Source organism: Empedobacter brevis NBRC 14943 = ATCC 43319 (genome assembly GCF_000382425.1).
GTDB lineage: Bacteria > Bacteroidota > Bacteroidia > Flavobacteriales > Weeksellaceae > Empedobacter > Empedobacter brevis.
This window is the reverse complement of sequence record NZ_KB908291.1, coordinates 173014-230684: the sequence shown is the minus strand read 5'-3', so window position 1 is coordinate 230684 and position 57671 is coordinate 173014. Positions and strand designations below refer to the sequence as shown.

Annotated in this window: 56 protein-coding genes (1 of these 56 running past the window's edge); 28 read left to right on the top strand and 28 right to left on the bottom strand. The window is 32.4% G+C overall.

Annotated elements, in window-relative coordinates; translation table 11 throughout:
- Positions 1 to 68: 68 nt before the first annotated feature.
- Positions 69 to 290 carry a heavy-metal-associated domain-containing protein gene (locus H277_RS0101115; RefSeq protein WP_026357333.1) on the bottom strand — a complete coding sequence of 74 codons (222 nt, stop codon included), beginning with the start codon at positions 288 to 290 and terminating at the stop codon, positions 69 to 71.
- A gap of 146 nt (positions 291 to 436) precedes the next feature.
- On the opposite strand from H277_RS0101115, the gene H277_RS0101110 reads away from it, so the two are divergent.
- Positions 437 to 1762, top strand: coding sequence for a solute carrier family 23 protein (locus H277_RS0101110; RefSeq protein ID WP_019973717.1), 1326 nt, complete (start codon positions 437 to 439; stop codon positions 1760 to 1762).
- A 53-nt stretch (positions 1763 to 1815) separates the two neighbouring features.
- Here the strand turns inward: H277_RS0101110 and H277_RS0101105 are convergent, their stop codons facing one another.
- Complete coding sequence (locus H277_RS0101105) at positions 1816 to 2865, bottom strand: 2Fe-2S iron-sulfur cluster-binding protein (RefSeq protein ID WP_019973716.1); 1050 nt, start codon at positions 2863 to 2865, stop codon at positions 1816 to 1818.
- 100 nt (positions 2866 to 2965) lie between these two features.
- Between H277_RS0101105 and H277_RS0101100 the strand changes: the two genes are divergently transcribed.
- Positions 2966 to 3331, top strand: coding sequence for a methylglyoxal synthase (locus tag H277_RS0101100; protein ID WP_019973715.1), 366 nt, complete (start codon positions 2966 to 2968; stop codon positions 3329 to 3331).
- A 192-nt stretch (positions 3332 to 3523) separates the two neighbouring features.
- Here the strand turns inward: H277_RS0101100 and H277_RS0101095 are convergent, their stop codons facing one another.
- The 5 genes from H277_RS0101095 to H277_RS19550 form a co-directional block, all read right to left on the bottom strand.
- Positions 3524 to 4930, bottom strand: coding sequence for an efflux transporter outer membrane subunit (locus tag H277_RS0101095; RefSeq protein ID WP_019973714.1), 1407 nt, complete (start codon positions 4928 to 4930; stop codon positions 3524 to 3526).
- 2 nt (positions 4931 to 4932) lie between these two features.
- A complete protein-coding gene (locus H277_RS0101090) occupies positions 4933 to 8088 on the bottom strand; it encodes an efflux RND transporter permease subunit (RefSeq protein ID WP_019973713.1) in 3156 nt (1051 codons plus the stop codon).
- 13 nt (positions 8089 to 8101) lie between these two features.
- A complete protein-coding gene (locus tag H277_RS0101085; RefSeq protein ID WP_019973712.1) occupies positions 8102 to 9340 on the bottom strand; it encodes an efflux RND transporter periplasmic adaptor subunit in 1239 nt (412 codons plus the stop codon).
- Positions 9341 to 9347: 7 nt separating this feature from the next.
- Positions 9348 to 9842: a GbsR/MarR family transcriptional regulator gene (locus H277_RS0101080; RefSeq protein ID WP_019973711.1), complete on the bottom strand. Its 495-nt coding sequence runs from the start codon at positions 9840 to 9842 to the stop codon at positions 9348 to 9350.
- A gap of 217 nt (positions 9843 to 10059) precedes the next feature.
- A complete protein-coding gene (locus H277_RS19550) occupies positions 10060 to 10620 on the bottom strand; it encodes a hypothetical protein (protein ID WP_019973710.1) in 561 nt (186 codons plus the stop codon).
- Positions 10621 to 10728: 108 nt separating this feature from the next.
- On the opposite strand from H277_RS19550, the gene H277_RS0101070 reads away from it, so the two are divergent.
- Both H277_RS0101070 and H277_RS0101065 read left to right on the top strand, forming a co-directional pair.
- Entirely contained in the window at positions 10729 to 11334 is a 606-nt protein-coding gene (locus H277_RS0101070; protein WP_019973709.1) for a hypothetical protein, read from the top strand.
- Between the two features lie 69 nt (positions 11335 to 11403).
- Entirely contained in the window at positions 11404 to 11850 is a 447-nt protein-coding gene (locus tag H277_RS0101065) for a KTSC domain-containing protein (protein WP_019973708.1), read from the top strand.
- Positions 11851 to 11920: 70 nt separating this feature from the next.
- On the opposite strand, the gene H277_RS0101060 is transcribed toward H277_RS0101065, so the two are convergent.
- Both H277_RS0101060 and H277_RS0101055 read right to left on the bottom strand, forming a co-directional pair.
- On the bottom strand, positions 11921 to 12895 hold the full coding sequence (locus H277_RS0101060; RefSeq protein WP_019973707.1) for a deoxyhypusine synthase family protein: 975 nt from the start codon (positions 12893 to 12895) through the stop codon (positions 11921 to 11923).
- A 31-nt stretch (positions 12896 to 12926) separates the two neighbouring features.
- Complete coding sequence (locus tag H277_RS0101055; protein WP_019973706.1) at positions 12927 to 14309, bottom strand: type III PLP-dependent enzyme domain-containing protein; 1383 nt, start codon at positions 14307 to 14309, stop codon at positions 12927 to 12929.
- A gap of 387 nt (positions 14310 to 14696) precedes the next feature.
- Here H277_RS0101055 and H277_RS0101050 point away from each other — a divergent pair, with 387 nt between their 5' ends.
- From H277_RS0101050 to H277_RS0101010, 9 genes are all read left to right on the top strand, one after another.
- Entirely contained in the window at positions 14697 to 15242 is a 546-nt protein-coding gene (locus H277_RS0101050; protein WP_019973705.1) for a hypothetical protein, read from the top strand.
- A 153-nt stretch (positions 15243 to 15395) separates the two neighbouring features.
- The gene (locus H277_RS0101045) at positions 15396 to 16169 is read left to right on the top strand and encodes a ParA family protein (protein WP_019973704.1); all 774 of its coding nucleotides are present in this window, start codon (positions 15396 to 15398) and stop codon (positions 16167 to 16169) included.
- Between the two features lie 5 nt (positions 16170 to 16174).
- Complete coding sequence (locus tag H277_RS0101040; protein ID WP_019973703.1) at positions 16175 to 17062, top strand: ParB/RepB/Spo0J family partition protein; 888 nt, start codon at positions 16175 to 16177, stop codon at positions 17060 to 17062.
- Complete coding sequence (locus H277_RS0101035; RefSeq protein WP_019973702.1) at positions 17052 to 17630, top strand: DUF5683 domain-containing protein; 579 nt, start codon at positions 17052 to 17054, stop codon at positions 17628 to 17630. The genes H277_RS0101040 and H277_RS0101035 overlap by 11 nt, the downstream gene beginning before the upstream one ends.
- 9 nt (positions 17631 to 17639) lie before the next feature.
- On the top strand, positions 17640 to 18344 hold the full coding sequence (gene dapB, locus H277_RS0101030) for a 4-hydroxy-tetrahydrodipicolinate reductase (RefSeq protein ID WP_019973701.1): 705 nt from the start codon (positions 17640 to 17642) through the stop codon (positions 18342 to 18344).
- A 26-nt stretch (positions 18345 to 18370) separates the two neighbouring features.
- The gene (lepB, locus tag H277_RS0101025; RefSeq protein ID WP_019973700.1) at positions 18371 to 19933 is read left to right on the top strand and encodes a signal peptidase I; all 1563 of its coding nucleotides are present in this window, start codon (positions 18371 to 18373) and stop codon (positions 19931 to 19933) included.
- A 100-nt stretch (positions 19934 to 20033) separates the two neighbouring features.
- Entirely contained in the window at positions 20034 to 20639 is a 606-nt protein-coding gene (locus H277_RS0101020; protein ID WP_019973699.1) for a WbqC family protein, read from the top strand.
- A gap of 4 nt (positions 20640 to 20643) precedes the next feature.
- Positions 20644 to 22245, top strand: coding sequence for a S8 family serine peptidase (locus H277_RS0101015; RefSeq protein ID WP_019973698.1), 1602 nt, complete (start codon positions 20644 to 20646; stop codon positions 22243 to 22245).
- A gap of 119 nt (positions 22246 to 22364) precedes the next feature.
- On the top strand, positions 22365 to 23999 hold the full coding sequence (locus H277_RS0101010; RefSeq protein WP_019973697.1) for a S8 family peptidase: 1635 nt from the start codon (positions 22365 to 22367) through the stop codon (positions 23997 to 23999).
- A 99-nt stretch (positions 24000 to 24098) separates the two neighbouring features.
- Here the strand turns inward: H277_RS0101010 and H277_RS0101005 are convergent, their stop codons facing one another.
- From H277_RS0101005 to H277_RS0100995, 3 genes are all read right to left on the bottom strand, one after another.
- Positions 24099 to 24530, bottom strand: a complete 432-nt coding sequence (locus tag H277_RS0101005) for a hypothetical protein (protein ID WP_146810289.1) — start codon at positions 24528 to 24530, stop codon at positions 24099 to 24101.
- A gap of 94 nt (positions 24531 to 24624) precedes the next feature.
- Positions 24625 to 25281, bottom strand: coding sequence for an NAD(P)-dependent oxidoreductase (locus H277_RS0101000; protein ID WP_019973695.1), 657 nt, complete (start codon positions 25279 to 25281; stop codon positions 24625 to 24627).
- A 61-nt stretch (positions 25282 to 25342) separates the two neighbouring features.
- A complete protein-coding gene (locus H277_RS0100995; protein WP_019973694.1) occupies positions 25343 to 25750 on the bottom strand; it encodes an RrF2 family transcriptional regulator in 408 nt (135 codons plus the stop codon).
- Between the two features lie 107 nt (positions 25751 to 25857).
- On the opposite strand from H277_RS0100995, the gene H277_RS0100990 reads away from it, so the two are divergent.
- The 3 genes from H277_RS0100990 (at position 25858) to H277_RS0100980 (ending at position 27861) form a co-directional block, all read left to right on the top strand.
- Positions 25858 to 26433, top strand: a complete 576-nt coding sequence (locus H277_RS0100990) for a Crp/Fnr family transcriptional regulator (protein ID WP_019973693.1) — start codon at positions 25858 to 25860, stop codon at positions 26431 to 26433.
- Positions 26426 to 27025, top strand: coding sequence for a hypothetical protein (locus H277_RS0100985; protein ID WP_019973692.1), 600 nt, complete (start codon positions 26426 to 26428; stop codon positions 27023 to 27025). The genes H277_RS0100990 and H277_RS0100985 overlap by 8 nt, the downstream gene beginning before the upstream one ends.
- Positions 27026 to 27105: 80 nt before the next feature.
- Positions 27106 to 27861, top strand: a complete 756-nt coding sequence (locus H277_RS0100980; RefSeq protein ID WP_019973691.1) for a DUF4241 domain-containing protein — start codon at positions 27106 to 27108, stop codon at positions 27859 to 27861.
- Positions 27862 to 27912: 51 nt separating this feature from the next.
- Here H277_RS0100980 and pepE read toward each other — a convergent pair whose 3' ends face one another.
- From pepE to H277_RS0100960, 4 genes are all read right to left on the bottom strand, one after another.
- Complete coding sequence (pepE, locus tag H277_RS0100975; protein ID WP_026357332.1) at positions 27913 to 28635, bottom strand: dipeptidase PepE; 723 nt, start codon at positions 28633 to 28635, stop codon at positions 27913 to 27915.
- A gap of 74 nt (positions 28636 to 28709) precedes the next feature.
- On the bottom strand, positions 28710 to 30029 hold the full coding sequence (locus H277_RS0100970; RefSeq protein ID WP_019973689.1) for an ABC transporter permease: 1320 nt from the start codon (positions 30027 to 30029) through the stop codon (positions 28710 to 28712).
- 9 nt (positions 30030 to 30038) lie between these two features.
- Positions 30039 to 30971 (bottom strand): ABC transporter ATP-binding protein, encoded by a 933-nt coding sequence (locus tag H277_RS0100965; RefSeq protein ID WP_019973688.1) that lies wholly within the window; start codon positions 30969 to 30971, stop codon positions 30039 to 30041.
- Between the two features lie 57 nt (positions 30972 to 31028).
- Entirely contained in the window at positions 31029 to 31361 is a 333-nt protein-coding gene (locus H277_RS0100960; protein WP_019973687.1) for an MGMT family protein, read from the bottom strand.
- A gap of 41 nt (positions 31362 to 31402) precedes the next feature.
- On the opposite strand from H277_RS0100960, the gene H277_RS0100955 reads away from it, so the two are divergent.
- Together H277_RS0100955 and H277_RS0100950 are read left to right on the top strand one after the other, a co-directional pair.
- Positions 31403 to 31942 carry a hypothetical protein gene (locus H277_RS0100955; protein WP_019973686.1) on the top strand — a complete coding sequence of 180 codons (540 nt, stop codon included), beginning with the start codon at positions 31403 to 31405 and terminating at the stop codon, positions 31940 to 31942.
- Positions 31943 to 31960: 18 nt separating this feature from the next.
- Positions 31961 to 33223 carry a hypothetical protein gene (locus H277_RS0100950; RefSeq protein ID WP_019973685.1) on the top strand — a complete coding sequence of 421 codons (1263 nt, stop codon included), beginning with the start codon at positions 31961 to 31963 and terminating at the stop codon, positions 33221 to 33223.
- Between the two features lie 54 nt (positions 33224 to 33277).
- Here the strand turns inward: H277_RS0100950 and H277_RS0100945 are convergent, their stop codons facing one another.
- Positions 33278 to 33469: a cold-shock protein gene (locus H277_RS0100945; RefSeq protein WP_019973684.1), complete on the bottom strand. Its 192-nt coding sequence runs from the start codon at positions 33467 to 33469 to the stop codon at positions 33278 to 33280.
- Positions 33470 to 33604: 135 nt separating this feature from the next.
- On the opposite strand from H277_RS0100945, the gene hemW reads away from it, so the two are divergent.
- From hemW to rocD, 3 genes are all read left to right on the top strand, one after another.
- Complete coding sequence (hemW, locus tag H277_RS0100940) at positions 33605 to 34732, top strand: radical SAM family heme chaperone HemW (protein ID WP_019973683.1); 1128 nt, start codon at positions 33605 to 33607, stop codon at positions 34730 to 34732.
- Positions 34733 to 34749: 17 nt separating this feature from the next.
- Entirely contained in the window at positions 34750 to 35556 is an 807-nt protein-coding gene (gene murI / locus H277_RS0100935) for a glutamate racemase (RefSeq protein ID WP_019973682.1), read from the top strand.
- Positions 35557 to 35628: 72 nt separating this feature from the next.
- Positions 35629 to 36861 carry an ornithine--oxo-acid transaminase gene (gene rocD, locus H277_RS0100930; RefSeq protein WP_019973681.1) on the top strand — a complete coding sequence of 411 codons (1233 nt, stop codon included), beginning with the start codon at positions 35629 to 35631 and terminating at the stop codon, positions 36859 to 36861.
- 121 nt (positions 36862 to 36982) lie between these two features.
- On the opposite strand, the gene H277_RS0100925 is transcribed toward rocD, so the two are convergent.
- Both H277_RS0100925 and H277_RS0100920 read right to left on the bottom strand, forming a co-directional pair.
- Entirely contained in the window at positions 36983 to 37996 is a 1014-nt protein-coding gene (locus H277_RS0100925; RefSeq protein ID WP_019973680.1) for a 3-oxoacyl-ACP synthase III family protein, read from the bottom strand.
- Positions 37997 to 38080: 84 nt separating this feature from the next.
- Positions 38081 to 38956 (bottom strand): DMT family transporter, encoded by an 876-nt coding sequence (locus H277_RS0100920; RefSeq protein ID WP_019973679.1) that lies wholly within the window; start codon positions 38954 to 38956, stop codon positions 38081 to 38083.
- A 174-nt stretch (positions 38957 to 39130) separates the two neighbouring features.
- Here H277_RS0100920 and H277_RS0100915 point away from each other — a divergent pair, with 174 nt between their 5' ends.
- The 3 genes from H277_RS0100915 to H277_RS19545 all read left to right on the top strand — a co-directional run bounded on the left by H277_RS0100915 (position 39131) and on the right by H277_RS19545 (position 41767).
- Positions 39131 to 39937: a TerC family protein gene (locus H277_RS0100915; RefSeq protein WP_019973678.1), complete on the top strand. Its 807-nt coding sequence runs from the start codon at positions 39131 to 39133 to the stop codon at positions 39935 to 39937.
- Positions 39938 to 39987: 50 nt separating this feature from the next.
- Positions 39988 to 40800, top strand: coding sequence for an HAD family hydrolase (locus H277_RS0100910; RefSeq protein WP_019973677.1), 813 nt, complete (start codon positions 39988 to 39990; stop codon positions 40798 to 40800).
- Positions 40801 to 40879: 79 nt separating this feature from the next.
- Positions 40880 to 41767: a polysaccharide deacetylase family protein gene (locus H277_RS19545; RefSeq protein WP_019973676.1), complete on the top strand. Its 888-nt coding sequence runs from the start codon at positions 40880 to 40882 to the stop codon at positions 41765 to 41767.
- A 44-nt stretch (positions 41768 to 41811) separates the two neighbouring features.
- Here the strand turns inward: H277_RS19545 and H277_RS0100900 are convergent, their stop codons facing one another.
- The 4 genes from H277_RS0100900 to porU all read right to left on the bottom strand — a co-directional run bounded on the left by H277_RS0100900 (position 41812) and on the right by porU (position 48344).
- A complete protein-coding gene (locus tag H277_RS0100900) occupies positions 41812 to 42213 on the bottom strand; it encodes an OsmC family protein (RefSeq protein ID WP_019973675.1) in 402 nt (133 codons plus the stop codon).
- A 14-nt stretch (positions 42214 to 42227) separates the two neighbouring features.
- Positions 42228 to 43127, bottom strand: a complete 900-nt coding sequence (locus H277_RS0100895; RefSeq protein ID WP_019973674.1) for a pirin family protein — start codon at positions 43125 to 43127, stop codon at positions 42228 to 42230.
- 123 nt (positions 43128 to 43250) lie between these two features.
- Positions 43251 to 44438: a type IX secretion system outer membrane channel protein PorV gene (gene porV, locus H277_RS0100890; protein WP_019973673.1), complete on the bottom strand. Its 1188-nt coding sequence runs from the start codon at positions 44436 to 44438 to the stop codon at positions 43251 to 43253.
- 36 nt (positions 44439 to 44474) lie between these two features.
- Entirely contained in the window at positions 44475 to 48344 is a 3870-nt protein-coding gene (porU, locus tag H277_RS0100885; protein WP_019973672.1) for a type IX secretion system sortase PorU, read from the bottom strand.
- Positions 48345 to 48503: 159 nt separating this feature from the next.
- Between porU and gldJ the strand changes: the two genes are divergently transcribed.
- Complete coding sequence (gldJ, locus tag H277_RS0100880) at positions 48504 to 50138, top strand: gliding motility lipoprotein GldJ (RefSeq protein WP_019973671.1); 1635 nt, start codon at positions 48504 to 48506, stop codon at positions 50136 to 50138.
- Between the two features lie 74 nt (positions 50139 to 50212).
- On the opposite strand, the gene H277_RS0100875 is transcribed toward gldJ, so the two are convergent.
- Positions 50213 to 50740 (bottom strand): GNAT family N-acetyltransferase, encoded by a 528-nt coding sequence (locus H277_RS0100875; protein ID WP_019973670.1) that lies wholly within the window; start codon positions 50738 to 50740, stop codon positions 50213 to 50215.
- Positions 50741 to 50958: 218 nt separating this feature from the next.
- On the opposite strand from H277_RS0100875, the gene H277_RS0100870 reads away from it, so the two are divergent.
- The 3 genes from H277_RS0100870 to H277_RS0100860 all read left to right on the top strand — a co-directional run bounded on the left by H277_RS0100870 (position 50959) and on the right by H277_RS0100860 (position 53981).
- Positions 50959 to 52239, top strand: a complete 1281-nt coding sequence (locus H277_RS0100870; RefSeq protein WP_019973669.1) for a UDP-N-acetylmuramoyl-tripeptide--D-alanyl-D-alanine ligase — start codon at positions 50959 to 50961, stop codon at positions 52237 to 52239.
- 21 nt (positions 52240 to 52260) lie between these two features.
- On the top strand, positions 52261 to 52791 hold the full coding sequence (locus H277_RS0100865; RefSeq protein WP_019973668.1) for a hypothetical protein: 531 nt from the start codon (positions 52261 to 52263) through the stop codon (positions 52789 to 52791).
- Between the two features lie 86 nt (positions 52792 to 52877).
- Entirely contained in the window at positions 52878 to 53981 is a 1104-nt protein-coding gene (locus H277_RS0100860) for an endonuclease (protein ID WP_019973667.1), read from the top strand.
- 572 nt (positions 53982 to 54553) lie between these two features.
- On the opposite strand, the gene H277_RS0100855 is transcribed toward H277_RS0100860, so the two are convergent.
- From H277_RS0100855 to H277_RS0100840, 4 genes are all read right to left on the bottom strand, one after another.
- Positions 54554 to 55210, bottom strand: a complete 657-nt coding sequence (locus H277_RS0100855; protein WP_019973666.1) for a hypothetical protein — start codon at positions 55208 to 55210, stop codon at positions 54554 to 54556.
- 143 nt (positions 55211 to 55353) lie between these two features.
- Positions 55354 to 56139, bottom strand: coding sequence for a zinc ribbon domain-containing protein (locus H277_RS0100850; RefSeq protein WP_019973665.1), 786 nt, complete (start codon positions 56137 to 56139; stop codon positions 55354 to 55356).
- A gap of 2 nt (positions 56140 to 56141) precedes the next feature.
- Complete coding sequence (locus H277_RS0100845; RefSeq protein WP_019973664.1) at positions 56142 to 57239, bottom strand: Nif3-like dinuclear metal center hexameric protein; 1098 nt, start codon at positions 57237 to 57239, stop codon at positions 56142 to 56144.
- Positions 57236 to 57671: the 3' portion of a GNAT family N-acetyltransferase gene (locus H277_RS0100840; RefSeq protein WP_019973663.1), read on the bottom strand. 56 nt of this gene lie beyond the right edge of the window; only the last 436 of its 492 coding nucleotides appear in the window; its start codon lies off the right edge, out of view; it ends in the stop codon at positions 57236 to 57238. Before H277_RS0100840 ends, H277_RS0100845 begins: the two co-directional genes overlap by 4 nt.

Genomic DNA, 57671 nt, shown 5'->3' with positions numbered 1-57671 from the left:
CAAGATTGATTTGGGATCGATTGACTCAAATTATCACAAAAATAAGTCATACTACCTAAAAAAATATTTTACTCTTTTATCAATTCAGCTTCAAAGCCAACCTCTTCGACTGTATCAATAATTTCTTCGTCTGTTGCTTGAGTTATTATGACAGACAAAACTTTATCTTCATTTTCTGTATCAACTTCCCAAGATGCTACACCTTCTAATTCGTCTAAAAAAGGTTTTACTTTGCTGACACAGCCGCTACAATTTATATTTGTTTTGAATTTTAATTCTTTTGTTTCCATATTCTTTAATTTTGTCTTACAAATTTCAAAAGAAATCATTCAAAACTATTTACATGATTAGCTGAAATACTTATATCATTTCTCTACTTATTAAACGTTTTCACCTACTTTTGCATTCAAACAAATAAATTACAATTTCTTTTAAGATGAGTCAACATCATGACCAAAAAATTGTCTTAGCTATTGATCAAAAGCCAAAACTTGGACAAGGTATACTTTTGAGTATTCAACATCTGTTTGCTATGTTTGGTGCAACTGTTTTGGTTCCTGCTTTAACAGGAATGTCACCAGCAATCGCATTAATTTCGAGCGGAATCGGAACACTCGTTTTTATTTTAATTACGAAAGGAAAAGTGCCTTCATATCTTGGTTCCTCTTTTGCATTTATTAATCCTATTATTGCAATGAAAGCTTTAGAGGCTAATCCGGAAAGCGGAATTGCTATAGGAAGTTTCTTAGTCGGCAGTTTTTTAGTCGGTGTTACGTATTCATTGGTCGCTTTATTTATTGCAAAAGCAGGTACAAAATGGTTAATGGAACTATTACCACCTATTGTTGTAGGTCCTGTCATTATGGTTATTGGATTAGGTCTCGCATCTACAGCAATAAAAATGGTGACGAATAATCCGTCAGGAGAATATGACCTCACTTATGTAACAATTGGTTTTATCACCCTGATTATCACAATTGTAACAGCTATTTTTAGTAAAGGTTTTTTAAGTGTTATTCCTGTTTTAGTCGGTATTATAGGGGGGTATCTATTTTCTATCGCAATGGGAGTTGTTGACTTAGCTCCTGTTCTACAAGCAAAATGGTTTATGATTCCTGATTTTACTGTTCCTTTCATTCATTATACACCAACATTATCATGGTATGTTATTTTCTTAATGATTCCTGTCGCAATTGTTCCAATAGCTGAACATATAGGTCATCAATTGGTTTTAAGTAAAGTTGTCAACAAAGATTTGATTGATGATCCCGGATTGGACCGATCAATGTTAGGTGATGGTGTTGCCACAATGATTGCGGCTTGTTTAGGTGGTCCTCCAAACACAACATACGGTGAAAATATTGGTGTTCTGGCAATCACAAGAGCGTTTAGTATTTATGTTTTTATCGGAGCGGCTTGTTTTGCCATATTATTTGGATTTTGTGGAAAGATTTCGGCTTTATTAAGTACAATTCCAACACCTGTTATGGGTGGTGTTTCGATTTTATTATTTGGAATAATTGCATCAAGTGGTTTGAGAATGTTAATCGAAAATAACGTTGATTTTAAAATTAAACGCAATCTTATTATTTCTTCCGTTATTCTTATCATAGGAATCGGAGGTGCTGCCATTCATATTGGAGATTTATTTTCATTAGAAGGAATGGCTTTAGCTTCAATAATTGGAGTCGCTTTAAATCTTATTCTCCCGGGAAGGGAATCTATTTCGTTTAAAGAAATGTTTAATGAAGAGAATAAATAACATCTAAAAAAAGGCGAGCACTGCTCGCCTTTTTTAATGTAAATATAAGTTGATTAAATTTCGTCAAAATCAATTGATAATGTAGCAGATTTAGGGCGAGAAATACAGGCCAACGTCATTCCTTCTTCATAATCAGAATCTGTCAACACATAATTATCTCCAATGTGCACCTCTCCTTCTGTTACTTTACACATACAAGAAGAACAAACTCCTCCTTTGCACGAATAAGGCGCATCAATACCAGCATCCAACATGGTATCAATCAAATTTTTTCCTCTGTCCCAAGTCACTTCAGAAGTTTCTCCGTCTAATGTCACTGTAACTTGAACGGTTTGTGGTCCTTCATCATGTTTTGTGAAGATATCTTCCGTCTTAATAGAAGGATTGAACATTTCGAAATGAATATGTTTCTCTATAATTCCAGCTTCGTTTATTTTCTTCGCTAAAGTTAAAATCATCTCCTCAGGACCGCAAATCATTGCTTCGTCAACTTCATTGATATCAATAATTTGATTTAAAATCAAATCGAATTTCTTTTCATCAATTCGTCCATTATAAATGAAATTCTCCTGATCCTGTCTTGTATAGAAATGATGAATAAAAACATTATTGGGATATTTTTGTTTCAATTCAGTTAAACGCTCTTTGAACATAATCGAGTTTTCATCTCTATTTACATAAAAAATATGAAAATTAACCCACTCTTCTGTCTGCAATGTAAATTCTAACATACTCATAATCGGCGTAATTCCGCTACCAGCTGTAAAAGCTAATAAAGTACGTTTTTCGTTTGGTTTTGTAGGAATTGTAAAACGTCCGCTAGGAGTTGAAACTTCAAGCTGATCCCCAACTTTCAATTCATTGAAAAGATAATTTGAGACTTTACCGTTTGGTTGAGCTTTAACACCTATACTCCATTTTTTGTCATGAGGAGAAACACATAAAGAGTAATCTCTTCGTTCTCCATTTATATTCAGCGTGATATATTGTCCAGGTAAAAAATCGTACTGATCTTGTAAATCTTCTGGTACGTCAAATGTAATTTGAACAGCATCAGCTGTCAATTTTACAATTTCTTTTACCGTTAATAAATTAAATTTCATAGTCGTTCTACTATTTATAATTCTTAAAACAAATCGATATTTAAGATTGTTCTATTAAATTTGTACAAAAGTAAGATTTTAGATTAAATAGAAAAAATATATGGAAATAGCATTGATTGCTCATGACGGTAAAAAAGCCGAAATGGTTAACTTTTTAATGAAACATAAAGAAGCTTTAAACAAAAATAATATCACATTTATCGCAACAGGAACAACCGGGAAGTACGCTGAACAAACAGGATTAAAAGTTACCCGTTATCTGTCTGGTCCTCTTGGTGGTGACGCGCAAATTGCGGCTCGTGTAGTGGAAGGTAAAACTGATATGGTTTTCTTTTTTAGAGATCCTATGGGAAAACATCCTCACGAACCGGATGTAAATATGTTATTGAGACTGTGTGATGTACACAATATTCCTTTAGCAACAAATCCGGCTACAGCCGAAATGTTATTGGATCATTTGAAGTAAGTTTTCTTAAGTAAACCTATGTTTATTTTAGATATGCGGATTTTAATTTGATTCATATTGAAGAAAAATTTTAACTGAGTATAAATAAGACGGATGAGAATAACGAGATAGTCCATTATTTATAATGATAATGAATCTAATAAAAAAACCACTCAAATTGAGTGGTTTTTTTATTAGATCAGATAAATAAGCTTATTGCCATCCTCCTCCGACCGCGCGATATAGCTCGACCATAGAAGATAACGAAGACAACTTAGCATCAACTACATTCAGTTCAGCATTCAAGCCATTATCTCTTGCTGTAATTACTTCCAAATAATTTGCCATACCGTAGTTTAACAATTCTTCAGAATATGTAATTGCCTGATTATATAATTGATATTCTTTTTGTTTGTATTCTGCCTTTTTAGTTGCAGCATCGTATGTATACAAGGCGTCAGAAACCTCTTTACTCGCATTCAAGATTTTACTTTTATAATTAATCAACGCATTTTCCTGATTTGCCAAAGCAACTTCTTTTTGCGTACGCAATTTACGCTGTTGTAACAAAGGCTGAGTTAAACCACCGATAACATTAGCAAACAAAGACTGTGCACTGAATAATTTATCAATGTCAATTCCTTGTACACCTCCTGTAGCAGAAATCGTTAAAGACGGATAGAAACTTGCATTTGCAATATTTACATTTTCAAATGCATTCACCAATCCATATTCAGCTGCTTTGATATCAGGACGATTCTCTAACAATTGGGCCGGTACACCTACTGATAATTTTTGGTTTACAGCCTGAGAAGCAAGATTGGTACGATGAATCGACTGAGGATTTGTTCCCAACAAAACACTCATGACATTTTCGTTCAATTTGATGCCATTTTCAACATCAACCAATAATGATTTCACATTGAACAACTGAGCTTCAGTCTGATTAACAGCAACTTCCGTAACACTACCCGCTTCTTTTAAAGCCTTCGTAGTTTCTAAACTTTGTTCGCGATTAATTAGAGTTTTATCTAAAATTCTTTTTTGCTCATCTAACGCTAATAAATTGTAATAAGCATTCGCGATAGAAGCTACAATTTGAGTTTTAACCGCTTTATGAGCCTCTACAGTTTGTAAATAAGTTGCAGCAGAAGCACGTTGATTACTTCTGATCTTCCCCCAAATATCTGCTTCCCAACTTAAATTACCAGAAACTTCATATTGACTTTGACCTCTTTTTTGAATTAATGCACCAAATTGTGTATTAAGTGAATTTTCTGTAAATGTATATTTTGGACCGACAGATAATGTTGGTAAATACCCTGCTTTTCCTTGTTTTGCATACGCTTCAGCAACTGCAATATTTTGCAGTGCCGAACGTATGTCTAAATTATTTTGTAAACCTTGATTAATCAAAGCTTGTAATTGTGTATCTGTAAAGATTTGTTTCCAAGAAACAGTTGCTACATTCGCACTATCTTTAGCAATAACATCAGTTCTGAAGTTTGCTTCATTAACAACAGCTTCAGGACGTTTATAGTCTTTTGCTACGAAACAAGATTGAACAGCAAACAATCCAGCTGCGATTAAAGTAATATTAAAAATTCTGTACTTTTTCATTTTTAGATTGAATTATGATGTTCAATTTCTTCTTGTGGACGATCAAACTTAATTGGTTTGATTTTCTCTTGAATTGTTTGGAAAATAACAAACAATACCGGAATCACAAATACTCCTAATACCGTACCGATTAATAATCCAAATGCTGCACCTGTACCCACAGAACGGTTACCTGCAGAAGAAACTCCTGTTGCAAATACCAATGGCATTAAACCTAAAATAAAGGCAAAAGATGTCATTAAAATTGGACGTAAACGGGCTTTTGCCCCATCTATAGCCGATTGTACAATACTCATTCCATGTCCACGTCTTTGTAAAGCAAACTCTACAATCAAAATCGCGTTTTTAGCTAATAAACCAACCAACATGATTAAGGCGATTTGGAAATAAATATTATTTTCTAAGCCAGCAAGCCATTGAGATAAATATGCTCCCATAATACCACATGGTACAGATAATAATACAGCTAATGGTAATACATAAGATTCGTACTGTGCAGATAAGATGAAATACACGAATACAATACATAATGCAAAAATTAATACTGTTTGAGAACCAGAACTTACCTCTTCACGAGTTAAACCTGTAAAATCTGTTCCATAACTAGGAGATAATGTTTGCTCATTAACTTGGTTAATAGCGTTAATTGCATCACCTGTTGAATATCCCGGTTTTACTGCTCCACTAATATTTGTATTGGTAAATAAGTTGAAACGGTTTACAGAGTTAGGACCATATACTCTTTTTAAAGAAACAAATTGAGATACAGGCGTCATTGCTCCATCTGCAGTTTTAACAAACATTTTGTTTAAACTCATTTCATTGATACGATCTTCTGGTAATGCTTGAATATATACACGGTATTGTTTACCAAAACGTGTAAAATCTGCTGCATATAACCCTCCAATATATCCTTGTAATGTAGAGAATATTGAACTTACAGAAACTCCTGATTGTTTAGCTCTTTCAATATTAACATCAATTTCGTATTGAGCGTAATTTGTATTTAAAGAAGACTGAGCATATAAAATTTCTGGTCGTTGCATTAATGCTCCGATGTATTCGTTAGCGAATTTATTAAAGTCATTAATATTCCCTCCTGTTTTATCCATTAACTTCAACTCAAAACCAGACGACATTCCGAATCCAGGAATTGCAGGTGGTTGGAAGAAAATCATTTGGGCATCAGGAATTTGAGCAGCTGCACCGAATAATTTACCAATAATAGTTGTTACCTGTAAATCTTCTGTTGTACGTTCTTCGAAAGGTTTTAATTTTACGAACATCATACCATAGTTAGAACCAGCACCATTGATGATAGAGTTACCAGAAATAATAGTCGCTTTATCAACTCCAGGTATATCTTTTATTTTTTGCTGAAATTGTTTTTCAACTTCATAAACACGGTCCATAGAAGCACCTGCAGGTAATTCGATATTACCAATAATAAATCCGTTATCCTCTGTAGGAACAAATCCAGATGGCATCATTTTTCCGATTCCATAAATACCAAAAGCAGAAGCTATGATAATTAAGAATGAAACCCATTTATGTTTAAATAAGAATTTAAATGAATGACCATATTTATGTGTCATTGTATTAAACGCTGCATTGAATGCATCAAAGAAACGCTGTACAAAGTTACGTTTTTGCTCTCCCTCTTGATGTGGTTTTAAAAATAACGCACATAAAGCTGGTGATAAAGTCAAGGCGTTTAAGGCAGAAATTAAAATCGAAACGATTAATGTAATACCAAACTGCTTGTAGAAAACTCCCGTTGGCCCAGATATAAATGTTACAGGAACAAACACAGCACACATTACCAATGTAATAGAGATGATGGCTCCGGATATTTCGTCCATGGCATTTTTAGTAGCATCCAATGGTGTTTCATGATGAGATTCCATTCTGGCATGAACGGCTTCCACCACAACGATGGCATCATCCACCACAATACCAATGGCGAGAACTAAGGCAAACAACGTTAACAAGTTTAATGAGAAACCTGCTAAATTTAAGAAGAAGAATGTTCCAATAATAGAAACAGGTACTGCAATTAAAGGTACCAATGTAGAGCGAAAATCTTGTAAGAAGATATACACTACAATAAATACTAATATAAATGCTTCAATCATTGTATGCACTACTTTCTCAATAGATGCGTCCAAGAATGTATTTGTATCCATTAAGATTGTATACGTAATCCCCTCTGGAAATTGTTTTGAAGCTTTTTCAAGCTCTACTCTTAAATTGTTGATGATATCCTGTGCATTAGATCCCGGTGTTTGGTAAACAGCAAATACAGCCGAAGGATTACCATTCATCTCTGAAGTACTTGAATATGTTTGAGCACCGAATTCAACATCAGCAACATCTTTTAATCTTAAAACTTGACCATTACCTAATGATTTTATAACAATGTTGCGGTACTGATCTTCTGTTTTATATCGCCCTGAATAAGTAATTGTATACTCAAAAGATTTACCCGCATTCTGACCTAAAGCACCAGCAGCAGCCTCTAAAGACTCCTGTGCTAAAGCTGTAGAAACATCAGAAGGTACCAATCCGTAACTAGCCATACGAGATGGATTTAACCATATACGCATAGAATATGTCATCGCACCAAAAACTGTAGCATCACCTACTCCACTTACCCTTTTTAAAGCTGGTATAACATTGATATTCAAATAATTCTGAATATAAGTTTGATCATACTTTGGGTTCGTAGAACTTACTGATGTAAACATCAATGCAGATGTTTGTTGCTTTTGCGTAACAACTCCAGAACGTGTAACCTCTGAAGGTAATAACGGTGTAGCACGAGCTACACGGTTCTGTACGTTTACCTGAGCAATATCTCCGTCAACACCAGGTTTAAAAACAACCGTTGTTGTTGCAGAACCATTGTTAGATGCTGTTGATTGAATGTAATCCATTCCTTCAACACCATTTACTTGTTCCTCTATAGGAATAACGACAGACTCCATTACTGTTTTAGCATTTGCTCCAGGGTATGAAGCAGTTATCTGAACAGTTGCGGGAGCAATGTCCGGATACTGAGTAACTGGAATGATAATCAATCCCAATACACCCAATATCAATATAATAATAGAAATTACCGTTGATAGAACGGGTCTTTCAATAAAGTTTTTTAACATACAATTGCGTTTTTTAGAAAACTGGTTTTGTAGATTCTACGATTTGATCAAAATTTGAAGGTGTAGGTTTTATAGGTGTTTTATCTCTTAATTTTCCAACACCTTGTGCTACTACTTTATCTCCTTTCTTAACGCCTTCTTTTACAACAACAATGTTACCTGTATTATCCACAACAGTAATTGGTGTTGCAATCGCAGAATCATTTTTAACTTTGTAAACATAAGTCATTCCTTGTTGTTCAAATGTAGCGGCAGCAGGAACAACCAATGCATCAACATATGTTTTTGGAACACGAATACGTCCAGAGTTTCCATTAGCTAAAAGTTTAGCTGCATTGTTAAATGTTACACGGAAATCTATTGTTCCAGTAGTTGGGTTAATTTGCCCTGTAACTGTTTGGATTTTTCCTTTCTCTGGATAAATATCTCCATTCGCTAAAACCAATTCTACTGGTGGAATTTTATTTAATTTATCTTTTAAAGTAGCTCCTTCAGATTTTGAAATAAAGTTTAAATACTCTTTTTCATTCATTGAAAAATATGCATAAACCTTAGCTGTATTAGAAACTACGGTAATAGCTGTTTGGTCTGTTGGACCAACCAAGGTACCTTGACGAGAATTAATAGAACCAACAACACCACTAACAGGTGCTCTTACAACAGAATAGTCTACATTCGCTTGTGCTCCTTTGTAATTCGCTTGTGCTTGTGTTACACCAGATTTTGCTTGAGCTAAGGCAGCTACCGCTTGGTTATGTCCTGCTTGCGCCTGAGCCAAATTAGCTTTTGCCGTTTCTAATTGTACATTACTAATAATATTCTTTTGAACCAATGGAGTTAGTTTATTCACTTCAACCTGAGCAGCATTTACAGCAGCTTGGGCAGCACTTACATTTGCCTGAGCTGCTTTCACACTCGCTTGGGCAGCACCAACTCCTGATCTTAAAGCATCAGCATTTTGAGTTAATACATTTGTTTCCAATTTGAACAAAGGTTGTCCGGCTTGTACATATTGTCCTTCATCTACATAAACTTCTGTAATGTAACCTTGTATTTTAGCACGAACCTCATTATTCACAATACCTTCAATATTTGTAGGGTATTCATCATAACTAGTCACAACTTTTGTAGGCACATCAACTACCGGATAGGGTGTTGGACCTTGTGCTTGTTGAGCAGCATTGTCTTTCTTTCCACAAGAACTCAATGCCATTGCTAAAGCACCAACCATTATAACGTTAACGTTTTTCATATTACTTTTACTTATTTTCTAGTTGAATTTTATTAATTTTTTGGATAGTTTCATCTAATAATTCTTTGGTTTGATTGAGGTGATCTAAATAAATATCTATTACTCTATTCTTTTCATTTTTAGAAAGTGTATTATTAGCTGTCTTATGCTCTTTTATACGATTTGTAAAAACAATATCCTGTGAAATCATTTCGAATAAAAAATCCAATTTCTCTGTCAGGTAATTAAAATTTAATCTAAAGTATCTTTTACGAGAATTAATTTTATTGATGTATTCGATATGCTTCATTGACAATAGATAGTTAATCGAATTTGATAAAGAACTTTTACTGACATTAAAGACCTCCAAAAGCTCTTCGAATGTAAATCCTTCTTCATTAGATTCCAAAACCATATATGCTTGTAGTTTAGCTGTTAAAGGAGGAAACTTATATGTTTTCTCCAAAAATGCACTAAAACTGCAAAAAAGATCCATATTACAAGCATTGTTTTCTGTATTCATAATGTGTTTAATCTAAAAACTTTGCAAATATAGAATAGTTAGTTCTGTTTACACAGAACTAACTATTCTTTTTTCAAATATTTAACAATAAATTAAATTAATAGTTTGTTAACTCTTTGGATTTAGCATCAACAAAAAACAGACCAATTTACTTAAAATAAACGCTTTAAATCATTCTTAATGAAAATTTTTCACAACAAAAAATACTCTCTTTTATTCATCCAATACGAAAACTAATAGGTGTATCTTTTAAAAAACTGTTAATTTGGACAATGTCAGTTTCGTAATCATATTTTAAATCTTCGTGAAATTTCTCAAAAAGGGAGCTAATCAGTTTTAACCTTCCTAACTGATACTTGTATAGTTTTTCTGCATTATCCCCTATTGTATATTTATTAAACAGATAGGAATAACGAGTAAAAGATTCTTGTAAGATATATTTTCTCAACTCGAATTCTGACACTTTATCTTTTGTTATTTGGACGTGATAATTAACAATTCCGCTTAACGTCTTAAGCGTCAAAAGCAATTGTCGGTGGCTGCGACTTATATTAATCTGATTGATTAAGTGATGTGACTTTTTATATTGTAAATCAATCTTTTCATAGATTATATTTACTCGATTTACTAAATCCTTTTCATCTTCTAACAATTGAAAATGCAAATGCTCTACCAACGCTTCATCCTTATTTACAAGACGTAAAAGAAGCTTATCTTTTTCTTTAGACGGCAAATCTAAAATAGCAATTTTCAATTCGGGAACGTCCTTCAGATTCATATATTTTTTATTTGTTGTTGCTTCTCTAAAATTACAATTATTCTATAAATTAACAATCAACACACGATATTCAATAATATTAATATATTTGTTTGCAAACCGTATACCTTGAATAAAACCCTTAAATATTATTTCGGAACAACCATTCTGTTTATTCTCTTGGAAATCATCTTGAATCAATTCAACTTGCATTTCAGAGGAATCAATACCTACAGAATTCTTGCGTGGCTATGGATTTTCACCACCATACTCTTTATTATTGTCTATTGGAAAAAGAAATTAATCAAAATCTACACTATTATTTTAGTGGCTTTAATCGGTTTAAGTATCTTACCGATGGCACTTCCTTTTTTTGCAATAATTAGTTTTCTAATCGGAAGTAATTCCCTGCAACATCTTAAAATTGATGATGATTATAGAATTGAACTAAACAAACAAATTCTTTCAAAAGAGCGTGTGTACATTTATAGAACCACTCCAAAAATGGTGATTTTAGAAAAATCAGAAAATTTATGTCGACCTGATTACTTAGAAGTTTTAAGTAAAGTTTTAGATATAAGCGAAGAAAACGACAATTTATATACATTGAAAAATTCACCTATACAACAAGCAGAATTAGTCGCTGTAAATAGAGATAGTATTGGAATTGAATATCAAATTCTTAATAAAAAGAAGATTGTTTACCACCAGCTAAATGAACGTTATGGGCATTAAAAATCAATTCGTTCTTTTTTCATGATGAATAATCCTTACTTTTGCAAATCGAAAATAAGGATCGAAATTATGAAAAACGTTGTAGAGCACAGAAAATTACTTGGAGTTGACAAAACCGCGACTTTAAAAGAGTTAAAAACAATTTACAGAAATACGATGAAAGATGCGCATCCTGATAAATTTGTGAATAATGAAGCAGGAAAATTGGAAGCAGAGGAAAAAAGTAAATTGGTAATCGAAGCGTATCATTTTTTAGTGAGTATTAACCCCGAAACACACGAAAAAAATAAGGTTGAATATACTGAAACCACAACAAAATCTAACATCCATGATTTTTATATGGATGAACACGTTTTGAAAATTGAGCATTTGGATGGAAATCATTACGAGTATTTCGGAATACCAAAAAACACGTACATCAAAATGGTTAACTCCGACTCTCCTAGCCGTTTTGCAAGAAGACACATTTATGGCAAATTTACACATAGAAAAGCTGGTGAAGCAATGAAAGCTTAATACCTACATATAAAACAAAAAACCACTTCAAATGAAGTGGTTTTTTTTATGTTTTTTGAAATTATTCCAACTAGTTTCCTAAAATATAGTTGAAAACCAATGGCGCCACGATTGTCGCATCAGATTCAATAATAAATGAAGGTGTATCAACATCTAATTTACCCCACGTAATCTTTTCATTCGGAACAGCTCCGGAATAAGAACCGTAAGATGTTGTAGAATCAGAGATTTGACAGAAATATGCCCAGAAAGGAACATCAGTCCATTCTAAATCCTGGTACATCATTGGCACAACACAAATTGGGAAATCTCCAGAAATACCACCTGCAATTTGGAAGAAACCTACACCTTTGCCAGCTGAATTTGCACGGTACCATTCTGTTAAGTAAATCATATACTCAATTCCAGATTTTACTGTAGAAGCTTTTAAATTACCTTTGATAACGTTAGACGCAAAAATGTTTCCTGTTGTTGAATCTTCCCAACCCGGACAAACGATAGGTAAATTTTTCTCAGCTGCAGCTACAATCCAAGAATCTTTCGGATCAATTTCATAGTATTGCTCTAAAACTCCTGAATTCACAACTTGATACAAGAACTCGTGTGGTAAATAACGCTCACCTTTCTCTTCAGCTGCATGCCAAACATCTTCTAAATGTTGTTGTAAACGACGAAACGCTTCTTCTTCCGGAATACAAGTATCTGTTACTCTATTGTAATGATTGTCTAACAATTCGCGTTCTTGCTCCGGTGTTAAATCTCTCCAGTTTGGAATTCTTTTATAATGAGAATGCGCAACTAAGTTCATCACATCCTCTTCCAGATTTGCACCTGTACAAGAAATAACATGTACTTTATCCTGACGAATCATCTCTGCTAACGAAACTCCTAATTCAGCAGTAGACATTGCCCCACCTAAAGAAATTAACATTTTGCCTCCTTCTAATAGGTGCTTTTCATATCCTTTTGCAGCATCAACTAATGCTGCTGCATTAAAGTGTCTGTAATTATGCTCTATAAACTGACTGATTGGTCCTTTGCTCATTTTATTTATTTTTTATTTATTTAAAATTCAATTATTTATACCCTAATGTATTTAACACATCCTGATGGGTTTGTTCTTCAGAATATACCTTTGCCGTATAATTCTCGTCGATCAAAATATATTTAGGCTGAGGAATTAAACAATGGTTAATTCCGCCAAATCCACTGATATTATCCTGGTAGGCTCCTGTATTAAAGAAACCGATGTACAATGGTTTTGCCTGATCGTATTTCGGAAGATAAATCGCATTTACATGTTGTTCAGAGTTATAATAATCATCCGAATCACATGTTAAACCTCCTAACAATACACGTTCGTATTTATCATACCAACGGTTAACTGGTAACATGACAAATCGTTTCGAAATTGCCCAGGCATCAGGTAAAGTCGTCATAAAAGAAGAATCAATCATGTCCCAATACTCCTTATCATTTTGTTTCTTTTGATATAGAATTTTGTAGATTACTCCTCCACTTTCTCCTACTGTATACGAACCGAATTCTGTAAAAATATTTGGAACAGGAATACCTTCTTCATCACAAATCATTTTTATTTGCAACAAAATTTCCTTTGCCATATATTCGTAATCGTATTCAAAATTCAATGAATTTTTAATTGGGAATCCTCCTCCTATATTCAAACTATCTAACTCAGGACAAACTTTCTTAAGGTTCACATAAACTCTCAAACATTTTGTCAACTCGTTCCAATAATAAGAATTATCTTTAATTCCTGTGTTGATGAAGAAATGAAGCATTTTCAATTTAATGCGTTCATTTGGTTTTACCATAGTTTGATAAAACGGTACAATATCCTTGTAACCAATTCCCAAACGAGACGTATAAAATTCAAATTTAGGTTCTTCTTCAGAAGCGATACGAATTCCAATTTCAAAATCACCTTCAATTGCTTCTGAAAACAAATCGACTTCCTCGTAATTATCTATTACTGTGATTGTTTTACGGTGTCCGTTATTGACCAAACGAGCAATATTTTCTACATATTCTTCTCGTTTAAATCCATTACAAACAACATATTTATCATCTGTAATTAATCCTTCTTCTATCAGACTTTCTACAATATTAATATCAAATGCAGAAGATGTCTCGATGTGAATGTCATTTTTCAATGCTTCGCCTAAAATGTGACGAAAGTGAGAACTTTTTGTACAATAACAATAATTGTACGTTCCTTCATAGTTTAATTCTTCACGCGCTTTCTCAAACCAGCCTTTTGCTTTTTGGATATTTTGCGAAATTTTTGGTAAATAAGTAAATTTTAATGGCGTTCCGTGCTCTTCGACCAATGCTTTTAAGTCGATTCCGTTAAATTTTAAGTACTCTCCGTCTAATTCAAATTCATCTTGAGGAAAGTCAAATGACTGCGTGATTAAATCTATGTATTTAGTTTTCATTATGCTTTATAAATGTTACGTGTGTTTAATAATTCTAAAAATTTTTGGTGTCAAAAATTAGGGTATTACAAACGTATCGCATAATAGACATTGCGTAGCAACAAAGGGAAAGAATAATTCTTATACTCGTTTCTGTTCATTAAAAGTAATGCGTTGAGACTTTTTCTATTTTCAACGCTTTCGAATAAAAGGTTAAAACTCATCAACTTTTTTTATTAAAAAAATTATAAAAATGCTTCTCGCAAATATAAGTTTTTTAATTCTGTTAAAAAGATAAAATTATACTAATTTTTATCAAGAAATATTTTAAAATCTGTCATCTATTTAGTCATTGTCTTAGAAAATAATGACAATTAGTTTTACTATATTTCAGAAAAATATGATCCATTGAACGAAATACAAATTGAAAGTATAAACCATCAAAATGTAAAAATTGAAGATTTTAAAACAACATTTGTCGTTTTAAATGTAGAGAATAACAGCTATCGATTGAATTACATAGAGAAAAAAGAAGTTTTCCTAAAACAAAAGGATGATGGCATTTTAAAATATTATTCCGAGCATCCATTATTGATTAATCATAATGAAAGTACTCTCGAAGTTTATATAAATTCAAGTCCTGCTGATATAAGCACTTTTATATATGAAATTGAGCACGCAATCAATTTTATAATTAAAGGTTGGAGAAGTTGGAAAGAGTATATTGAAATAAATTCTGGTATTCATCTTGAAACATTTAAACAAAATATTAAAGACGGGAATGGAAAACTGTTAAATGCTCCTATTTCTATTGTCGAAAGTATTGAAAAAATCTGTATAAAACATCAAGTTAAAATTAAAGTTTTTGGCGAAAGAAGATACGCTAGGCATAAATTAATTATTATAAATAATCAGTTTATGATAGCCAAAGACTTTCAATTACACCCAAAATAAAAATTTTGTTGGCAAAGCTTTCAACTTATAGTTTTTATTGTATCTATTTTATTAAATCTTTTAATCATTCAACAATTGTTCAAAAATTTATTTTTTCTTTAAGGTTTAACAAGGTTAAATATTGTATTTTTGAAATCGTTTTGAACGTAAATTATGGGTAAAATTATTGCTATTGCCAACCAAAAAGGTGGTGTAGGAAAAACGACAACATCGTTAAACCTAGCCGCTTCATTAGGTGTTTTAGAAAAGAGAGTTTTATTAATTGACGCAGATCCGCAAGCAAATGCAACATCTGGTTTAGGTTTTGATTTGGATGAAATTGAAGCTGGAACGTATGAAGTTTTGGAGAATGAAGTACTTGCGAGCAAAGCTATTTTACAATCAGAATCGCCAAACCTAGACTTAATGCCCGCTCATTTGGATTTAGTTGCTGCCGAAATTGAAATTGTAGATTACGACAACCGCGAGTATATGTTAAAAAATGCATTGTCGGAAATCAAAGATCAATATGATTATATTATTATAGATTGTGCGCCTTCTCTAGGATTGATTACTTTAAATGCTCTTACAGCGGCAGATTCTGTGATTATTCCTATTCAGTGCGAATATTTTGCATTAGAAGGTTTAGGAAAATTATTAAATACTATAAAAGGAATTCAACAACATCACAACAAAGAACTGGATATTGAAGGTTTATTGTTAACGATGTACGATTCGCGTCTACGCCTTTCTAATCAGGTTTTAGATGAGGTGAATAATCATTTTCCGCAAATGGTTTTTAAAACGATTATCACACGAAATGTACGTTTGTCTGAAGCACCAAGTTTTGGTGAAACAATTATTCAGTACGATGCAGCAAGTAAAGGTGCAGAAAATTACTTAAATTTAGCGCGTGAATTTTTAATTAACAACAACGATACAGTTTAAATAAAATGGCAAAGCCAAATAAAAATAATCGCTTAGGACGTGGATTATCTGCTCTATTAAAAGACGAGCCAACTGTAAAAACGGCACAAGATGAAGGTGCGAAGAAATTGGTTGGAAATATCTTAGAAATAGATTTAGAAAAAATAACCGCAAATCCCTGGCAACCACGAACGAATTTCGATAAAAAAGCTTTAGAGGAATTGGTATCGTCAATACAAACATTAGGCGTTATTCAACCCATCACAATTCGGAAAAAACCAACTGGTGAATATGAATTGATTTCGGGTGAAAGACGTTTTCGTGCTTCTCAATTAGCGGGTAAAAAAACAATTCCGGCTTATGTTCGATTAGCAAACGATCAGGAAATGCTGGAAATGGCATTGGTCGAAAATATTCAGCGTCAAGACTTAGATGCAATTGAAATTGCACTTTCTTACCAACAATTAATTGATGAGATCAAGTTAACACAAGAAGAATTAAGTAAACGCGTTGGAAAAGACAGGACATCCATTACAAATTATCTCCGTTTATTGAAACTAGATCCTATCATCCAAACGGGAATTCGTGACGGAATGATTTCAATGGGACACGGGCGTGCGTTAATGGCGATTGATGATTCAGATTTACAATTTGATATTTACGAAAAAATTGTCAAAAACAATTTATCTGTTCGGGATACAGAACGATTAATCAAATCAATAAAAGAAGGTAAACCGGAGAAAAAATCTACTGAGCTCCCTTCTCAGTATAAAGAAGCATTAAGTTCTATTTCAAATTCATTAAAAACGAAAGTTGAGATAAAACGTGCAAATAATGGAAAAGGTAAAATTATTTTAAATTTTACTTCTGATGATGAATTTGAACGATTAAGAAAATTCTTAAATGAAGATTAAATTATTTTTACTGGGGTTGATCGTTTCTTCAACTTTTTCTTTTGGTCAGGTTCAAATAGATTCTTTAGTTGTTGTAGAGAACAAAGTCATTGCCAAAGACACCATAGGTATGAGTAAAGAAGTTTTGATGGAAAAAAGTCCAATCAGAGCATCTTTGTATTCAGCTATTCTACCAGGTGCAGGACAACTGTACAACAAAAAATGGTGGAAAGCACCGGTAGCTCTTGGTTTAGTCGGAACAGGTACCGGTTTTACAATTTATTATAATAATTTGTACAAAAAATACCGAAAAGCTTACATTGAAGTCAGAGAAGGTACACAAAACGAATTTTCTGAAATTCTATCTCCGGATCAATTGGCTGTGATTCAAGATGATTACAAACGTAAACGTGATTATAGTATTGCTTTGACCGCTTTAGCGTATTTATTAAACATTGTTGATGCAACTGTAGATGCACATTTATTTACAGTTCGTAATGATACTGAAATGTCATTCAAGCCCACTATTATTCAAGACGAAATGACATTAGAGCCGGTTTTAGGATTGGCATTTAACTTAAAATTTTAGAACATAAAAATGAAAATTGCATTAATAGGATACGGTAAAATGGGAAAAACCATTGAAGAAATTTTAGTTCAACGTGGACACGAAGTTGTGCTTAAAATATCTCGTACTCCTCTTCCGGAAGAATTAACAGAAGTTGAAGTTGCAATCGAATTTTCGAGACCGGAATACGCTTATGACAACCTTAAAGTATTACTTGAAAATAAAGTAGCAACAATCTGTGGTACAACTGGATGGCTAGATAAACAAAATGAAGTAAATCAACTCGCAATTGCGAATCATACTGCTTTCTTATACGCATCAAATTTTAGTCTGGGGGTTAATTTATTTTTTGAATTAAATTCTATCTTAGCTCGAATGATGAATAAATACCGCAATGAATATCAAATAAATTTGGAAGAAATTCATCATACGCAAAAACTTGACGCTCCATCAGGAACAGCCATTACAATTGCGGAAGGAATTATTGATAATTCTACGTATAATTCTTGGTCGATGGAAGAAAAAGCCAGTGATGTTATTCCTGTAGAAGCAAAAAGAATTGAAGATGTTCCCGGAACACATATTGTACAATACACTTCTGAAGTGGATACCATCGAAATTTCACATATCGCCCATTCTCGTAAAGGATTTGCTTTAGGTGCTGTTATCGCAGCTGAATGGATTTGGAATAAACATGGTGTTTTCACAATGAAAGATGTACTTGAACTGAACTAAATTAAAATACTAAATATCAAAAACTTATGCATGTACTAATTTACTGGTTAATTGGTTTTATAATTGCTAATTTAATCTTTGGAGCTGCAACTTGGAAATTATATAAAAATGCCGGAAAGCAAGCTATTCAAGCTTATGTTCCTTTTCTAAATATCTGGAAAGGTTTAGAAATTATTCACCGCCCGAAATGGTGGATTATATTATTCTATTTGCCAATTGTCGGACCTATTTTTTGGTTAGTATTCTTCGTCGATTTAGGGGATTCTTACGGAAAAATTGAAACGAAAGACAAAGTCATTATGGTTTTGACTTTAGGTTTATATATTTTTGCGGTTAACTATTCAGATCATCCAAAATATTTAGGTCCGGAGAAACGTAAACCGACCTTCGTATCTTCCTTAATCTTCGCATTAGTTCTAGCAACATTGGTTCATAACTGGTTTATTCAACCAATGATTGTTCCTACAGGGTCAATGGAAAATACCATTAAAATTGGTGATGCGTTGTTTGTAGAAAAAGTAAGTCATGGAGCACGTGTTCCAATGACTCCTATTGGAATTCCTTTTTCTGAATTCATTTACCGCGATGGTTTCATTGATAAAGCACGATTACCTTACATGCGTATTCCTGGTTGGAGAGAGTTAAAATCAAACGATATCGTTGTCTTCAACTATCCTACAGATTCTATTTACACGGCAATTGATCGGAAAGATGCTTACGTAAAACGTCTGGTTGGCTTACCGGGAGAAACCGTGCAAATTCGCAATGGTGTTTTATATGTAAACGATAAAAAATTCATTCCAAAGAAAGATGCGCAAGTTCAGCACTCTTACATGGTTGTTGTAAAAACACCTTTCAGTGATAAGTTGTTGTATGATAATTTTGGAATAATTAGTACAGATTATCAAGCTGCAAAACAAGCTGACGGAACGTTTATCTATCAATTTGCAGCCCTGACTGATGCTCATGTTACAGCAATGAAATCAAATACAAATGTCGTTTCGGTAGAACCAATTTTACAACCAATAGGTGAAAAAACAGAACATATTGTAAATGGTAAAATTGATAGTACAAATACCATTTTCCCTGTAAACAAAAACTGGAATACAGATCAATACGGACCGTTATACATTCCGAAAAAAGGTGATGTTGTCGATATTACAAAGGAAACATTGCCACAATTTATCAATATCATTCGTAAATACGAACACAACAATTTACGTGTCGATTCTGCAAATGGGAAGTTTGATGTATTTATCAATGACCAACAAACAAATAAATACGAAATTAAACAAAACTATTACTTCATGATGGGAGACAATAGAAACCAATCGTTAGATGCGCGTTTCTTTGGATATGTTGGAGAAGATCATATCATTGGTCGTCCAATTATGATTTGGGCAAACATGAACGGAATGTTTGAACCTGCTGCGCCTAAGAAATTTATTTGGAATCGTTTCTTTACTTCAATCAATAATGATAACCCGGACAAAACTTCGTACGGAATTTATGTTTTAATTGCGTTAATTGGTTGGATTGGATATGATGTTGTAAAAGCTCGTAAAGAGAAAAAGAAGAACAAATATTAGTCAAAAGAGCGGTTAAAATACGCTGAATAATAAAATTAAAAACAATATAAATGTGCATTATAAGTTACTTGTAATGCACATTTCCATATAAAATAATAGAATGAAAAATACGTTTGCAGCTTTTTATTTTGGACCGATTGATTACTATGCAGAAATGGTAAAAAGCCAAACTTTAGCCATCGAAGTTCAAGAAAATTTTCAAAAACAAACTTACCGTAACCGCATGTATATTTTAGGCGCAAACGGTAAATTGATGTTGAATATTCCAATCTTACACAACGGAACACGTTTGTTCAAAGATTTGCAACCTTCTTATGAATACGATTGGCAAAAGGAACACATCAAATCATTGAAATCGGCTTATCAAAGTTCTCCATATTTCGAATATTATGAAGATGAAGTTATTCCAATTTTAGCGCAAAAAGAAAAATTTTTATTAGATTTTAATCTAAAAACCATTGATTTCATCAATAAAAAATTAAACTTGGATTTAGAGATTTCTAAAACCGAAACTTATCAGAATATAACTCCTGAAAATGATTTCAGAAATCAATTTTCTGCTAAAAAAGCTCCTCAATACAACTTACCGGAATATGCGCAAGTTTTTGATGATAAATTTGAGTTTATAGAAGGTTTGAGTATCTTAGATTTACTTTTTAGCGAAGGGCCAAGCGCCGCAGTATATTTAAAAAACTTAATAAAATAACAACATGAGAAAATTATTTATTGCTTTAGGATTTGCCTTTACATTAGGGTTTGCTCAAGCACAAACAACAGAAGTACCAAAAGAAAAATGGTACCATGCAGGGATTGAACAAACTGGTGTTTACGGTGTAAATACAGATCAAGCATTACAATTTTTAAAAGACAAAAAAAGAAAAGCAAATACAATTGTTGTAGGTGTTTTGGACAGCGGTGTTGAGAATTTTCACGAAGATTTGAAAGCAAATATGTGGTCAAATCCAAAAGAAATTCCTGGAAACGGAATTGATGATGACAAAAATGGTTACATCGACGACGTGCATGGTTGGTCTTTTTTAGGAACTGCAAAAGGAATCAATTATAACGATGATACGACTGAGCTAACGCGTATTTACAAAGCTCTATCAGGTAAATATGCAACTTATGATCAGAAAAAGAATCAGGATGCGATTAAAAAAAATCCAACTGAATATGCAGAATTTCAAAAAATTGAAAAAGAATATTTAAGTGCTGTCGGAAAAGCAAAATACAACCAACAAGTTGCACAATCAAAATTGAACGCAGTTGAAGGTGGTATAAATAAAATGGTACTTGAATTTGGTGAAACTAAATTATCAAAAGATATTTTAAAAAATTATCAGCCAACAGATTCTCAAATCTTAGAAGCCTTGTGGATTTTTGGTGAGTTAAAAGAAGAACAATGGGTAGGAAAAACGATGAAAGAAGTTTCGAATACTTACTTGGGATCTGCCCGCCGTGCTGCTAAAGGTGACGCATTATCTTCTCACTTAAATTTGGATTTGGTTGACCGCAAAAATGTTGACAATCCAGCTGATAAAACAGAACGTTTTTATGGAAATGGAGACTCTAACGGACCGGAATCTTCTCACGGAACGCACGTTGCAGGAATTATCGGAGCTGTAAGAGGAAATAATATCGGTTCTGAAGGAACAATCGGAGGAAATAATGTAAAAATTATGTCTGTTCGTACAGTTCCAAATGGAGATGAGCGCGATAAAGATGTTGCCAATGCAATTTATTATGCAGTTGATAATGGAGCTAAAATCTTAAACATGTCTTTCGGGAAACCATATTCTCCGGACGCTAATCTAGTTTGGGATGCTTTCAAATATGCTTCTGATAAAGGTGTTTTAATCGTAAAAGCTGCTGGAAACAGTAACGAAGACATTGATGTACATGTTCATTATCCTACAAATTTCAAAAATAATCAGCCTGTTTCTAAATCAGTTTTAACTGTTGGTGCATCTACAAAAGATCCAAACGCTTTAAAAGCTCGTTTCTCTAATTATGGTAAAAAATCTGTTGATGTTTTTGGACCGGGTCAAGAAATTTATGCAACTTATCCGGGTGTTGATCAATATCGTTTCTTAAACGGAACTTCTATGGCCTCTCCTGCTGTTGCCGGTGTTGCTGCCTTAGTTTGGTCACATTATCCGAAACTAACTGCCGAAGATATCCGTATTATCTTAATGGAAACAGTGAATAAAAACGATCAGTTGAAAGATATTTCAGTTACAGGAGGTGTTGTAGATTCTTACAAAGCTGTTCAAAAAGCTGAAGAAATTTACAAACAACGTAAATTAAAATAATTTTAACACAACATTATAAAAAGGCTTCAAATTTTGGAGCCTTTTTTGTATTTTGGAAACAGAAAAAAATCAACGTGTAACAATCGTATTCATTACACGACAAATAGACAAAATTGATTATGAAAAAGTTCTTATTAAGTATATCTGTTGCAATGTTTCTTGGTGTAGCATCTTTTGCACAAGAAACGACAACTGCATTACCTTTACCTAAAGTTGATCAAAAATTTTGGCAGCATGAATCACTGGAAGAAACTGGAGTATACGGTGTTAACACACAAAAAGCAATTCAGTTTTTGGAATCTAAAAAACGTAAACCATCGCAATTGATAGTTGGTGTTTTAGATTCTGGTGTAGAAATTACTCACCCCGATTTAAAAGATAATATTTGGACAAATGCAAAAGAAATTGCAAATAATGGCAAAGATGATGATAAAAATGGTTATGTAGATGACATTCACGGCTGGAATTTTATCGGAGGAAAAGACGGGAAAAATGTTGATGGTGATACACTGGAATTAACACGTCTTTTTGTAAAATACCGTGATTTGTTTGAAAAAAGTGCAGATGCAGCTTCTAACAAAACTAAATACCCAAAAGAATTTGAAGATTATCAGAAAATAAAAACTGAATTCGAAAATAAATTAGCCGAAGCAAAACAGGGTGCCGCGCAATACGGACAAATGGACGAGGTGTTTAAAATTGCTTTCCCTGCGCTAAACAGTGAGTGGGGAGACAAAGAGTTGAACGAAAAAAATATGGTAGCCTTTCAACCAAAATCTAAAGAGGCTCAGCAAGGGATGATGATTTTTGGATTAGTACCAAAAGAAGCTTGGGAAGGTAAATCTATGAAGGATTTCACCAAAGAAATTGGAGACGAAATTTCTGGTGGTGCAAAATACTACAAAGAACAAGTGGAAATCAACTTAAATACCGAGTTAGACCCTCGCCCTATTGTTGGTGACAATTATGCAGATAAATCTGAACGCAATTATGGAAATAATGATGTTGATGGTCCAGATTCTTTACACGGAACACACGTTTCCGGAATTATCGCAGCAAAATCAGGAAATGGTATCGGTATGGATGGTATTGCAGGAAATGGTTATGTAAAAATTATGTCTGTTCGCACAGTTCCTAATGGAGATGAACGTGATAAAGATGTTGCAAATGCTATTCGATATGCAACTGATAATGGAGCTAAAATTCTGAACATGTCATTTGGTAAAGCCTACTCTCCTGACAAACAAATCGTTTGGGATGCATTTAAATATGCCGAGAAAAAAGGTGTTTTATTAATCAAAGCTGCCGGAAATGATAACGTAAACATTGATGATGAAATTCATTATCCAACATTATTTGATGAGAAAGGAAACGAAATTTCAAAAAATGTAATTACTGTTGGTGCTAATACAATGGATCATACCAACTTGAAAGCAAGCTTTTCAAACTTTGGTAAAAAATCTGTCGATGTCTTTGCCCCTGGTCAAGCGATTTACTCAACTGTTCCGAATAAAGATGGTGAATACAAAAATGAAGACGGGACCTCTATGGCTTCTCCGGTTGTAGCGGGTGTAGCAGCATTGGTTTGGGCACATTATCCAAAATTAACAGCTATAGATATTAAACAAATTTTAATGGATTCTGTTAACAAAAATCCTTCTTTAGCTGATATTTCAGTAACCGGTGGAGTTGTTGACGCCTACAAAGCTGTTCAGTTAGCAGAAAAAATATATATTGCTAAAAAATTAAAATAATTTTAAAGATAAATTTAGCTTAAAAAAGCGGTTCAAAAATGAACCGCTTTTTTTTGACTAAGTTGACAAAATAAGAAAAGGAACAATAATTTGTTCCTTTTATATGACATTCTTGAAATATATATTTTCTGGATTTTGAGGATCGATTAGAATATCGACATCTTTTCCTTTTTGCAGTATTTTGTTTGCATTTATATCTCCAAAATATTCAAACTCTGTATAGTAAATTTTTTCATTATTAGGATGTTTATAAAAGACTTCGATAATATAATCCGGTAAGTGATTTTCTCCTAATAAACTTCTTTTTATTTCTATTATATGAGCTTTAACTTTTACTCCTTTGTTGATTAATCTGGTATAATTCAGGTAATCAAACAAATAATTAAATCCTAAATACCCGGTTAACAAACTACAGAATAGAAAAACTACGCCTAAAAGCTGATTAAAAAATATTTCAAGATTTAAAAAGGAGCATAACAAGACGAAACCTAAACTCAAGGTTAAACATCCTATAGCTATCAACAACTTCATTTTTTCTTGCATTTGATTTGTATTTTTCACAAATCATACCAAAAACAATGAATTTGTCTTAAAAAAATAACATTATTTAAATTTTATTATAACTTTAGTAAGCTGCTGTAAACCTTGCTTTTATATGTTCAGCATTTTCCACTTCATCGGCAATCACAACGGCAACATCTTCTACCGACAAAATACTACGGCCATTCTCATCAAATACAGGAACATCCTGACCTAATCGATAGGTCCCTTTTCGTTCTCCTGAGGTTCCCTGATGCATTTCCGGCGCAGGAGAAAACATCGTCCAATCCAAATCGTTATCTTGTCTTAATAGATTGTAATAATCCCGTGCTGCCAAAGCCCCTTGTTTTATTTCCTCAGGAAAATCAGGGGTGTCTACAATTTGCAATTCTTTTTGATCATTCACGTATAAACTTCCTGCTCCTCCAATTACAATTAAACGCTTTACTCCTGCTAATTTTGTTGCTTCTTCAATTGCTTTTGCTCCTTTTATATAATCCTCATAAATCGTCGGATTTGCCCAACCTGCATTAAACGCACTTACCACTACATCAGCACCTTTCAAATCTATTGCTAAAGCTTGTACATCATTCACATCCAACGCTACTTTCGCTACATTCTTATGATCAGGAATTGTATCTGTATGACGTGCAAATGCTTTGATCGATTGATTTCTATTCACCAATTCTTCTACGATATGTGAGCCTACAAAACCTGTTGCTCCAATTACTGCTACTCTCATTTTAATTAATTTTTGATTTATATATTGTAATTAATTTTGTTACATTTAAAGGTAAAAAATTTTACTGAAATTCATCAGAAAATTCTTTTAAAGTTTTATGATTTAAAGTTTTAATTAAATCAGTTTCTGCATGATGAAATAAAATTTCAAGATTCGCATTCATTTGTTTACCAACCGGACATTCCGGATTCGTTTGATTCATACGACCAAAGACATTTTCTTGGTTCATAATTTTATATACATCTCCAAGTAGAATCTCATTCGGATTCTTTACCAAAAAACACCCCCCCTCTTTTCCTTTTTTTGAATCGATAAAACCTGCTTCTTTCAAAAATTTTATTTCACGGCGAACAACAACAGGATTTACATTAATACTTCCCGCAATAAAATCTGAAGTAATTAACTGACCCTGAAATTTTTCTGTTAAAACTAAAATATGAATGGCTGTTGCAAATCTTAAATTATTCATTTTTATGATTTAATGATGCAAATATAAATTAAATTTTTAATTGTAACAAATATTGATACATTTTTATTCGTTAATTTCTTTTAAATTTGTTGAACACTGCTATATGTATGGAAAATTATAAAAAACATTTATTAAACATTATTGATCTTAGCGAAGAACAATGGACTAAAATTGAACATGTTTTGGTTGAAAAACACGTCAAAAAAAATGAATTCATTTTAGTTCCCGGAGAATACACTGAAGACTACTTTTTTGTAGAATCGGGTGTTATTCGCTCGTATACAATTGATGAAAACGGAAAAGAACATGTTTTACAATTTGGTACTGAAAACTGGATTGTAAGCGATCGAAATAGTGCTTTCTGTAAGCAACAATCAAAATTTTATATCCAAGCAATAGAAGATTCAACTGTTATTTTATTGAATGAAAAATTAAACAATTTAATTTCAGGTTTAAATCCCAATTATTTAGTTGCTCAAAACAAATTAATTCAAAATCATGTTCGCAGTCTGCAAGACCGTATCAATCTGCTTCTTGGTGCTTCTGCTAAAACACGTTATTTGGAATTTATGCGTCTTTATCCAAATCAACTTTCTCGTATACCTCAATGGATGATTGCCTCTTATTTAGGAATTACTCCGGAAAGTCTAAGTAGAGTTCGTAAAGAAATTGCACATGGATAGTTATAGTTTTGACATTTTTGTACCCGAAAAGCCTAAAAAAGATAAAAAGAAAATTATAAAAGTCATCTTATCTTTTGTTGCTGTTACTGTTATAAGTTTTGTTTTCCTGGAATTAAACATCTTCAAAAATCAAACTTATTATTACATTTTTATTGGTGTTTTAGCAACTGTTGTCGCTTATTTAAATGGTTATTTTAAGAAACCTTCTTCTGAACTAAAAGGAAATTTTGCCGGAAAATTAACGTTTACAAATGATGGGATTTCAGTGAAAGATCAATTTTATCCCATCAAAAATTTATATTCAATTATTATTGAGAACAAAGATTATCAGGGGAAGGCTGTGAAAGAGTTTGGAGAATTTGAAAACCCGAACGGATCGCATGGTATCAGCAATTTGATCACATTAAAAACAAAAGATAATCAATTCATTGAAGCTCATTTTAAACAAAATTCATTGCATGAGTTTTCAAAGATTGAATCTATTTTAATTCATTATTACAAAAACAATTTACTTTCTCAGGAAGATTTGATTTCGATTTTGCATCTGGAATATGACATCGACAAGAACGAATTGAAAAAGAAATTGAAATAATTTAATCTATCACTAACATACAAAAGTTAACACGCTATCATTATTTAATGTAATTTTGTAGCACTTTAAAACAATAAGATATGCAACCAACAGCAGAATGGTTAAAAACATGGGAATCTAAACGTGAGTTTACATTAGCTCCTAACGATTTAGAAAAATATTTTACTGAGAAAGAAATTGGTGGTGTTGAGATTGACCAAATTGAAATGGGAGAAGTTTCTTTGCCTTCAGGAAAAATCTTTGTGAATGATCCTTTGGGAGAATATTTATCTATGGACAAAGACCCTTACTTTCTTGAAACACCAAAAGGTAATTTTCCTGTAACCGCAAGCATTGTAAAATTTGAAGATGACGGTGAAGTTGAAAACTTGATCGGATGTATCAAAGTTGCATTTACTGGCGAAACACCTATTCGTTATGAAGAGGCAATGAAAGGAATCGAGTTAATTGAGGAATTACAAGAAGGGGAATATTTTGGTTTTTCTATTGAAAGTGGTTTAGCAACTATTGTAGATGCTGAAGCAAAAGAATCTTTTGTCAAATTCATTGATGATTTTGAAAGCAAAGCTGATGTTAATTTATATGACGATTACTTCAATGCTTTATTTGTAGAAAATGCAAAAAATAATCCAAAATATCAATCAGAAGAGGGAGATTGGATCAATTGGACTATTCCAAACACAGAATTCAAATCACCAATTTTTCAAGCCGGATTTGGAGAAGGAATCTACCCTGCTTATTTCGGATACAATGAAAAAGGAGAAATTGTAGCATTTTACATTCAATTCATCGATGCCGAATTAGAAGATTCGGAAGATGATGATGAATGGTTGTAATCAATTTCAATCTAATAAAACTAAAAATCCTCACCAATGGTGAGGATTTTTTTATAAACTGTAAAGATCTTCTTTCAAAATTCCGGAACTAACTTCTAACGGGGCTTCATTTCTTCTGAAAACTCGGGCCGATAATTCTCCTTTCAATTCCACTACTCCATTTTCCACTCTTAACCAACTTCCTTCTCTTAGACCAATCACAGCTTGATGATTGAATTGATGAAACTCATTGATTCGGGTTTCTCTTGTCTCTCCTTTATGAGTTGAATCAGGATCAGGATCTAAATAATGTGGATTGATATTAAAAGGCAAAAATTGTAAAGCGTCAAAACTTGGTGGATAAACGATAGGCATATCATTCGTCGTTCCAATCGTTAAACCTGTTAAATTACTTCCTGCACTTGTTCCAATATATGGAACTCCATGGTGTACAGCCTTTCTCAATTCTTCTACTAAACCTTGTTCATACAAAGTTTTAAGTAATAAGAATGTATTTCCACCTCCAATAAAAATAGCTTTTGCATGTAGAATTGCTTCTTTTTTATTCTCAAAAGTATGTAATCCCTTCACTGAAATTCCAACATCTTGTAAGGCATCTTGTACATGCTGTGTATAGTCATTATATGAAATTCCTGAAGGTCGTGCATAAGGCACAAAGACAATCTCATCAGAATTTATAAATTCTTTGATTTCGTCTTTTATATATTCTAAAAAACTATAACCGTGAATTGTACTTGTACTAATCACTAATAGTCTATCATTCGAATTAATCATATTGTCATATTTTACATCAAAAGTAAGTTTAAAATCACAAAAAAACGAATGATCTCTCATTCGTTTTTTTGTCTTTAATTTTTATAACTAATCCATTTAATCATTTCTTTTACTGTTGGTTTTTTACCATAAATCAAAATTCCTATTCGATATATTTTTCCTGCAATATATACCATAAAAATTGTGCTGATTAAAAGTAGAAACAGAGACAATGCCAGCTGCCATACCGGAACATCGAACGGCACTCTCGTTATCATAGAGATGGGTGATGTTAATGGAATCATTGATAACCAAAAAGCAACTGGTCCATCAGGATTTTCAAACGTTGTCATACTTCCATAAAGACCAATCATCATTGGAACCAAAGGAAAATAAGTAAATTGCTGTGTATCTGTATCGTTATCTACTGCTGATCCAATTGCAGCAAAAACAGAACTGTAGAATAAATATCCTAAAATGAAATAGGCTACAAATACAAAAATAATAAGAGGGTAATTGAATGTCAATAAAACTTCACTGATCTCGGTTACTTTTTGCATCATATCCGGATTAGATTCAGCCATTTGAGCTTGATTCATCATTTGTTGAGACATATCCATTCTTGATGCTGCAATTACAGGAAACAAAATCAATAATCCCATTGTCATTGCAATCCAAATCGCAAATTGCGTTACTGCAACCATTGTTGTTCCTAAAATTTTCCCCATCATCAACTCGAATGGTTTTACAGAAGAGATAATAATCTCAACAACACGGTTATTTTTTTCTTCAACAACAGAGCGCATTACTTTCACACCATATATCATTACAAACATAAAAATGATGTACGTTAAGAACATTGACAACGCTATTTTAAGTTCCATTCCTTTATCTTCTTTTCCATCCGAAACATTAAATACATTCAGATTTACTCGAGATTTGGATGCTTCTAACGCTGTTTTATCAATCCCTGATTTCGTTTGTTTTTCTTTCTCTATTTTATCACTAATAATTCTCGAAAGTTTCTCACGGTCTGTAATTCCAAGATTTCCATTGGTAATTAATTCTGTATTTTTCTCAATATTTTCATACTTTCCGTCTGTATTTTTTGGAATATGAAGAATCGCATTCAGGTATTCGCTTCCTTTTAATGTATCCTTAATTGATTTTAATTCTTGAGGTGTATAAATACTAAACATCATTTGTTTACTAGACTTAAACGATGTCACGAACTCTGAACTCTCATCCACAATTGCAATATTTTTCACTTCAGAATTATTTGCCGAACTCAGGAAAAAAATCACCGCTCCCGCTCCGACAATCAACAAAGGAGAAAGAAAAGTCATGACAATAAATGCTTTATTTTTTACTTGAGAGAAAAACTCTCTTTGGGCAACTAAAAATATATTTTTCATTTAATTCGCTTAAAAATTAGGTATTGAACTTTGTTTAACAGCTTCTAAGAACACATCATTCATTGACGGAATAACCTCTCTAAACTGATGAACTTGACCAACTCGCATTAATTTCTGTAAAATATCATTGGTTGGAGTATCCTTATTGTATAATAGATTAAATTCGGTTCTTTGATTAAAATTTCTAACATCAGAAATTTCAAATTCATTTGTCAAAATCTGAAGATTATCGGCAGGAATTTCATCCAATTGAATAGAAAATTTACCTGTTTTGAATTGATTTCTTACTTCTTCTATTGTTCCGTCTAACACTTTATTGGCTTGATTTATCAATGCGACATGATCACACATTTCTTCAACTGATTCCATTCGGTGTGTAGAAAAAATAATTGTTGTTCCCTTTTCTCGCAATTCCAAAATTTCATTGGCAATTATTTGCGCATTTACAGGATCAAAACCACTAAAAGGCTCATCAAAAATCAACAAAGAAGGATTATGAATAACAGTAATGACAAACTGAACTTTTTGTCCCATACCTTTCGACAATTCGCTCAATTTCTTGTTCCACCAAGACATCATTCCAAGCTTTTCAAACCAATATTCGGTCCGTTTTTTTGCTTCAGCAGAAGAAAGCCCTTTCAGTTTAGCGAAATAAAGTGCTTGTTCGCCAACTTTCATATTTTTGTATAAACCTCTTTCTTCCGGCATATAACCAACCTGGCCAATTGATTTTTTTGTCAAAGGTTCTCCATTTAGTAAAATCGTACCACTGTCAGGAGCTGTAATTTGGTTCACAATACGGATAAATGTTGTTTTTCCTGCACCATTAGGTCCTAAAAGCCCGTAAATTGAACCTTGAGGAATGTTGATACTAAAATTATTCAGTGCAACTTTATCTTTATATTTTCGTGTTAAACCTTCGGCTTGTAATAAAAATTCCATTTCTATATCATTTGATTTGTAAAATTAGTAAGAAGAAAGTAGATTTCGTTACAGTTTTTAATGAGATTCGTTCGGATCCCAGACAATTTTCTTAAAGTTTACCACTTTGTCATCCTTTACTTCCACTCCTTCATTTTCTAATAATTGCTGCATCAAACTAGATGGATTAAAATGATGTTTCCCTGTCAACAAACCGTTTCTATTAACCACTCGATGTGCAGGAATATCTTCTTGACTATGTGCATGATTCATAGCATAACCTACAACGCGAGCAGAAAATTTTTCTCCTATATATTTTGCGATTAATCCATAAGTAGAAACTCTACCTTCCGGAATTTCCCGAACAATATCGTAGATCTTCTGATAGGTATCAGAAATGATTTTTGTCATAATCTAAACATTTATTGTAAATTTAAAGAAAGTTATAGAATATGAGCCAAAAAGTTCCAATTAAATCTCTTCTAAGCCGACCTCGTTTCAAGGTTTACACTCTCCTGTCAAAACAAGAGTTTATTGATTTGATTAAAAAGCATTTGATCGATAATTCGCATGAATATGGCGGATATGCAAATGAAGAAGTGGCTATGATTCGTGTTCGAAAAGACAAAGACAAATATTGGCATCCGCAGTTACAAATTCGTATTGAAGAAGATGAAGATCATCCGGATTATTTAGTTGTAAGAGGAATTATTGGGCCTAAGCCAAGTATCTGGACATTCTTTGCTTTTCTGTATGGATTGAGTGGAGCGGTTATTTTAACACTAGGCTGTTATGCAATTTCTGAATACATTGTACAAGGAGAAAGTTCATGGGTTTGGAGTATTCCATTTGCGCTATTATTAGCATTAGGTACCTATTCGGCAAGTTTGTTTGGACATCATTTAGCGAAATTTCAATTGGGAAGATTGTATCATTTTGTCAATAGTTTACTTAATGATGCTCAGTTTTATGAAACAAAAGAATTTGAGTAAACCGATTTTAAAAGTACTATGAAAAAAATTACAACCTTACTTTTCACCATTTATGTTTCCGTTTCTTTTGCGCAAAAAAAAATTGAGGATAACAACAATGTTGTTTTTTATGAAACGATTAACAAAAAAGAGCAAACTGATAAATTGACCAATAAAGGATATACATACAAAGCAGGACGCCCTGTTTTTATTGTCCTAAATATTCAAGCCTCAATTCCAAATGATGATTTTCTTGCAAAAAGAGAGCAGGAAGAGTTGAAGAATAATTTTAATATACATGTTGATTGTATAACCCAAACAACAGAAATTAAGTTTTTGAACCGATTTAAAACTGTTCTCAAATATTCGTATGAAGACTCTCCGCAGAAAGTGATTTACTGGAGTGGTAAATTTGAAGAAAAACCAATTATTTATGAGCATATCCTTCAATCTTCAGCGTATTTTTCGGATATATTAAATCTAGATGTTCGGTCATCTTACATTGAAGAGTTTAATCAAAAGCTAGCCTCTTTTACAACTGATTTTATCGATACCCCAACAGAAAATTCTCTTCCGGTTTCAAATCGTTTTGTTCAGAATGTCATTACACAAATTTTATATCACTTACAGGAAGAAAGTATTTTCTTTAACCTTAATTTCAAAAATGTAAAACGGGTGACTTACAAAACAAATTTTGATATTGATAATGACCGGTTAAAAGAAATCCTTTTTGATGAAAAAGGCCGACCAACCAAAGTCGTTTTTGATGATTTAAATGATAAAAACTACCGCTATGAATCTGTTTTTGAATATGAAAAAGATTTGATAAGAAATATCATCGGAAAATCGACCAATGATTACCACACCGAATCGCCTGTTTTTTACCAAGACGATACCTTATATGTATACGATTCTTATTCTATAAAAACCTACAAATTAAATAAGAATCTATTTCTTATTTCTGAGGATTACTTCTATGATCAAGAAAAATATTATTTTACAGTCAACCAAACTTTTCTAAACAATACGACTTATAGTTTTATTGAAAATGATCATATGAACGATCGTATTTACAATTTTAATTCTGAAAAACAATTTTTCCCAATTAAAGTAAAAATTAGAGATGATATCAACGGAGAAATCAAAAGAATAAATGATAAATTATACATCGAAACGGGTTATGAAGCAGATACTCATTATCATTTTGATGAAAATAATCGAATTATTAGAATCGTCTATAAACCAAAAGATGCATCGCATAAAGACCGGGTAATTGATTATTTATACGAATATTACAATTAAAAAAAGCGACCGAATTTGGTCGCTTACAAGAAATATGTTGAGATAATATATTAATTAGATTACTTTCACATTAACGGCATTAATGCCTTTTTTTCCTTGTTCTAAGTCAAATGATACTTTATCATTTTGAGCTACTTTGTCTGTCAAACCAGAAACGTGTACGAAGTACTCTTTTCCTGTTTCATCTTCTTTAATAAATCCGTATCCTTTTTCTTCATTAAAGAATTTTACAGTTCCTTTATTCATAGTATTTTATTTTCGATATAAAGATATAAGAATTATTTACAAATCCAATACGATCTTCTATTAATTTTTATTTTTTTAAAATTCAATTTTTTTAGATTAGTTATTCCGCCTAATTTTGCCTTATAATTAAAAATTTTGGTAGGAATTTATATTCATATCCCTTACTGCAAACAAAAATGTAGTTATTGTGATTTTCACTTTTCGACAAATCTTCACTCCAAATCAAAACTGGTAGAAGCTATTAATAAAGAGCTTGAGATGAGAAAAGATGAAATTTCTCAGCCTCTTGAAACCTTATATTTTGGAGGTGGAACACCTTCTATCCTATCTAAAAGTGAATTGGAAAGTATTTTTGAAACCATAGAGAAATATTATTCAACACAGCATTTAAGAGAGGTTACACTTGAAGCAAATCCCGATGATTTAGATCAAGAAAAACTACATTTCTTAAAATCTACTCCTATAAACCGGTTTTCCATTGGAATTCAATCTTTTTTTGAAGAAGATTTACGTTTAATGAACAGAGCTCATAATGCAAAAGAAGCTGAAAGCTCAATCAAAATGGTACAAGATTTCGGATTCGAAAATATTACCATTGATTTAATTTACGGTTCTACAACGACAACAAATGAAATGTGGATCAAAAACCTTCAAAAAGCCATTGATTTAAATATTCCACACATTTCTTCTTATGCTTTAACAGTCGAAGAAAAAACAGCTTTAGATCATCAGATCAAAAAAGGGATGACAAAACCAATTGATGAAGAACGTCAAAGTGAGCAGTTTCAACTTTTGGTGGATACATTAACAGCGAATCATTTTATCCAATATGAAATTTCAAATTTTGGGAAACAAAATTATTTTTCACTTCATAATTCCAATTATTGGAAAGGAATTCCTTATTTAGGAATTGGTCCATCTGCTCATTCTTACAATGGAAAATCTCGCGCTTGGAATATTGCAAATAATTCGAAATACATACAATCTATTCAACAAAATAGTTTACCGCAAGAAATTGAACTATTAAATGAAGTAGAGCAATTTAATGAGATGATAATGATAGGTTTAAGAACAATTTATGGAATAGATTTAAATCGAATAAATTCCGAATTTTCTCAACCATTAATTGATTCGTTTTACTTAGAAATCAATCATTTATTAAATGAAAACCTTATTGAAAAACGAAAAAATAAAATTATTTTGAAACCTGAAGCAAAATTTTTCGCAGACGGAATTGCTTCAAGATTATTTTACGTCGATTAATTTGTTAAATTTGTGATATGAATGATAACAGACCAATTGGTGTTTTTGACTCTGGTGTTGGCGGTTTGATGTTTGCTAAAGAAATAAAACGTCTGCTTCCAACTGAAAGTTTAATCTATTTTGGTGATACTCAAAATTTACCTTACGGAGAAAAATCGAAAGAAGAAATTACACAATTTTCGGTAAGCATTACACATTTTTTGAAAGAAAATAACTGCAAAGCAATTCTGGTTGCTTGCAATTCTGCAACTGCTAATTCGTTGAAAGAGATTAGAGAAGCTGCAGGGAAAGACATTCCTGTTATTGATGTCATTTCTCCTGTTGCAGAAAAAGTTTCGTTTGAATTACGTGAAAAAATTGGTATAATAGCAACCAAAGCAACGGTTAATTCGAGTGCTTATAAAAAAGCCATTCGCCGTAGAAATAAACATATTCATGTTGTCGAAATGGCGACACCGCTTTTGGTTCCTGTTATTGAAGAAGGTTTTACAAATTCAATCATTTCGAAAGCCGTTTTAGAAACGTATTTATTGAACAAAAAATTAGAAGGAATTGATTCAATTATTTTAGGATGTACACATTATACACATCTCGAAAAGGAAATCAATCAACTATTTGAGGGCAAAGTAGATATTGTCAATTCTCCTTTAATTGTTGTGAATCAAGTTATCTACCAATTGGCTAAAGAAGGTAAACTGGCCTCTAAAGATGCAAATCCGCAATACACTTTTTTTATATCTGTCAATACAGACAATATTATAAAAGTTGCAAAAAAATTCTTTGGAAAAGATATTCAATTAATTGAAAAAAGTTTAGATTATTAAAAATATATAACCGACCTCATTTGTCGGTTTTTTTATGAAAATAGAATACAAACAAGCAAAATAAATCATTACATGGAAAAATCAGCAGAATTAATCGCATTAGAAGAAAAGTACGGAGCACATAATTATCATCCACTTCCGGTTGTCTTGGAAAAAGGTGAAGGTATCTATGTTTGGGACGTTGATGGTAAAAAATATTATGATTTCTTATCAGCTTATTCAGCTGTTAATCAAGGACATTGCCATCCTCGTATCATTAACAAACTAAAAGAACAGGCAGAAAAGTTAACATTGACTTCTCGAGCGTTTTACAATGCCGAATTAGGAAAATTTGAAAAATTTATCACTGAATTATTTGGTTTTGATAAGATCTTACCGATGAATACAGGAGCCGAAGCAGTAGAAACGGCTTTAAAAATTGCACGTAAATGGGGATACGAAAAGAAAGGTATTCCTGCTGGAGAAGCAATAATTGTCGTTTGTAAAGATAATTTCCATGGGAGAACGACAACAATTATTTCTTTCTCTAACGATGAAGATGCCCGTAAGAATTTCAATCCTTATACAAGCGGATTCGTTGCGGTAGATTACAACGATGTTGAAGCTTTAAAACAAATTCTGGAAGAAAAGGCAGATAAGATTTGTGGATTCTTAGTAGAGCCAATTCAAGGAGAAGCTGGCGTTAATGTACCTTCTGATGGTTACTTAAAAGCTTGTGAAGAATTGTGTAAACAACATAATGTTTTGTTTATAGCCGACGAAATTCAAACCGGTATTGCACGTACAGGAAAAATGTTAGCTATTGATCACGAAAATATTGATGCAGATCTATTGATCTTAGGGAAAGCAGTTTCCGGAGGAGTTTATCCTGTGTCAGCTGTTTTAGCTAATGATGACGTTATGAATGTGATAAAGCCTGGTCAGCACGGTTCTACTTATGGAGGAAATCCATTAGCTGCTGCTGTTGCCATGGAAGCTTTACAAGTCGTATTGGATGAAAAGTTAGCTGATAATGCTGAAAGATTGGGGCAAATTTTCAGAGCTGAAATCACAAAAATGGCCGAAGAATTTCCTTTATTTAAATCTGTTCGAGGAAAAGGTTTATTAAATGCAATTTTAATTAACGATACACCAGACTCTAAAACTGCCTGGGATTTCTGTGTTGCCATGAAAGACAATGGTTTATTAGCAAAACCTACACACGGAAATATTATCCGATTTGCTCCTCCTCTTGTTATGAACGAAGAACAGTTACACGAATGTTTAGCCGTTATTCGTAAGACCGCAGAAGAATTTAAAAAATAACAATATATAATATCTAAAAGCAAAAGCCTGATGAAATTTCATCAGGCTTTTGCTTATGTATTTTATCTATTAAATAAAAATTCCTCTTTTAAAAAATGATTCAACTGGTTCTAATCTCACTTTACCAGTTCATTAAAACTGACCCCCATGTAAACCCTGCTCCAAAAGCAGTCATCAAAACTAAATCTCCTTTTTTAATTTTCCCTTCTTTTTTTGCTTCACTCAAAGCAATAGGAATAGATGCTGCAGTTGTATTTCCATAACGCATGATATTATTATACACTTTTTCATCTGGTAATCCCAATTGTTTTTGAACAAATTGAGAAATACGCAAGTTTGCTTGATGTGGAATAAATAAATCCAAATCTTCCGGTTTTTTATTTGCAGCAGTTAAAGCTTCAACTATAGATTCAGGAAAACGAGTCACCGCATGTTTGAAAACATAATTTCCATTCATGTAAGGGTAAATTTCTTTCTTTGTTAACGTATTCCCTTCTTTCAATAATTCATCTGACCAACCTTTTTTTGTTCCAGGGAAAGTAACCGCCAATTCTTCTGCATATTCTCCTTCCGAATGTAAGTTGGTTGATAGTATCCCCCTACCTTCTTCTTCAGATGCCGAAACAATGACCGCACCTGCTCCATCACCAAAAATAACAGAAACACCACGTCCTTCATCAGACATATCTAATCCAAAAGAATGCACTTCTGCTCCAATGACCAAAATGTTTTTGTAAATACCTGCTTTGATAAAAGCATCTGCAGTAGACATTGCATATACAAAACCAGAACATTGGTTACGAATATCCATTGCTCCAATAGTACGGCAGCCTAATTCTTTTTGAACCAATACACCATTTCCCGGAAAATAATAATCAGGAGATAATGTTGCAAATAATATAAAATCGATATCTTGAGCAGTGATTCCTGCATCTTCTAACGCATTTCTAGCCGCAATGACACCTAAATCTGTAGACGAAATTTTAGAATCTGGTTCGATATGTCTTCTTTCAACAATACCTGTTCGTTCCTGAATCCATTCGTCGTTGGTATCCATTACCTCAGCTAAATCAAAGTTTGTTACAACTCTTTCGGGAACATAATGCCCAACCCCTGTAATTATAGAGTGAATCATGTGATTATGGTTTACTTTTCAATCGAAGCAAAGATATTAAATGATAACGGTTTCTTAAAACAAATACGTCTTTTTGACATCAAATTATTTAGAAAATCGTGTTTTTAAGATTCCATTCATAATGATTGAAAGTAACATTACGCCTGTAGCAATATAAAAAACAGGAGTCATATGTTCTGAATCTCCAAAAATAAGACTTGCCAAAATGATGCCATATACAGGTTCTAAATTTACATTCAACATCAGTGTAAAAGCACTTACATGTTTGAGTAAATCAACCGATTCAATTTGAGCAAAAGCCGTAAAAATTACACCAAGTAAAGTTAACCACCCTAGGTTTGACCAACTTATATGAATAACTTCGGAAATTGCTTCGGGCTGAAAAACAACCATAATCAAAGAAAGTGTGATAAAACCACCTATCATTTCAAATAACGTTACTTTGGTCGGCTTAATTGTTTTAGGAAGCGTCGAATTCAGAACAGCAAATAAAGCGGATAAAAAACTACATAAAATTCCTATAATAATTCCCAATTTATAATCTTCCGGCGATGCATTAAAAATAACTGCAACACAAGCTGAAACAATAATTGCTAAAATAATTTCGAGGAGATTTATTCTTCTTTTAAAAAAAATAGGTTCCAAAACAGCACTAAAGAGCGCTCCCATAGATAACGTACTTAATGCAATGGAAATATTAGAAAGTTTGATGGATAAATAAAATGTAAACCAATGTATTCCTACAATTCCTCCAATTGCAAGTAATTTCATCAATTCATTCTTCGATACACCGAAATCCATTTTTCTAAATTTCATATAGAAGAAAACTACCACCGCAGCAATTAGTACACGGTACCAAACCATTGGCAATGCACTCATTGTTACTAATTTTCCAAAAACACCCGTAAATCCCCAAAGTAGTACGAGAAACTGCAACCGAAGTTGAACCTTTGAAATCATGAAACCTTTTTCGCAAAAATAGAGTTTAATTCTAGATTATGATAAAGTTTTTAAATGATTTATTCGTCAACAAATGAAGTTCAATAATAGTTAATATTAAATTAACATTAAATAATTATTTCGTGAAGTTTAATTATTATTCTTCGTTGTATTTTCGGGCATCAAAATTTATCAATGGATTTTAGTATTTTTTTACAGCCAGATGCATTAATTGCGTTGTTTACTTTGACAATGTTGGAAATCGTTTTAGGAATTGACAATATTGTTTTTATCTCTATTTTATCAGGGAAACTCCCTGTACATCAACAAAAGAAAGCACAACAACTCGGTTTGTTTTTAGCCATGTTTACACGTGTATTGCTTTTATTTTCTTTAAGTTGGGTGATGAGTTTAACCACTCCTTTATTTAATATAGGAGAATGGATCGGAATAACTTCTACAGAATGGCTTGAAAAATTAGCAATTTCCGGACGAGATTTAATTTTATTAATCGGAGGTTTATTTTTAATCTATAAGTCTACAGTAGAAATTCACCATAAAATTGAGGGAGTTGAAGAGAGTAACGGAAAAATTAAAGTACATTCTTTCGCAGGAACTATTGTTCAAATTTTAATTTTGGATATTGTCTTCTCATTAGATTCTGTTATTACAGCTGTTGGTATGGCAGAGCATATCGAAGTAATGATAGTAGCCGTTATCATAGCTGTTGCTGTTATGATGCTTTCAGCAAGTGCTGTTTCTAAATTTGTGAACGACCATCCTACTGTTAAGATGTTAGCATTGTCTTTCCTATTATTGATTGGTGTTTCATTATTAGCAGAAGGATTTGATCAACACATTTCGAAAGGGTATATTTATTTTGCAATGGGATTCTCTGTTTTAGTTGAGTTTTTAAACTTAAGAATGAAGAAAAAACATTCAAACCCCGGCGTCATTCGAAATATGGTTGGCGATGCAGCAGAACAAAACAAAAATTTATAACTAACTTTAAGGCCTCAATTATGAGGTCTTTTTTTATAATCAAAAAATCAATGCAAAATATAAAATTAATTGTGACGGATATGGACGGAACCTTATTACGTTCTGATCATTCATTAAGCCCTGAATTCAATAAAATATACCAAGAGTTAAAAGAAAATAACATCACATTTGTACCTGCAAGCGGTCGCCAATATTATAGTATTATCAATTATTTTGAAAATATAAAAGATGAATTGGCCATTATTGCAGAAAACGGAACATATGTGACCTATAAAGGACAAGAAGTTTTTGTAGATGAATTGAACTGGTCTGTAGTGAAAGAAATCATTGAAGAAACACGAAAAATAGAGGGTGCAAATATTGTTTTAGCGGGTAAAAATGCGGCTTATGTAGAGTCTAAAGATGAAACCTTTTTAGATTATTTTAAAAACTATTACAATAAAAGTGTCTGGGTTGATGATTTAACGAAGATTGAAGGTGAACAATTTATCAAAATTGCTGTTAACCATGTTGGCGGAACGGAATACAATGTTTTTCCTAAATTAGTTGATTTCGAAAAATATGGATTAAAAGTTGTTGTATCCGGAGAAGTTTGGTTGGATGTAATGAACGAAAAATCGAACAAAGGAGTAGCCTTACAAGCTTTAATGAACAAATTGGATATTTCATCAGAAGAAATCATTGTTTTTGGGGATTTTATGAATGATTTGGAGATGTTAAATTTGGCTAAATATAGTTTTGCTATGGAAAATGCGCATCCAAATGTAAAAAATATTGCCAATTTTATGGCTCCTTCAAATGATGAAGATGGTGTCATTCAGATTATTAAGCACTATTTACAGCAAAAAACTGTAAATATTTAATAACCTTATAAATAACATACTGATATTAACATACAAATAATATAAAATTTACTAATTTCGCACAAAACCTAAATACCCAATGTTCGCAATCAACAAACACCTAAAAACCGGTTTTGTATTTGGTTCTTTACTTCTCATTTTTTCTTGTAAAAATGAAAGTCATCCAATTCAAAACCAAGCTACAATAACAGAACCCAAAGAGATTTTACAAAATAATGTAGACTCTATTTACACGGTCAAAATAGACTCTTCTGCTTTGCATCAAGATACGATTGTAAAAGCTGAAAAGCAAAATCCCATCGACTCAACAAAGCAATATGTGTATTTGACTTTTGATGATGGCCCGTATAAAGGAAGTAAAAACATCAATAAAATTTTAACAGAAGAAAATGTAAAAGGAACTGTTTTCTTGGTTGGTTTTAATGCCTTTACTAAAGATCTGAAACAAAATGTAGAAGATTACAAAGCAAATCCGAATGTAGAAATTGCAAATCATACGTTTTCTCATGCCCGTAATAAATACAAAGCTTTTTACAGTACACCTGAAAATGTCTACGAAGATATTCGCAAAAATGAAGTTGTTTTAGATATACATTCTCGCTGGGTGCGTTTACCGGCTCGTAATACATGGCGTTTGAATAAACGTAAAAAAGATGACCCTGTAAAAAATGCTGTTCCTGCAGCTGATTTACTAGCCAAAAATCAATATTATATTTATGGTTGGGATTATGAATGGAACCGGAATAAAAATGGATTAACAGCTCCGGAAAACATCTATGAAGGAATTCTTCATCGCTTAGATCAAAATAAAACGTTTGAAAAAAACCATTTGGTTATTTTAATGCACGATGATATGTTTAATTCTGATTTGAATGCTGAAAAATTAAGACAATTAATTGTCTTACTTAAAAAGAATCCTAAAATTGTAATTGAAGGTATTTCAGGGTATCCGACCAGGATAAGCTAGATAAAATAAAAAATAAGACCACTCAAATTGAGTGGTTTTATTTTTTAGATAAATTCTATCGTCGTTTTGACTTCATGTCCTTTTTCTACTACTTTATGGACAGGGCAGGAATTTGCTACTTTCAATAATCTTGTTTGTTGTTTCTCATCAAAATCACCTTCAATAATTACGTGACGCAAAAAAACTATGGGTTGAGTTGTAATCATATCAAAATTAACATCTACCTCCACTTTTTTATACGGAAATTCTTTATGGTTCATGTACATTTGTAATGTAATCGATGTGCATGAAGCCAATGCTGCTCCTAACAATTCGCTTGGTTTTGCTGCCGTATCCAAGCCTCCTTTATCAATTGGTTCATCCACAATAAACTCATGTTTTCCTGCTTTTATATTCGAAATATAATTCTTGCCCGTCGATGTCGACGTTACATTTATATCACTCATTTTTTATTCTATTTTTAGTTTCCTTTTATTTTTGAATTAATTTGTGCTTGAGGCATTGGAACATAATCATCATCACCCGGAACATTTGGAAAACGGTGATTTACCCAATCTTCTTTTGCCTTTTCAATTGTTTCTCGGGAAGAACTCACGAAATTCCAAAAAATGAAATGTTCTTCGGGTAACTCTTCCCCTCCAAAAATGTAAACTGTAGAACCAGCTGTTATTTCAAATTCACACAAAGCAGCTTCTTTTGCGATTAACAATTGTTTTGTCCCGTAAGTTTCACCTCCATCTTTTATCGAGCCTTCTAAAACATATAGAGCCGATTCTCCATATAAATCTTTTCCCAAAGAAACTTTAAAATCATTTTTAGCTTTTATCTCAATAAAGTACAAAGGAGAGTAGACAGGAACTGCAGATGTATAATCTCTAAATTTTCCGGCGATTAATCTATAATCTGCATGTTCATCAGACCAATGTGGTAATTGATCTTCTTCCACATGAACAAAACTCGGTTCCATGTTTTCTAATTCCTTTGGTAACGCTACCCAAATTTGTAGCCCATGAAGTATTTTGTCCGTTGTCCGTAAATATTCCGGTGTTCGTTCCGAATGCACCACTCCTTTTCCAGCAGTCATCCAGTTTACTGCACCCGGTTTTATCTCTAGTTCAGTTCCTAGACTGTCCCGATGCATAATCGAACCTTCAAACAAATAAGTTAAAGTTGACAAACCAATATGTGGGTGCGGACCAACATCGAGGTTTTGATAATCTTTGAGTTTTGTTGGTCCCATATGATCGATAAATACAAATGGCCCAACATGTCTTTTTTGACGAAAGGGTAACAATCTTCCTACTAAAAAGTTACCGATATCTGCTGCTTTTTCTTCTAGAATTAATCCAACGTTAGACATAGTTATGCGTTTTTATTTATGTAAATTTAGTTTTATTAAACGTTTTAAAACTTGACTTAAGTTAATAAATAAAAAAAGGTTAACCAATGGTTAACCTTTTTTATAACGTTATATTAACGATTTTTAATAATCGTAATTATTTTGAGTTTCTCCTCCGAAGTTCCAAGCGATACCGAAACGTAATGTATTTTCTAATGCATTATTTGTATCGGACATAGGAATTAAATAAGAGGCGTTAAATGCAAAAGCATTGTATTTAAGTCCTAAACCTAGAGTAAGATGTTGACGATCTCCTTTCATTGGACTTTCATGGAAGTAACCGGCACGAATAAATAAAGCATCATTATATGAATATTCAGCACCTACTGAATACATAATTTCTTTCAACTCTTCTTTTCCTCCTCCCGGAGCATCACCAAAAGAACTAAAAATACCTTCCATTACTCCTTTATTCGGAATATATCCACTTCCCGGAATCGGATTTCCATCAGCGTCTTTTTCATAAGTTGGTGTAGGCACTAACAGTTTAGAAAATTCTGTTGTTATCCCGACTTTATTGTAATCATCGAATTTAAAATCATAACCAACTCCCAAACGCAATGTCGTTGGTAAATACGAAGCATTGTCTTCAGAATTAGAATAATCTAATTTTGGACCTATATTCGAAATTTGGAAACCTCCTCGTAATTTTCCGTCAAAATTATTGGTACTCATGGTTTCAGACTGGTAATAACCGGCTAAATCAACAGCAAATGTATTTGCCGGCTGAACTCCTGCATCATTAATTCCATTGAATAAATCTGAACGAATGAATCGACCTGTTACTGCCATCGAATAATTATCTGTTAATCGTAATCCATACGATAAATCAATCGAAAATTCGTTAGGTTTCGCACGTCCATTCGAAACGATTTCGTTATTCACACCTAAACTGTTAAGTTCAATATCTCCCATATTAAAATAGTAGATACTAGCTCCTAATGTACTGCGTTCTTCAGAACCTAAAAATGTATAATAAGTTGCGTTTAACAAAAACACATCACTTGTCAAAGAACTCATATAAGGTGTATATGAAAAGGCGACTCCTGAGTAATCTTGCGCAAAAGAATACTTAGCGGCATTCCAGAATTGAGAATAATTATCAGCAGAAGTTGCTACACCTTGATCTCCTAATCCACCTGCTCTTGCATCTGGTGATATTCTTAAAAAAGGAGCTCCTGTTAAAATAGGATTACTTCTTGTATAATCATTTTCTTGAGCATACGAAAAAGCCGATGCCAAAATCAATAAGCTTGCTATAATTTTTTTCATTCGTGTTATTATTGATTGTATTTTAGTTTTAATTAATTATTTCAAAATGACAAGTTTTTCAACTGCCGCTGCCGATCCTTTACAAACTGTATTATCGACTCCTTTTACATTTACCTTGTAAATATAAACACCTTTTCCTATTTTGTCTCCGAAATCATCTAATCCATCCCATTCTATCGCATATTTTCCTGTACGATATCCTTCTCGAAATGGTTCTGCAGAAACTGTTTGACGAATCGTTTTTACCAATTTTCCTGAAATTGTAAAAATCTGTACCATCACTTCTAATTCAGAATCACAATTGTGTTCAAAATGAAAATAAGTGTTTTTTGTAAACGGATTTGGCCAATTTAACAATTTATCGATATGCAATTGTCCTGTTCCGTTTTCCATTACTACAAAGTCTAACGTCGCAGTATTCGAATTATTGTTAATGTCCCAAAATTTTAAATTTACCGTATGCTGTCCAAGTTCAAGATTTTTCAATTGATACATCACTTGCCCTTTCTGATAATCTTCAAAGTTCTTGTTGATACATGGGTTTGCGTCTCCTCCGTCATAATAGTCATTTAACACATAAGCATCTTGAACTTTACCATCAATAGTTGCAACAATATCATGTCCAATACTTGCCCCTGTCGCATTAATCCCTGTGTTATCTGTTAAACAGCCGACTAAATAAGGTGAACGATCAGTAATTCCTCCATTCGCAAAATGAAGATTGTTCATATATAATTTTCCTTGCGGGCGCTCATCATCATTCAAACCATCGGGATTAATTCCTTCAATGATCACTGTTTTATAAGCTGAAGCATCTTTCCCATCTTTTTCATCCCAAGCATAAAACTTAATTTTACGATCTCCCAATTCATAATTAATATCTTTCGGGACATAAAACTGAATCGTAAATTCCCCATTCTCTACTTTTCCTGTTCCTTTATAAATGGTTTTATCCTCTGTTGTAAACGTTTTGCCTGCCCAACTTGACTCACTCAATAGTGTTTTTGTTTCTTCTTTTTCAAATAAACTTACAGCAATTTTACCATTAAAAGCATTGTCTACAGAAGAAGAACTTAATTGGTTAACTCTTCCTGTGATCGTAATAAAATCCAATGCTTGTATTTTTCCTCCTGCCAAGGCATCGACATCTTTTTTATTCTTAATGCTCAATATCTCAATATCTTGCTGAGGACGATGAATCGTTAACAGAGGATCACCCAGAATACTAACACTTTTATTATTGGAATGAGTTGCCGAATAATTAATTTTTGCATTATTTAATGCCTTTCCAATTGGTTGATTTTCTAATCCTTCCTTCTTAAAAAACTGCTCAATCAAATGCTTGTTCATAGCATCTCCGTAGCCGGTACCAATCGGACGATTAGTCGTAATCATAGATAATGCTCCCCCATTTGCATTTTTTAGCATCATTTCTCCTGCAGAATTGTACTGAGGCAAATCCCAAATCGTAAAATCACACGTTACAGTTGTGACAATAGGCAAACGAGAATAAGCCGCATTAAAATTTGATAAACCTGTTAATTCTTCTGCTGTAATAATCCTTTCTTGTGCCCAACTACGAGGCCCTCCATGACCATAATACATAACAAAATTGGAACCCAGTTCTATCGCATTTAGAATTGCCTGATTTACTGTTGGATAACGAATTCCAGCCGATGTACTTTCCGGTTGGTGAGCTCCTGAATATATTTTATTTAACGTATAAATCTGGTTTTCCGGCTTGATGAATTCGTTATCAATCGATTGATCTAAAGCCGGTGTATTTACATTATTATCATTATCGGTTACCGCCACAAGTTTTGTTCGCCAATCTCCATAAGAAGTTCCCTTTCCTTGTACTTTATCGTAATATGAAATAATTTTATCAACCAAAATTTTCGCTTCAGAAGAATTTGATGCCGCAATTCGACCTACTCCTAATGTGAACCAGTTTGCATTATAACTGTAAATACCATCTACATTATTCGATAACATCTTAACATTGTTATCCAGCATTGCAAAATAATCGTCTGTAGCAATTGAAGCATCTATATTCGTAGAAGGTTCATCTGTAAAAGTTGGAAGATAGTTTGTAAAATCCTGAATTCTATTTTTCGGATCATATGTCGTTGCTCCAAATAGAACAGCATATTCCAGATTTGGACTTTGTCCGTCTTTTAAGAATTTAAAAAAATCCCGAATTGCAATTGGATCTTGGCTTCCAGAGGAAAAATCATTGTAAACTTGTTCTGTTGTTACAACCGCAACATTTAATTTATCGTGTTCTTTTCTGAAATTCGCTAAACGTTGTGCTTGATCAATATATCTTGGATGCGTAACAACCACATAGTTTATATTCGCTAAACTTCGAATATCCTGATTGGGAACTCTCCCTACAAACTCTGTATCTGTAAACGCATGTTCATCTTTAAATGCAACAAATTGATTAAGATTAGACGTTTGGAACTTATATAAATTATTTTCAGGTACAAGAGCTGAAATTTCATGAATATCTGAAACATTCCAAACTGTAACATTTGAAGAATTATTTAATGAAAACGCATACATACGATTGTCATTAATATTTTCTAAAAATCTAAATGTAAACTGCTCATTGGCATACGCTAAGTTATCTTTGAAACGCAGTTGCAAAAAATCTAAAAAACTCAATCCAGACGGATTTGTCCCGGTTGAAGAAACCGTTACATCAATCGTATTGGAAGACAAAGCAATTGATTGGTCTGTAGCAATCCTGGAAAAAGCACTATTCCCTAAATTCCCTGTAAATTGTTGTCCATTAATATTTAAAGTAAAACCGTTATTATTGGCGTTTTTTCCTACTACGGCATAACGTAAATAAGCTTCTCCTCCATTAGCAATAGAATTGGCTTTGAACGTTTTTTTAAAACCTCCGTTCAAACCTATATTTTCACCTACCCAAATTTGTCCAAGATTATTTAAATTAATCGAATCTTTTTCATGAAACTGCAAATTATCAAAAGTTGAAAATGTCTTGACAGGACTTCCTGTTATAGGAGATTGCTCTCTTACTCGTTTTCCATCCCCTCCATTAAAACTTATAAAGTAATACGCCGATTCATCATATAAGTTGTAACGAAGCTTTATGTCTTTTATCGTTGTCGTATTATTTCTATACCATTGATGTGGTCCTTTTGCATAAAACAAGACATAATCATTGTTATCAAAACTACCATCATCACCGCCAACGAATTGAATTGGGATTTCATTCAAAGCTCCTTTTCTATCCTCTGTCAGATTTTCCATCAAACGTCCTTCTCCATTCCCATAAATTTTAAGGGATTTAGGATTGAAATTGGTCGGAATACCATTTCTCGAGAAGAAGTTCTTATCTAATTTAAAAACACCATCTTTGGACACTTTTATTTTGTACCAATCACCCGACTTTAAAACACTTGTTGTCGAATTATCAATTAATCTTCTTTCAGATTTTCTCTGAGATGAAACTGGTTTTGCAACGATAGAAAAAGATTCTATTCTGAGAAATTTATTATTTTGTTGAACAAAAGGTAAAACTTTTACAATCAGCTTTTGTTGACCATTTTTATCCGAAATATGGTATGAAGCAACATTTATTTTATCCGAAATAGAAGAAGTATTCAAGTCGATCAGTTCATTCTGAACTTCTTTGTATTGAATATTTACCAATTCAATTTCTTGATTGTTCGAATTTAGTTCCACAACAAATTCCGGAAGAAAATAACCTCCAACAGAATAGTTTTCTTTATTCGAAAAATAAGGAACATTCACTTTATTTCCATTCGTCAAAGAAATTGTTTGATTGTTCTCCCAATTTATTTTGTAATTTTGACCGAACATGTGAGGAAATTGAAGCAAAACTGCAACTAAAATAAAATATTTCTTCATGTCTGTTAAACGCTATTTTAGCAAATATATTTTCAATCGTAAAATAAAAAAATAATTCTTACGTTTGATACAAGAAATAAAGCATTTTTTCGTTGTAAGATTAATGTCAAATGCTTTTATTTGCATTAAAATTTAATATTTGAAAACCAGAAATATTCTATGAAAATGAATAAAGGACGTATTTTTTCTCTTGCACTTGCAGCCGTTACAATGAGTATATTTGTAGGTTGTGCGAGTAGTTCAGGTAAGAAAAAAGGAGGTGGAACAAAAAATTTCACAAGTCGTACAGGTTGGAAACCAAACGATAGTAAAGGTTGGTTTTTTTCAGGTAAAAAGAAAGAAAACATCAAAGCATGGCCTGGAATGGTTTTCATCGAAGGTGGCTCTTTTACGATGGGAATCACAAAGGATGATGTGCTACATGACTGGAATAATTCTCCTGTTCGTATGCAGGTGAAATCTTTCTTCATTGGAGAAACTGAGGTTACAAACTACGAATACAAAGAATACTTGACTTGGCTGAAAGTTGTTTTCCCTCCGGAAGACACTCAATACAAAGATATTTATAACGGAGCTTTACCAGACGAAACAGTCTTTAACAATCAGTTATCAAGAGATGATTTCTCAACAGAAAATTATTTATTTTCTCCAGAATTCAGCTACTACCCTGTTGTTGGTATTTCTTGGTTACAAGCTGTGAACTACTGTGATTGGTTAACAGATCGTGCTAACGAAAAAGCCTTAATAAACAAAGGAATCTTATCAAAAGATTACTATGCTAATGAGGACTACAATTACGGAAATAAAACATTTAATGCTGAGCAGTATAAGTTAGGTGACACAAATGTAAATGAAGCGATAGATTCGACTAAAATTATGAAGGCGAATCAAATTAAAACGCAGAATGCCCGTATCTTAAAAGCAAATCGTGCTACAGGTTCATTAGAAGTACAACCTTTCCGTTTACCTACAGAAGCTGAATGGGAATATGCAGCATTGGCTTTACCTGGAAACCGTGAATACAACGAATACAAAGGAAAAGAAGTCGCACAAAATAATTTAAGAACTTTAAAAGGAGCTCAAAGAGGACAATATCTGGACAACTTTAAACAAGGTCGTGGAGATTATTCAGGTATCGGAGGATTTGGGAACGACGGTTCGGCAATTACAAGTGATGTACGTAAATATCCATCTAATGATTTTGGATTATACGGTATGTTAGGAAATGTTGCAGAATGGGTTTCTGATGTTTATCGTCCAATTATTGATGAAGAAGCAAACGATTTCAACTACTATCGTGGGAATGTTTACAAAACAAATATTGATAACGGTACCGGTGGTTTCGAAAAATATGATGAAACAAATGTTGAATACGATACATTAGATAACGGACGTTTAGTTTACAGAGGTTTACCTGGATCATATAAAAAACAAACACAATACGATTTAACAAATTATCGTGATGGAGATCCAAACTCATCTTTAAATCCTAGAATTGAAGAAGGGAAATCTGCAGATCAAGCTACAGAAGATATGTACAATGCTCCGCAACGTAAATTTAGAGTAGATGAAAAAGGACGTGTTATTTTAGAAAAAGATACCACAAAACGTACTTCTGACATCTCTGATGAAACTCGTGTTGTAAAAGGAGGTTCGTGGAAAGATCCTATTTATTGGATTGATGCCGGCCAAAGACGTTACTTGCACCAAGCAAGTGCTACAAACTGGATTGGTTTCCGAGTTGCACAGGAATACACTGGAAGTTTCGAATCAAAACGTAAACGTAGAGGATAAAAATCTTTCTTAATAAATAAAAACTCGGTACCATAGTACCGAGTTTTTATTTATTAAGAAAATTCTTGTTGTTCTCAAGATTGGATCAATGACCAATACACAAATTCTTTGTATTCAAAAATCTTTTCAAAACCAAGTTTTTTCAATAAATTAATCGATTTGACATTATCTGAAAAAGATTTGGCTGTTATTTCTTTTACTATTCCTTGAGAAAATGCCCATTTTATAAGTCCTCTACACGCCTCTTCTGCAAATCCTTTTCTTCTTTCTTTACGGATAATTCCATAACCAATGTCTACACTTTGTTCTTCCGCATTATACCCTTTAAATCCTACATCACCTATTATTTCTTTCGTATCCTTTCTTATAATCATCCAGGACTCGAAACCTGTCACGTAATTATGAATTAATAATTTCTGAATAATTTTGGGTACTGTATCCATCATATCTTTATCCGGCCAGTCTTTGCTTTTCACAAAACCTTTCTCATACAACATATTAAAATCATTGTACAACATGTTTTCACAAATATCAATCGTAAAAGGAACAAGAATCAATCGTTCAGTTTCTAATTCGTTAATGGTAATTTCTTTTATTTTCATACTTTTATCAAAGTCCTAGAGATATTTTTTTAATATAATAAATAAAATAGAGAAACTTGTGCTACCAAGATTAATCTCATCTAATTTATTTGCAATTATCGTAAATTACTTCGTTAAATGTCAAAAATAGAATCATAAAATTTTATATTTGTACGAAATAAAAAGAGTCATTTCTTTCTATTTTTTTAACAGAATTTCATCTATTTTATTTAGATAACATGAATACAACAGAAATATTCGAACAATTTCTTAAATCGAAAAATGTTACGACAGATACACGTAATATCTCAAAAAATTGTATCTTTTTTGCTTTAAAAGGTGCTAATTTCAATGGAAATCAATTTGCACAGGAAGCAATTAATCAAGGCGCAATGCTAGCAATCGTAGATGAAAAAGAATATGAAAATATCAACCAAAATATTTACTTTGTTCACAATGCCTTAGAAACTTTACAAGATTTAGCCAAAACTTACCGTAATTATCTTAAAATTCCTTTTATTGGTTTAACAGGTTCTAATGGAAAGACCACTACAAAGGAATTAATTTCAGCTGTTTTAAAAGAAAGGTTCAATACACATTATACATTCGGAAATTTGAATAACCACATTGGTGTTCCTTTAACAATACTCGCTATTCCAGAAGATGCAGAAATAGCCGTTATTGAAATGGGTGCCAATCATCAAAAAGAAATCGAATTATTGGCCTCTATTTCGCAACCTGATTTTGGATACATCACAAATTTTGGTAAAGCTCATTTAGAAGGTTTTGGAGGAATTGAAGGTGTTATTAAGGGAAAATCTGAATTGTATGACTTTCTTAGAACAAATCACAGAACAGCTTTTGTCAATTTTAATGACCCGATCCAGGTTGAAAAAACTTCTGACATCAAACGCATCACATTCTCTGATCAAAACAATGTTGATGTACAAGTTGAATTAATTGAAAATGAAACAGAATATTTAGCTGTTAAATACCAGGATTTAATCATTCAATCACACCTAACCGGAAATTACAACTTTAGTAATATTTCCTGTGCAATTGCAATCGGACAACATTTTGGAGTTGCCCTAAAATCAATTCAAAACGGAATCGAAAATTATTTTCCTTCAAATAGCCGTTCTCAGATTATTGCGAAAGAAAATTACAAAATCGTAATGGACGCTTACAATGCAAATCCGAGCAGTATGGAAGCTTCTTTGACTAATTTTGTGCAATTTGAAGGGACAAAAACTATTGTCATTGGTGATATGTTTGAACTGGGCAAAGAATCAAAAGCAGAACATCAGCGAATTTTAGAGTTGGCTGAAAGTTTAAATTTTGATCAAATCTTTCTTTTAGGTCTTCATTTTAAAGAAACAATTACACATCATTCAAATGTTCAGAAATTTGATGATCGTGTTTCTTTTGAAAATTATTTAAAAGAAAACCCTATCACAACACAGAATATATTAATCAAAGGATCTCATGGCATGAGACTGGATTTATTAGAAAATATTTAATCCTAATTTACTTATAATCTGATGTATAAATCGATTTTCTATTTGCTATTGCTTCTTTTTTCTTCGTTTTCTTTTGCGCAGACGCAGCAATCTGTTGTTGAGTGGAAAAAAGATTTTAAATTAAATTACGAAAATTTTAAAAAGAAACCTGCTCAAACAAAAGTTCCACAAGGTTATTTGGATTCTAAACTTGGTTGGCAGATTGCAGAAATTGATGGAGAAATTCCTGAACTTAAAGTCTTCAATAGATTTGATGAAAATAATTCTTGGGTATCCATGAAGCATACAGGGATTTTAACTGAAATGCAATTACAATTCGATCTATCTGAATTATATGCCCGAAAAATCAGAAAAGATTTTGACATACTTCGATCAAAAAAAGTAATGGACAAAGACTCTTATCGGGCAAAATTTGTTTTGGGTTCGAAAAATTTTCAAAAAAGATTAAAATCTATTGCTGGTGTTTCTTTAAATCAACCTGATTTATACAAATTGTTAAACAAACAAATTCAAGATTCTTTAATACTTTATCAAACTTACCTTGTGAATTAATTTATAAATAACTATGAATTAATTTCTTAATTTTACGAATAGAATATAGCCTGTGAAAAATACAGCATTTTAAATAAAAATAGTTTATGAAAAAATTTTTATACTCTTTAACTTTTTGCTCATTAGGAATCTTAGCTTCAGCTCAAGCTCCAAGCAATTATTATAATACAGCTACCGGAACTGGTTTTGACTTAAAAACTCAACTGTATAATATCATTAAAGGTCATAGTACGAAAAGTTATGACGCTTTAAAAGGTTTATATAGACAAACAGATTCTGACAATGGTTTTCGAGATAAGTATTATGAAAAAGACAATACTGTCTTAGACATTTATTCTGAAAATCCAACAGGAACTGATCCTTATAACTTTGTTCCGGGAAGTAAAGAATGTGGGAATTACAAAAATGAAGGTGATTGCTACAACAGAGAACATCTGATTCCGCAAAGTGTTTTTAAAGAAAATTCTCCAATGGTTTCGGATCCTTACCACATTTGGCCTACTGATGGTAAAGTAAATGGAATGAGAAGTAACAATCCGCATGGTGTTGTAAACAGTGCATCTTATACTTCAAAAAATGGATCAAAATTAGGTGAGAACAAAAATTCGGGTTATTCTGCCGGTTACTCAGGTATAGTTTTCGAACCAATTGATGAATTTAAGGGAGATGTTGCTCGTGCTTATTTTTACTTTGCTACACGTTACCAAGAAAATGGTATTCAGAGTTGGTCGTATGCAATGTTTAATAAGACAAAAGACAAAGTTTTTACAGATACTTTCTTAAAGATATTAATGACATGGCATTTGAATGATCCTGTTTCTGATCGCGAAAAAGATATCAATGATTTGGTTTACAGATACCAAGGAAATAGAAATCCTTTTGTTGATCATCCAGAATTTGCAGAAAAAATTTGGGGTTCTAATTTAGGAACCGGTGATTTTGAATACCAAAAACGCGATGATGTCTCAGTTTACAATAAAACTGCTAAATCTATTGTCGTAAAATTAGATAATAACTCAAAATCAATTCAAAAGGTTTCAGTTTTTAATTTCAATGGACAATTGATTGATGAAGTTCTAAATTCAACAAATCAAAAAGAAATTGAAGTTCATTTCAAAAACCCAGGTGTTTATATCATAAAGGTAGTTGGAGAACAAATGGAAATCAACAAACGAGTTGTTATGAAATAGTAAAAAAAATAAGATTATACGTATAAAAAATCCTTCACTTTTTGTGAAGGATTTTTTATTTTGGTAAATGGAAAAAATTATTAGTCATTATTGATATTTTTCTTAAAAAAGGTACTTCCGTAAAGAAACATAATGAGTAAAAAGGGAATAGCAAGGATGACTAATAACAAAATAAACAGTTTTAACATATTAATAAAGGATATTTTTAATTCTAATACTTTTCTCAATTTACGAATTATATTATTATATTATTCACAATAAAATATCATTTATTATAATAAACATCTATTTTTATAAAGTTGATAATATTAAGCTATCAGAAATCATTTATTTCTAAAAAAAGGAATATAAAATTAAACGTCTCATATATTCTTAATGAAGGAACAAATTCTGTCTCAGCCAAAAAGTAAATTAATTTGTTTGAGAAATCTAACCAGTAAAAATATTTTTGTTTACATTTAAAAAAGAGAATTAGAAGCTTTTCCCTAACATCATGATAAGAAAAGTTAGAAGTATATTTAAATAAAAAACTCCGCTTAAAAAGCGAAGTTTTTTTATCTTATAAAAATAATTTATTTTCTTACGGAAGGTCTTCTTACACCTGTCTTAACTCTTTCTGCTGAAGAGGATTTTGCGTTTGTTTCCATTTTAGTTGCTGATTTATTATACAATTGAATAAAATCAAATAATCCATCAAAATCTCCTGTTAAAGTTTTTCCGTTTACCACTCTTAGTGCAAAATTAGTATTCAATAAACTTCTGTTATAGCCATCAAAATAATTTCTTAGATTAATAGAACCAGATGTAAAGTCTTCATCTAATAAAGCAAACGTTCCTGAATTTAAAATTGGTATATAATCCTGCATTGTTGGATTTTCATAGTAATCAATATAAGCTATCCCTCTATCATTAGAACCTGTAATATAATTTCCATTGAAGTTTAAATCTCCACGCTGAAAGATTTCTAAATACAAATATGCTCCATTTAATTTTCCATTTTTAGGAACAGGATTTGTAGACAACTCTACACTATAATAATAACCATTAGCTGTTTTTTCAATATCTGCTACGACTGCATTTCTAAGCGGAAAAGAAACGCCGTCATAATTTATCTGTCCAACATTTATAATTTCCGGTATAGGTTCATAAAATCCATCGTCATTGTTTACACATGATGTTAACGTAACTGATGAAACAGCTAACATTGCTAAAAATATAATTTTTTTCATAATCTCTAATTTTTCAAACTAATCGTAGTTGCAACTATACAAATAGCGTGCTAAAATAATAACACAAAAATTATTCATATAAAAAAAGTGTTGCAAATAGATGCAACACTTTGATTATAAATCAAATATTTTATTAGAAAAAATTATCCTTTGATAACGATTTCCATTTTTTCTTGTTCTTCTAAAGCCAATTCTAAATCAACTAAAATACGTCCAGAATGCTCATCAGCAATAATTTTTTTACGCTGAGCAATATCCATTTGTCGTTGCGGTGGAATTGTAAAGAAAGACCCGGCAGAAGCTCCACGTTGTACAGGAACAACAGCTAAACCGTTTTTAACTGAACTTCTGATACGGCTGTAAGCATCTAATAATCTTTGTTCGATTTTAGCAGAATATTCAGTAGACAACTTTAATAATGTATTTTCTTCTTTTTCGGTATCTTTTACAATTGTATCTAATTCCGCTTTTTTATGATCCAAATGCTCTTTCATCGAAACTAACTTTGCATTAAAGTCTTCAATTTGAGTATTTTTTTGTTGAATTTTAATTGTAAATTCACGAATACGTTTTTCAGATAATTCAATTTCTAAACCTTGGTATTCTACTTCTTTTGCTAAAGCATCAAACTCTCTGTTGTTACGTACGTTATCTTGTTGCTTTGTGTATTTTTTAATTAAAGCCTCTGCATTTTTAATTGCTTCTTTCTTCAATTTAATTTCTTCATCCAAACCTTTAGTTTCGTCAACTATTTTTTGGATTCTCGTTTCTAATTGAGCAACATCGTCGCTTAAATCTTCAACTTCTAAAGGTAATTCACCTCTAGTGTTTCTAATTTCATCTAAACGTGAATCAATTAATTGCAAGTCGTATAATGCGCGAAGTTTTTCTTCTACGCTTAGTTCTTTGATATTTTTTGTTTCAGACATAGTTAACAATAATTAACAGGATTGGTATTAATTCCAGAATTAAAGACCACAAAATTAGTAAATTTTTCTTTAAGATACGAAGTTATTAAGTTTTTTGTAAACTGTTCTGACTCGAAATGTCCAATATCTGCCAAAACAAGCTTATTTTCAGCCGTAAAGAAATCGTGATATTTCAGATCGGCAGTAATATAAATGTCCGCCTCTGCTGAAATTGCATTCCGTATTCCAAATGCGCCAGAACCTCCAAGCACAGCAACTTTCTTAATTTTTTTGTTCAATAATTTTGAATGACGGATAACAGGTGTTTTCATCTGGATTTTTAAATAATTGAAAAAAGCCATTTCATCCATTTCATTCGCTAACTCTCCTATCATTCCGATCCCAACATAATTATTCTGGTTATTCAAAGAAATAACTGAATAAGCAACTTCTTCATATGGATGATTTTTTAACAGCGTGTCTATAATCTCACCTTCCAAATGTTGTGGAAGAACAACCTCAATGCGCGTTTCATTTACAGTTTCTAATTTCCCTATTTCACCAATAAAAGGGTGAGCTCCTTCAATTGGCCTGAAATTTCCATTGCCTTCTATAGAAAAACCACACGAATCATAATGACCTATTTTTCCTGCTCCGGCTACATACAAAGCTTTTTTTAATGCTTCTGCATTTTCTGTTGGAACATACGTAATGAGCTGTTTTAATGTTTGAGATTTCGGGATTAATATATTGGTATTCAATAATTCTAATTGTTCGGAGATTTTAAAATTCACGCCTACTTTCGAATTATCTAACGCTGTATGTGTAGCATAAATGTTAATTCCGTGTTTTATTGCTTTCATCACGGCTTTTTCCACATAGGTGTTCCCATTCAATTTCTTTAAACCAGAAAAAATAATAGGGTGAAAACTTACAATTAAATTACAATTTTTCTCAATCGCTTCTTCTACTACTTCCGGTGTTGTATCTAACGTTACCAAAATTCCTGTCACCTCATCGCTGTAATCTCCAACCAATAATCCTACATTATCAAAATCCTCTGCATAAGCTAAAGGAGCGATGTCTTCCATCGCAGACGCGATATCTTTTACGTGTATCATTTTATTTTTTTCAAAATCAATTTTTCAGTTGGCAAATCATGTTCGATCCCCTTCCAATAGGATTCAAAATTAAATTTTTCTAATAACTTTCGCGAAGCTATATTATCTGGGTCAATTACTGCCATTACATCTAAATTTGGAAATTTATTTTTTGATTCAGAAAGTAAATGTTCACAAATCATTGATCCAAAACCTTTTCTCCAAAATTCTTTTTTCAACACATATCCTATTTCCAGTGAATTTTCAAGATGTTTATTGTAGACCAGTTTACAATCGCCTAAGAAATTTTGATCTTCATCATACACTTTAAAGTAACCTAAGTTTTCGTCAACAGTGCTCTTTTCTATAATGGAAGTAAATTTATGATTGGCCTGTTCTTCGTTTAGACCTTTACCGGAAATATACTTCATTTGGTCATCATCCTGAACAAGT

Bases quoted from the DNA above. Each gene is read 5' to 3' on its own strand.
- H277_RS0100865 (WP_019973668.1), top strand. From the start codon at position 52,261: ATGTATAAATCGATTTTCTATTTGCTATTGCTTCTTTTTTCTTCGTTT.
- porU (WP_019973672.1), bottom strand. From the start codon at position 48,344: ATGAAGAAATATTTTATTTTAGTTGCAGTTTTGCTTCAATTTCCTCAC.
- H277_RS0101005 (WP_146810289.1), bottom strand. From the start codon at position 24,530: ATGAAGTTGTTGATAGCTATAGGATGTTTAACCTTGAGTTTAGGTTTC.
- H277_RS0100910 (WP_019973677.1), top strand. From the start codon at position 39,988: ATGCAAAATATAAAATTAATTGTGACGGATATGGACGGAACCTTATTA.
- H277_RS0100925 (WP_019973680.1), bottom strand. From the start codon at position 37,996: ATGATTCACTCTATAATTACAGGGGTTGGGCATTATGTTCCCGAAAGA.
- H277_RS0100855 (WP_019973666.1), bottom strand. From the start codon at position 55,210: ATGAAAAAAATTATATTTTTAGCAATGTTAGCTGTTTCATCAGTTACG.
- H277_RS0100965 (WP_019973688.1), bottom strand. From the start codon at position 30,971: ATGGAATTTTTATTACAAGCCGAAGGTTTAACACGAAAATATAAAGAT.
- H277_RS0100900 (WP_019973675.1), bottom strand. From the start codon at position 42,213: ATGAGTGATATAAATGTAACGTCGACATCGACGGGCAAGAATTATATT.
- dapB (WP_019973701.1), top strand. From the start codon at position 17,640: ATGAAAATTGCATTAATAGGATACGGTAAAATGGGAAAAACCATTGAA.
- H277_RS0101060 (WP_019973707.1), bottom strand. From the start codon at position 12,895: ATGAGCAAAGGACCAATCAGTCAGTTTATAGAGCATAATTACAGACAC.
- H277_RS0101085 (WP_019973712.1), bottom strand. From the start codon at position 9,340: ATGAAAAACGTTAACGTTATAATGGTTGGTGCTTTAGCAATGGCATTG.
- pepE (WP_026357332.1), bottom strand. From the start codon at position 28,635: ATGATTAATTCGAATGATAGACTATTAGTGATTAGTACAAGTACAATT.
- H277_RS0100960 (WP_019973687.1), bottom strand. From the start codon at position 31,361: ATGACAAAAATCATTTCTGATACCTATCAGAAGATCTACGATATTGTT.
- H277_RS0101040 (WP_019973703.1), top strand. From the start codon at position 16,175: ATGGCAAAGCCAAATAAAAATAATCGCTTAGGACGTGGATTATCTGCT.
- H277_RS0100860 (WP_019973667.1), top strand. From the start codon at position 52,878: ATGAAAAAATTTTTATACTCTTTAACTTTTTGCTCATTAGGAATCTTA.
- lepB (WP_019973700.1), top strand. From the start codon at position 18,371: ATGCATGTACTAATTTACTGGTTAATTGGTTTTATAATTGCTAATTTA.
- H277_RS0100870 (WP_019973669.1), top strand. From the start codon at position 50,959: ATGAATACAACAGAAATATTCGAACAATTTCTTAAATCGAAAAATGTT.
- H277_RS0101000 (WP_019973695.1), bottom strand. From the start codon at position 25,281: ATGAGAGTAGCAGTAATTGGAGCAACAGGTTTTGTAGGCTCACATATC.
- H277_RS0101095 (WP_019973714.1), bottom strand. From the start codon at position 4,930: ATGAAAAAGTACAGAATTTTTAATATTACTTTAATCGCAGCTGGATTG.
- H277_RS0101045 (WP_019973704.1), top strand. From the start codon at position 15,396: ATGGGTAAAATTATTGCTATTGCCAACCAAAAAGGTGGTGTAGGAAAA.
- H277_RS0101100 (WP_019973715.1), top strand. From the start codon at position 2,966: ATGGAAATAGCATTGATTGCTCATGACGGTAAAAAAGCCGAAATGGTT.
- H277_RS0101110 (WP_019973717.1), top strand. From the start codon at position 437: ATGAGTCAACATCATGACCAAAAAATTGTCTTAGCTATTGATCAAAAG.
- H277_RS0100945 (WP_019973684.1), bottom strand. From the start codon at position 33,469: ATGAATAAAGGAACTGTAAAATTCTTTAATGAAGAAAAAGGATACGGA.
- H277_RS0101065 (WP_019973708.1), top strand. From the start codon at position 11,404: ATGAAAAACGTTGTAGAGCACAGAAAATTACTTGGAGTTGACAAAACC.
- H277_RS0100990 (WP_019973693.1), top strand. From the start codon at position 25,858: ATGGAAAATTATAAAAAACATTTATTAAACATTATTGATCTTAGCGAA.
- H277_RS0100915 (WP_019973678.1), top strand. From the start codon at position 39,131: ATGGATTTTAGTATTTTTTTACAGCCAGATGCATTAATTGCGTTGTTT.
- H277_RS0100980 (WP_019973691.1), top strand. From the start codon at position 27,106: ATGCAACCAACAGCAGAATGGTTAAAAACATGGGAATCTAAACGTGAG.
- H277_RS0101055 (WP_019973706.1), bottom strand. From the start codon at position 14,309: ATGAAAACTAAATACATAGATTTAATCACGCAGTCATTTGACTTTCCT.
- H277_RS0100995 (WP_019973694.1), bottom strand. From the start codon at position 25,750: ATGAATAATTTAAGATTTGCAACAGCCATTCATATTTTAGTTTTAACA.
- H277_RS0100850 (WP_019973665.1), bottom strand. From the start codon at position 56,139: ATGTCTGAAACAAAAAATATCAAAGAACTAAGCGTAGAAGAAAAACTT.
- murI (WP_019973682.1), top strand. From the start codon at position 34,750: ATGAATGATAACAGACCAATTGGTGTTTTTGACTCTGGTGTTGGCGGT.
- H277_RS0100875 (WP_019973670.1), bottom strand. From the start codon at position 50,740: ATGAAAATAAAAGAAATTACCATTAACGAATTAGAAACTGAACGATTG.
- H277_RS19550 (WP_019973710.1), bottom strand. From the start codon at position 10,620: ATGAATCTGAAGGACGTTCCCGAATTGAAAATTGCTATTTTAGATTTG.
- H277_RS0101020 (WP_019973699.1), top strand. From the start codon at position 20,034: ATGAAAAATACGTTTGCAGCTTTTTATTTTGGACCGATTGATTACTAT.
- H277_RS0101080 (WP_019973711.1), bottom strand. From the start codon at position 9,842: ATGAATACAGAAAACAATGCTTGTAATATGGATCTTTTTTGCAGTTTT.
- rocD (WP_019973681.1), top strand. From the start codon at position 35,629: ATGGAAAAATCAGCAGAATTAATCGCATTAGAAGAAAAGTACGGAGCA.
- H277_RS0101115 (WP_026357333.1), bottom strand. From the start codon at position 290: ATGGAAACAAAAGAATTAAAATTCAAAACAAATATAAATTGTAGCGGC.
- H277_RS0100920 (WP_019973679.1), bottom strand. From the start codon at position 38,956: ATGATTTCAAAGGTTCAACTTCGGTTGCAGTTTCTCGTACTACTTTGG.
- H277_RS0100985 (WP_019973692.1), top strand. From the start codon at position 26,426: ATGGATAGTTATAGTTTTGACATTTTTGTACCCGAAAAGCCTAAAAAA.
- H277_RS0100970 (WP_019973689.1), bottom strand. From the start codon at position 30,029: ATGAAAAATATATTTTTAGTTGCCCAAAGAGAGTTTTTCTCTCAAGTA.
- H277_RS0100895 (WP_019973674.1), bottom strand. From the start codon at position 43,127: ATGTCTAACGTTGGATTAATTCTAGAAGAAAAAGCAGCAGATATCGGT.
- H277_RS0101015 (WP_019973698.1), top strand. From the start codon at position 20,644: ATGAGAAAATTATTTATTGCTTTAGGATTTGCCTTTACATTAGGGTTT.
- gldJ (WP_019973671.1), top strand. From the start codon at position 48,504: ATGAAAATGAATAAAGGACGTATTTTTTCTCTTGCACTTGCAGCCGTT.
- H277_RS0101035 (WP_019973702.1), top strand. From the start codon at position 17,052: ATGAAGATTAAATTATTTTTACTGGGGTTGATCGTTTCTTCAACTTTT.
- H277_RS0101090 (WP_019973713.1), bottom strand. From the start codon at position 8,088: ATGTTAAAAAACTTTATTGAAAGACCCGTTCTATCAACGGTAATTTCT.
- H277_RS0100845 (WP_019973664.1), bottom strand. From the start codon at position 57,239: ATGATACACGTAAAAGATATCGCGTCTGCGATGGAAGACATCGCTCCT.
- H277_RS0101105 (WP_019973716.1), bottom strand. From the start codon at position 2,865: ATGAAATTTAATTTATTAACGGTAAAAGAAATTGTAAAATTGACAGCT.
- H277_RS0101010 (WP_019973697.1), top strand. From the start codon at position 22,365: ATGAAAAAGTTCTTATTAAGTATATCTGTTGCAATGTTTCTTGGTGTA.
- porV (WP_019973673.1), bottom strand. From the start codon at position 44,438: ATGAAAAAAATTATAGCAAGCTTATTGATTTTGGCATCGGCTTTTTCG.
- H277_RS0100955 (WP_019973686.1), top strand. From the start codon at position 31,403: ATGAGCCAAAAAGTTCCAATTAAATCTCTTCTAAGCCGACCTCGTTTC.
- H277_RS19545 (WP_019973676.1), top strand. From the start codon at position 40,880: ATGTTCGCAATCAACAAACACCTAAAAACCGGTTTTGTATTTGGTTCT.
- H277_RS0100950 (WP_019973685.1), top strand. From the start codon at position 31,961: ATGAAAAAAATTACAACCTTACTTTTCACCATTTATGTTTCCGTTTCT.